The organism is Sphingopyxis sp. GW821-FHT10B01 (assembly GCF_059415685.1).
In genome coordinates this window covers 255,637-313,307 of the sequence record NZ_JBWKNS010000001.1, presented here as the reverse complement: position 1 = coordinate 313,307, position 57,671 = coordinate 255,637, and the positions used below count along the sequence as shown (strand labels likewise).

The following is a 57,671-nucleotide window of genomic DNA, read 5'->3' as shown; positions in this document are numbered from 1 at the left end:
GCAACCGCGCGCTGATGCTCGAAGAAGCCCTGATCTTCGAAATCGGGGGCAGCGAAACGACCGGCGTCGATTTCGACGAAGCCGCGCCCGCCGCCGATCTCGGCGCGCTCGCGCGCACCGCGCCGATCGGCCTCCCGGGTCTCAGCGAATCCGAAACGGTGCGCCATTACACGCGCTTGTCGCGGCAGAATTATGCGATCGACCTCGGCCTCTTCCCGCTCGGCAGCTGCACGATGAAGCACAACCCGCGCCTCAACGAAAAGGTCGCGCGGATGCCCGGCTTCGCCGATGTTCACCCGCTCCAGCCGCAGGAAACGGTGCAGGGCGCCTATGCGGTGATCCACGAGCTCGCCGAATGGCTGATCACGCTCACCGGCATGCACAGCGTCGCGATGTCGCCCAAGGCCGGCGCACACGGCGAGCTGTGCGGCATCCTCTGCATCAAGGCGGCGCTCGAGGCGCGCGGCGAGGACCGCCGCGTCATCCTCGTCCCCGAAAGTGCGCACGGCACCAACCCCGCGACCGCAGCCTTTGCGGGCTTCACCGTCGAGGACATCCCCGCGACCGAGGCCGGCCGCGTCAACCTCGAAGCGCTGAAGGCGCGCCTCGGCCCCGATGTCGCCGGCGTGATGATCACCAATCCCAACACCTGCGGCCTGTTCGAGCGCGACATGAAAGCGATCTCCGACGCGGTTCACGCTGCGGGCGGCTATGTCTATTGCGACGGCGCCAACTTCAACGCGATCGTCGGCCGCGTGCGCCCCGGCGACCTCGGCGTCGATGCGATGCACATCAACCTGCACAAGACCTTCTCGACCCCGCACGGCGGCGGCGGTCCCGGTTCGGGCCCGGTCGTGCTGTCCGAAGCTTTGGCTCCTTTCGCGCCGCTGCCCTTCGTGACGCAGCAGGGCGATGTTTTCCGCCTGATCGAGGAAGAAAGCGCGGGCGAGGATCATCCGCAGACCTTCGGGCGCATGACCGCCTTCCACGGCCAGATGGGCATGTTCACGCGCGCGCTGACCTATATCCTCAGCCATGGCGCCGACGGGCTCAAGCAGGTCGCCGAGGATGCGGTGCTCAACGCAAACTATGTGCTGCGCAGCCTCGATGATGTGCTCGATGCGCCGTTCGGCGGCTCGGGCCCGTGCATGCACGAAGCGCTCTTCAGCGACAAAGGCCTCGCCGAAGGCTTCTCGACGCTCGACGTCGCCAAGGGGCTGATCGACGAGGGCTATCATCCGATGACGGTCTATTTCCCGCTCGTCGTCCATGGCGCGATGCTCGTCGAGCCGACCGAGACCGAGAGCAAGGCCGCGCTCGACCAGTTCATCGGGGCGCTGCGCAGCATCGCGCTGCGCGCGAAGAACGGCGACCCGGCACTGAAGACCGCACCGCATTTCGCCCCGCGCGCGCGCCTCGACGAGACGCTGGCCGCCCGCAAACCCATCCTCGCCTGGGAGGGGTGATGGCGGAACCGCAGCCCGGCCCCGAACAACCGGAAAAGCGATCGGGAGCCGGCTGCGCCGCGGCCGGCGCGCTGTTCGCGATCGTCGCGATCCTCGGCTGGCTCATCGCGATCACCGCATATGGCCTCGTCGTCGAGCAGTGGGAGATGATCGAGGTCCGCCGCGAGTTCAGCTCCGACTGGGTCTTCCTCTACGCACCAATCTTCGCCGCCGGGATCGGCCTCGCTGCGGCGTTCCTTGTGTCGCGGCGCGCGTCGGCGGCGCGAATGACCTTGCTGATCGTCGTGACAGGCACCATTGCGCTGCTCGGCGGCGTCGTCCTTTTCGGGCTCGGCGGGCTGATCTGAATCGGGGAAGGGCAAGGGCATGAGCTGGGACAGCATTTTTCTGCTGGTGAATTACTGGGCGTTCGCGAGCTGGTTCGCGCTTCTCTTCCTGCCGCGCGGCCCGAAAATCCTCGCCGCAATCCTCTATGCCGGCGTGTTCCTGCTTTGCCTTGCCTATACGGTGATGATCGTCGGCTATCTGACCGGCGGCATCGACCCCGGCGGACCGAGCAGCAATGATTTCACGACGCTGGCCGGGGTGATGAAGCTGTTCGACAGCCCGGGCGGGGCGACGCTGGGGTGGACGCATTATCTGGCCTTCGACCTGTTCACCGGCCTGTGGGTCGCGCGCGATGCCGACCAAAAGGGTTTCAACCGTATCGTCCAGTTTCCGTTCCTGTTCCTGACCCTGATGGTCGGGCCGATGGGTCTCTTCGCCTGGCTGATCGTTCGCGAGCGCCGCGCGCGGGCACAGGCAAAGGCAAAGGCGCAGTGACACCGCAGCCATGGAGCCCGGGTGAGGGCGGACGCGCGGACAAGCGCCACGCCCCGGCGACGCTGCGCAACCGCGATGCGATCGCCGCGGTTCTGGCAGACTGGCTCCCGGCATCGGGCACGGTGCTGGAGGTCGCAAGCGGATCGGGCGAGCATGTTATGCACTTCGCCGCCGCCTTCCCCCGCCTCGACTGGCAACCGAGCGACCCCGATCCGGCCGGGCTCACCTCGATCGCGGCCTACCGGGCCGAAGCCGGTCTGGCCAACATCGCCCCGCCGCTCGCGCTCGATGCCGCGGCGCGCGACTGGCCGGTCGACCGGGCGGACGCGATCCTCTGCATCAATATGGTCCATATCAGCCCGTGGGAGGCCACGCTTGGCCTGCTTGCGGGCGCGGCGGCGCTGCTGCCGTCCGGCGCGCCGTTGATCCTGTATGGCCCTTACATCGAACCCGATGTACCGACGGCGGACAGCAATCTCGCTTTCGACGAGAGCCTGCGCAGCCGCAATCCGGCGTGGAGCCTGCGCGATACCGGCGCGATGAAGGCGGCCGCCGCCGATGCCGGGCTGGCCTTTGCCGAACGCCGCGCGATGCCCGCGAACAACCTGATGCTGCTGTTCCGCCGCACCTGACGTTGCTGACAGGATAGGCGATCGCCGCTTTACCTCGCGCCAGCAGCCGCTAGCCTCGCCGCAATCGCGCGAAATAGATGCGATTCGAGGAGAGATGGGCGATGGGCCGCGACGTTTCGGAACTGTTTACATTCGACGAATTCCTGACGCATTGGGCCGGCGAGCGTCCCGACCGGGTGGCGATGCGCGAAGAGGGGCGCGTCTACACCTATGCCGAGCTCGACGATCGCACCGCGCGCGCCGCGTCGGCGCTGATCGCGGCGGGGCTGAAAAAGGGCGACCGCATCGCGTGGATCGGCAAGAACAGCGACCTCTATTTCGCGCTCTTCTATGGCGCGGCGCGCGCCGGGATCGTGATGGCGCCGATCGGGTGGCGCCTGTCGCCGACCGAATGGGCCTTCATCGTCAACGACACACAGGCGAAGATGGTCTTCGCCGGGCCCGGGTTCGAAACCGTCGCAGATCAGCTCGCGGGCAAGCTGCAGAACGACCCCGCGATCGTCGGCGCTGCCGAAGCATGGGCGATGATCGACGAAGCGGCGCGCGGGGCCTTCGAACCCTCGGCGGCGAACGACGCGGTGCTCCAGCTTTACACCTCGGGCACCACGGGCAATCCCAAGGGCGCGGTATTGTCGAACCACAATCTTTTCGCGCTGCGCAAGAATTCGGCCGACAGCGAACTCGCCTATACCAAATGGCAGGATGACGAGGCGGTGCTGGTCGCGATGCCGTGCGCGCATATCGGCGGCACCGGGCTCGGCATCATGGCGCTGGTCTCGGGCCTGCCGGGGGTGATCCTTGCCGAATTCAATCCCGACGGGGTGTTCGACGCGGTCGAGCAGCATGGCGTGACGCGCTTCTTCATCGTTCCCGCCGCGCTGCAGATGCTGTTGATGCATCCCCGCTGCGCCAGCGTCGATTACAGCCGGCTCCAATATATCCTCTATGGCGCGGCGCCGATCCCGCTCGACCTGCTGCGCCAGTGCATCAAGATGTTCGGTGCGCAGTTCATCCAGGCCTATGGCATGACCGAAACCACCGGCACGATTTCGATGCTGCCGCCCGAGGACCATGACCCCGAAGGCAACAAGCGCATGCGGTCGGCCGGAAAGCCGCTGCCGGGGGTCGAAATCCGCATCGTCGACGCTGCGGGCGAGTCGCTGCCGCAAGGCGAAGTGGGCGAGGTGATCACCCGCTCGTCGAACAATATGCTGGGCTATTGGAACCTGCCCGATGCCACCGCCAACACGATGACCGACGACGGCTGGATCCGCACCGGCGACGCGGGCTACCTCGACGAGGATGGCTATCTCTATATCCACGACCGGATGAAGGACATGATCATCACCGGCGGCGAGAATGTCTATCCGGCCGAGGTCGAAAGCGCGATCTTCGGCCACCCGGCGGTGCAGGAGGTCGCGGTGTTCGGCATCCCCGACGAAAAATGGGGCGAGGCGGTGAAGGCCGCCGTCGTGGCGAAGCCCGGCACCAGCGTCGAGGAAGCCGACATCATCGCCTGGGCCCGCGACCGCATCGCCCCCTTCAAATGCCCGCGCAGCATCGACGTGATCGCGGCGCTGCCGCGCAATGCGAGCGGCAAGATTTTGCGGAAGGACCTGCGCGCGCCCTATTGGGAGGGCTATGCGCGGATGGTGAATTGAGGAGCGGTTAGCGGCCGATAGTTGCCCTTCCTTTCCTCGTCATCCCGGACTTGATCCGGGATCCACGACGACGGCGCAGCTATGGATCCCGGATCAGTCCGGGATGACGAAGCGGGGGTAATTTGCCGTCCGCTCCTCACCCCAAAGTCGCCGCCACCCAGTTCGTGATCCCGGCGAAGGGCGGGATCTTGCCGGTGCGTGAATCCGGGAGGGTGAGATCCCGGCCTTCGCCAGGATGGCGGATAGCCAGAGGTCTGGAATCCACCCCGTTGCAGCCCGAGCAGCATAACGAACCGCCCCTCCACCAACCGTGAGAATGTGAAAGCCAACGCCCCCGGTGCGGCATAAATTCGCCCCACATTCGGCCTTTCAAGCGACCCAATACCCCGAAAGGCCGATGCGTTTTCTTCGCCGAGACAACCCATAGGCAAGGAACATGGGGGGCTTCACCTTAAGGGTGGAGCCCTTTCTTGTCAGGCCGCGCGCTGCTGTCGCTCGCGCGCCCGCTTGAACCCCTCACGCGCCATGCATCGGTCCAGCCACGCCTTCGTCGCATCGCCCAGCACATCGTCCGCGCCCAGCGTCGTCGCGAGGAACGCCGCATAGCCGATCACGATATCGGCAATCGTGAAGCGTTCCGCGACCAGCCACTCGCGCCCGTCGGCCAGCGCCGCCTCGATGCTCTTGGCGCGTCCGCCGAAAAAGGCTTTATAGTCGGCGACCGCCTGCGCGAGCCGCCGCTCCTCGGGCTCGACGCGCGTGTAGCGGATCATGATCGCGAGCGGGAAGGTCAGCGTCGCGTCGCTGCGGTGCAGCCAGTTGCGCCACGCCCAATAGTCGGCCTCGTCGCGGCGCACCTCGAGCGGTGTGCCCTCGGCAATACGCTCGCAGATCGCCGCCGATTCGGTCATCAACTGCCCGTTCTCGACCCAGCCCGGGATCGTCATCAGCGGGTTCACCGCGCGATAGTCGGGCTCGAAAGCGCGCGGGGGGAATTTGAGCAGGCGCAGGTCGACATCGATCCCGGCTTCCAGGGCGGCCCACAGGCAGCGCAGCGAACGGGCGTCGGGGCAGTGGTAGAGGATCGGCCGAGGGACTGGATTCGTCATGCGGTGATGTCCTTTGTGCGCTCGATGTGCAGGCGGTGCTCGCGCCAGGCGATGAACAGCCCGCTCGCGATGATCAGCGGGGCCCCGATCCACGTCGTGTCGGCGGGCAAGGTGCCAAAGAACCACCAGCCGCACGCGATCGACCAGAGCAAAGCCGAATAGTCCATCGGAATGACGACCGCGACCGGGGCAAGGCGCAGCGCGCCGGTCAGCGACATCTGTACGACCGCGCCCGAAATGCCGAGTCCGAGCAGCAGGAGCCATTGATACGGATCGTGCGGGGTGAAGACGAAGGGCAGGGCGATCCCCAGCGGGAGCATCGACAGCAGGCTGAACCAGAAGACGATCGTCGTCGCATTCTCGGTGCGCCCGAGGTCGCGGATGGCGATGGTGATGAGCGCGGTCATCAGCGCGCCGCCCAGCGCGATCAACGTCCCGACGCCATGCTCGCCGCCGAACCCGCCGGCGAAGCTGGCCGCGGGGTTCAGCACCACGAGCACTCCGGCAAAGCCGATGATCACGGCGCTCCACCGCTGCCATCCGGTCGGCTCGCCGAGCAGGAGCGCGGCAAAGATCACCGCGAAAATCGGCACCGACAGGTTGATCGTTGTCGCTTCGGCCATCGGCAGGAAGATCATGCCGCCGAAATTGCACGCCATGCCGATGAGCCCCATCGTCGCGCGGCGCGCGTGCGCGCCGATCCGCCGGGTCTTGAGCGATGCGATTCCGCCATGCGACAAGGCCCAGGCAAAGACGAGAGGGATTACCACCACCTGCCGCCAGAACAGGCTTTCGAGGATATGGACGCCCGATTCCGCGATCAGCTTGACCAGCACGAACATCAGCGAAAGGCTGGCCATCGCCAGCAGCCGCAGCGCGATTCCGCCGAGGTAATTTTGCGGTGCGGCCGCGGAAGGGGCGGAGGAAGCAGCGGTGCTCATGTAAAATTGCGCATATCAGGCCGGTCCGCCTGCGCAACCCGTCATCCCTCTTGCCCCGCCCCCGCAATCCGGCTAGTGGCGCACTCCGGCCTAGGGGTATAGCTCAGTTGGTAGAGCATCGGTCTCCAAAACCGAGGGTCGTAGGTTCGAGTCCTACTGCCCCTGCCAGGTCGCCAGAAAGAGGCCACGTCCTCGCCCGCGCACCGCGCGGGCTTGTAAGTCCGGGACGGCCCGGCAGCCTTTGATGAAGGAGGCTGTCATGGCCTGGATTTATCTCTTGATTGCCGGTGTGCTCGAAATCTTGTGGGCCTTTTCGATGAAACAATCGGAAGGCTTTTCCAAACTTGTCCCCTCGCTGGTTACGCTCGTCGCGATGATCGCGAGCTTTGCCTTGCTGTCGCTGTCGATGAAATCGCTGCCGCTCGGCACGGCCTACACGATCTGGACCGGGATCGGTGCGGTCGGGGCGTTCCTTGTCGGCATCTTCGTTCTCGGTGAACAGGTAAATGCGATGCGGATCGGGGCCGCGATCCTGATTGTCAGCGGGCTTTTGCTCATGAAGCTGTCCGCGCCCGCCTGATCGGCGCCATCATACAAGCGAGGCCACGTCCTCCCCGGCGCATCCCGTCCGACCGGGCGGGTGCGCCGGTATCAGGTCCGGGACGGCCCGGCGACTTCCCCGGAGGCCGCCATGCTCTCGAAATCCGTCGAATCCGTGTCGCAAACGACTGTCGGAACGTCATCCACCCTGTTGCTGGACTATCTGCCGATCCTGATCTTCATGGGGGTCGCGCTGCTGCTGTCGATCCTGTTCGTCTTCCTGCCGATCGCCGTATCGCGTTTCACCGGGACGAGCGCGCCGGACGCCGAAAAACTCTCCGAATATGAATGCGGCTTTCCCGCCTTCGAACCGTCGCGTCAGCCGTTCGACGTCCGCTTTTATCTCGTCGCCATCCTGTTCATCATTTTCGATCTGGAAGCGGCCTTCCTTTTCCCCTGGGCGGTCGTCGTCACCGACCTCGGCTGGGAAGCATGGGGCGCGATGATGGTGTTTCTGGGCATTCTGACGGTCGGCTTCATCTATGAATGGAAAAAGGGCGCGCTCGACTGGGAATAGCCGGCATAGGCCTCAAGCCGTCAGCCGGCTTTCATCACATAGGCGGGGGCAAGGTCGATCGTGCGCGCGGCTTTGCCCGGCGTCAGCGCGACATAGGTCTTGCCGCCTTTCACATGCACCAGCTTCCAGCGAAGGCCGCCGCCCTAGTCACGAAGGATGTGCAAGATGCCGGGCTGCGGGCGTGCCACGCCGCGTGTCAGTCGCGTCAGCGCGCCCTCGTCGATGCGCGCCGCGTCGGCCAGTTCGACCCGGTACCGTCCGTGAAGCGCATCCACGCGACAGACATTGCCGTCACCGCCCAACGCGCCAAGGATATCGGCAGGCAGGGTGACGTCCGCCGCCGGGGCGGCTTGTTCAATCGCTGCTACGGCGGGCGCCGACGTGCCGCCGCTGGCCAGCACGCCGCGGATTTCCTCCGCCACCAGATCGGCGATGGGGCCGAGCACGACCTGCGCCGCATTTTCCGACGGGCGGATGATGCCGCGGGCGCCGAGCGCGGAAAGGGCTGCATCGTCGACCGCCGTCTGATCGGCGACGATCAGGCGCAGGCGCGTCGTGCACGCATCGACGCTGACCAGATTGGCTTTGCCGCCGAGTGCCGCAACAAAGGCCTCGCCGCGCGGGGTCCCGGCGGCCTTGGTCGCGGCTTCGGCAACCTCGCCTTTTTCGCGTCCCGGTGTTGAGAGGTCGAAACGGCGGATGAAGAAGCGGAACAGGCCGTAATAGAGCCCGGCATAAACCGCGCCGACCGGCAGCAGCATCCACGGCCGCGTCGCGAGGCTGAAGTTCAATACATAATCGAACAGCCCCGCCGAAAAGCCGAAACCCAGCTTCACGTCGAGCGCATTCATCAGCGCCATCGACGCGCCGGTCAGCAGCGCGTGGATTGCGTAGAGCAAAGGCGCAACGAACATGAAGGTGAACTCGATCGGTTCGGTCACCCCGGTGAGGAAGCTGGTGAAGGCGAGGCTGAAGAGCATCCCGCCGACCGCCTTGCGCCGGTCGGGCCGCGCCTCGTGATACATGGCGAGGCATGCGGCGGGCAGGCCGAACATCATCACCGGAAAAAAGCCGCTCATGAACGCGCCCGCATTGGGGTCGCCCGCAAAGAAACGGCGAAGGTCGCCGGTCGCACCGCCGAAATCGCCGACGACGAACCAGGCGGCATTGTTGATGATGTGGTGCAGCCCGGTGACGATCAGCAGGCGATTGAGCGCGCCATAGACGAACAGACCGACGCCGCCGCTTTCGACCACGGTGCGGCTCGCGACATCGATTGCGCCGCTGATATGCGCATAGCTGTACCCGACCAGCGCTGCGAGCAGCAGCCCCGCGACCCCGCTGGCGATCGGTACGAAGCGGCGGCCGCCAAAGAAGGCGAGATATTCGGGCAGCGCGATCGTCGCGAAGCGGTTGTAGAAATGGCCGCCGATCAGGCCCGAGATGATTCCGACGGGCACCTCCAGCCGGTCGATCAGGCCGACAGCCCATTGTTTCTGGGTCAGCGCCGCCGCCGCTTCGGGAAGCCCGACGCCGATGTCGGGCGGCGGGGTCATGAAGGTCTGCGCGCCGTTCGTCGTGACGAAATAGCACACCACGCCGGCCAGCGCGGCGGCGCCATTGCCGTCGCGGGCAAAGCCGACCGCGACGCCGATCGCGAAGAGGATGCCGAGATTGTCGAAAATCGCAGCGCCCGCCGCCGAGATGAACGCGATGTCGAGCAGGTCGGGCTGGCCGATGCGCAGCAGCAGGCCGGCGATGGGCAGCACCGCGATGGGCAGCATCAGCGCGCGGCCCAGGGGCTGAAGTGCTTCGAGCATCTTTTTCATCGCCGTGTCTCCTCGAATGCGCGCGCCAGCGCGCGAACCTCGGCTGCCGATTTGCATTGCAACGCCAGCTCGGCATGCGCGCGCGCTTCGATCAGCGTCAGGCTGCGCACGATCTGCTTTGCTTCGGCGACAAAGCCGGGGACGGCCGACAGCTCGGTGGCGCCAAGCCCGACAAGGATCGGCAAGGCCGCAGGGTCGGAGGCGAGGCCGCCGCAAACGCCGACCCAGCGCCCGCGCGCGGTGGCAAGGCGGCAGGTTTCGCCGATCATGCGTAGAACCGCGGGATGCATCGCGTCGACCCCCGCGGCGACCGCGGGATTGCCGCGATCCATCGCGAGCATATATTGGGTGAGGTCGTTGGTGCCGATCGACAGAAAATCGGCCTCGACCGCCAGCAGGTCGGCGGTCATCGCGGCGGCGGGGGTTTCGACCATCACGCCGACTTCGACCGGCGCCGATAGTCCCATCTCGCCGCGCAGCCGGTCGACTATTTCGCGGACCTGCCGCAACTCGTCGATGCCCGCGACCATCGGGATCATGATCTTGCACTGGCCGACGGGTTCGACACGCAGGATCGCGCGGATCTGCGTTTCCAGCAGGTCCGGCTGCGCCAGCCCGACGCGGATGCCGCGCTGGCCGAGCGCCGGATTTTCCTCGTGCGCGATGGGGATATAGGCGGCGGGCTTGTCACCGCCGATGTCGAGCAGACGGATGATCACGGGCCGGCCCGCCAGCGCGTCGGCAATGCCCTGATAGGCGGCGAGCTGTTCATCCTCCGACGGCGCGGTGTCGCGATCGAGGAACAGGAATTCGCTGCGGACGAGCCCGGACCCTTCGGCGCCTTGCGCCGCGGCAACCACTGCATCTTCGACGGTGCCGATGTTGGCGAAAATTTCGATGCGCGTGCCGTCGGCGCTGTGGCACGCATCTTTCGCGGCCGCCCGGGCCGCCTCGCGCCGTGCATCGCGTTTGGCAAGGCGCGCCGTGAAGGCGTCGGCGTCGGCGGGCGAAGGCGCAATCGTCACATGCCCAAGCTCGGCATCGACCAACAGCGGGGTGCCGTCGTCGACCGCATCGAGCGCGTCGCCCATCGCGACGAGCGCCGGCAGGCCCATGCCCGCGCAAAGGATCGCGACGTGCGAGGTCGGACCGCCGCGCGCGAGGCAGATGCCGGACGGCTGCGCCGCGGCCAGCGTCACGAGCTGCGACGGCAACAGATCGTCGGCGACCACGATCGCGCCGGCGGCGATCGCCGCGCCTTCCAGCGGTGTGCCGGTCAGCGTCGACAATAATTGCCGTTCGATGTCGATCAGATCGTCGGTGCGCTCGATCAGATGCGCATTGCCTGTCGCGCGGATCGCGGCGATCTGGTCGTGGATCGCGCCGCGCCAGGCGAAGCCCGCGCTGCTGCCCGCAGCAATCCGGTTTTCGGCGGCGGCGAGCAGTTCGGGATCGTCGATCAGCGCGAGATGCGCGTGCATCACCGCTGCGACGCTGCCATCGGCGGCATCGGTGCGCGCCGCGATCCGTCCGCGAACCTCGCCGCGGGCCGCGATCAGCGCCGCGCGTTCTTCGGTCGCGCCGGTGCCTTCGCGTGCGACCGCGATTTCGGCCTGCCGCAGCCGTGCTGCCGGTCCCATCGCCAGGCCGGGCGAGGCGATGACACCGCCGATCTGTCCCGCGCCCAGCGGCTCGGCGATTCTGGCCGCGACCGGGGCGGGCTTTACAGGCGAAGCTTCGCCCATATCGGTCGCCAGCAGCGCGACGATCGCCGTGAGCGCCGCTTCGGCATCGTCGCCGCGGGCCTGCACCAGAACTTCGTCGCCAAAGCCGGTGCCGAGCGCGAGCAGGGCGACGGTGCTGCGCGCATCGCCGCGTTTTTCGCCGCGTTGCAGATGGATTTCCGCCTCGAAACCGCGTGCGGCCTCGCCGATCCGCGCCGCGGGGCGCGCGTGGATTCCGTGTGGCAGCAATAATGTTACCGCTTGTTCGACGACCGTTCCGTCATCCGGCCGGCGACGCGCCTCGGCCTTCACCGGGACGAGCGTCATCAACGCCTCGCAGGCGCCGATTGCGCAATCGGTCGTGCGGCGGCTGATCGCAAAAGCCTCGGCATTGGTGACGATCACCGGCGTGATCAGGCTGGTCGCGGATCGTGCCACGGCATCGAGGTCGAAGCGGATCAGCGGGTCGCCGCGCGCCACCATCGCCCCGATGGTGACGAGCGGGACGAAGCCTTCGCCCTTCAACATCACTGTATCGAGCCCGATGTGGATCAGTATCTCGGCGCCCTCGGCGCTGCGCAGCGAGATCGCGTGTCCTGCATCGTGGAGCGTCACCACTTCGCCGTCGAAGGGCGCGAAGACCGTGTCGCCCAGCGGCTGGATCGCGACACCGTCGCCCATCATGCGCTGGGCAAAAACCGGGTCTGGAACAGTATCCAGCGTCGTCGCCCATCCTCTGAGCGGCGAGGTGATGATCAGGCTCATCGGCATATCCCCAAATTTCCGCCGCTTTTTTTTGTGCGGCTTGATTATCATTGTGCGGCTTGGTCAAGGTCCCGTGCGGTTTCCGAAACAATCTTTCCGTCGATCCAGGTGGCGCGCGGGTGCAGTGCGGCGTCGAGCCACGCCCAATCGGCCCGCTGCCCGGGCGCGATGGCGCCGATGCTGTGCTGCAGCGACAGGAAGGCGGCGGGCGTCGCGCTGGCCATTGCCGACACGTCGGTCACCGGCAGCCCGGTGACCTCGACCGTCTTGCGCAGCGCCGACGCCATATCGAGGTGGGTGCCCGCGAGCGTGCCATCCTCGAAAATGCAGACGCCGTCCTTCACCGCGATGCGCTTACCCTGCAGCGTGAATTCGCTGACGTCGGTGCCGACGCTCGGCATCGCATCGGTGACCAGCATGATGCGGTCCTTGCCTTTGGCATGAACCGCCAGCCGCACAACTGCGGGATGCAGGTGGACGTCGTCGACGATCAACCCGCACCAGCTATCCGAATCGAACGCCGCGCCGACCGCGCCGGGATTGCGGTGGTGCAGCGGCGACATTGCGTTGAACAAATGGGTGAAGCCCGTAAGGCCCGCGGCGATGGCGCGCTGTGCCTCGTCATAGGTCGCGTCGCTGTGCCCCGCGCTGACGATCACGCCGTGCCGGACGAGCGTGCGGATGTCGTCCTCGTCGCACAGTTCGGGCGCGAGCGTCAGCATCACGCGCCCGCGGTGCGGCGCTGTCAGCGTCGCCAGCGTATCGGCGTCGAGGCGGCGAATACGGTGTGCTTCGTGGATGCCGCGCTTGACCTCGTTGATGAACGGCCCCTCGATATGGATGCCGACGACCCCCGGTACCCCGTGGTCGATCGCAGCGTCGACCGCGGCGAGTGCGGCCGCGATCTGGGCGGGCGTGTCGCTGATCAGCGTCGGCAGGAACGCCGTCGTGCCGAACCGCGCATGGGCTTCGCCGATCGCCGCAATCGCGTCGACATCGACCTGATCGTTGAACAGCACGCCGCCGCCGCCGTTGACCTGCGTATCGATGAAGCCGGGAAGCAGCCAGCCGCCTTCCAGATCGAGCACCCGGTCGGCGGGCGTCTTCGCGGCGGGCGTCACGGCAGAGACGGTGCCGTCGGCAACGGTGATATCCACCGCGCCGACGGCACCCGCCGGCAGTGCGACCCGGCCGTTGTGGAAACGAAAGATCATAGCGTCTCGGTAACCTTGTTGAGATGCGGAGGCGAGTCGGGGTTACAGCCCCGTGCCACCGCAAGGGCGCTTGCCATGCGATAAAAACTCTGGATCATCAGGATCGGCTCGATCACCGGATGCGCCGCGATGGCCGGCAGATCGCCGCCGGTGGGATCGGCCAGCAACACGGTTGCGCCGCGGCTGCGAAATTCGTCGGCCGCCGCGCGAACGCTGACCGCCGCACGATCGGTTCCTCCCAGTGCAAGGACATGAAAGGCCTTGCCGACGATCGCCATCGGGCCGTGGCGCACTTCGGCTGCGCTGAAGCTTTCGGCGTGAAGCCCGGAGGTTTCCTTGAACTTGAGTGCCGCTTCCTGCGCGGCGCCAAGGCCGTAGCCACGGCCGAGGACGAACAGGTTTCGCGCGTCGCGATAGGCCGCGACCGCTGGCGACCAGTCGAGCGCGAAGGCCTGTTCGAGTTGGGCGGGAAGGGTAGTCAGCGCGGCTTCGAGCGTCGCATCTTCTGCCCACGCTGCGACGAGCGCGGCAATCGCGGCGAGCGAGGCGATATAGGATTTGGTCGCTGCCACCGATCGCTCGACCCCCGCGGACAGCGGAATCACGATATCGGCGAGGCCGGCGAGCGGCGAGCCGTCGGCGTTGACCAGCGCGACCACGAACGCGCCGGCATCGCGCTGCTGTTCGACCGCGGCGAGCAGGTCGGGGCTTTTCCCCGACTGCGAAATCGCGAGGCACAGCCGGTTTCCTGCCACCGCGGGCGCATCGTAGAGCGAGGCGATCGAGAGCGCCGCGGATGCGGTCGGCGTGCCCGTCATCGTCTCGACCAGATATTTGGCATAGGTCGCGGCATGGTCCGACGATCCGCGCGCGCAGGTGACAACCGCGGCCGGCGGCGAAGCGCGAAGGCGCCGGCCGATCTCGCCGAACGCGTCGCGATTCGCTTCGAACATGCGCGCGATCGCCGCTGCGGCCTCGCCCGCTTCCTGCTCCATCAGCGTCTGTCGTCCGTCTAATGCGGCGTTCGGCGTCATAATATCTTGTCTCCGGATCGGTGGCATGTGGCCACTCGATACATTGGTACTATATAGGTTATATATGTCTCATCAAGATGTATGTTTGGGGTGGTGCGATTTTGATGATCCACCCTTGTGGCGCAGCCATTCCATCGCGCCCCGGATCAGCGCCATATAGGGAAGGATGGGAGCAGCGCGGCGAGCGGATTGCCCGAGGTCGTTGGCGGCTCAACCGCGATGGCTCGCGCGCCGCGGTGGTGCGCAATTCTGGTGCGATGACTCGTCGCTGAGCAGTGCGCCGAGTTGCCGCCGCATATCGAATTTCTACGCCGGTTGGCTTAGCCGTTCAACTCCGCCACGACGTCATAAGCGTCTCCGCGATAGAAGCTCTGCGTGAATTCGGCGGTGCGCCCGTCGGCGAGGAAGCCGCGTCGTTCGATGAACAGCCCGGGCGTGCCTGGCTCGATTTCCAGCATTTCGGCCTGTTCTGTCGTCGCCGCGATTGCGCGAAGCCGCTGGAGCGCGCGGACGGGCAAATGTCCCGCGGCCTCCAGCGCTTCATAAAGCGAAGCCCCCACTGCCTCGACCGACGGCAGGCAATAGGCCGGGATCGTCGCCACTTCGAGCGCCATCGACGTGTCGTCAGCATAGCGAATGCGATGGAAGCGGTAAACGAGCGAGCCCGGCGACAGGCCCAGCGACAGCGCTTCCTCGGGCGTCACCGCGCCTGCGGTCCGGCTCACCCACTTGCTATGCGGCTTGCGCCCGCGCGACACCATGTCTTCCGAAAAGGAGGTGAGCTTCGAAAAGCTCTTCTCGACGCGCGGCCGCGTCACGAACGTGCCCGCACCGCGGCGGCGCGTGACGATTCCATCGGCGACGAGGCCGTCGATCGCCTTGCGAACCGTGATGCGCGACACATTGAATTCCTCGGCCAAATCCCGTTCGGTCGGGATCGCTTCCTCGGCCTTCACCAACTGCCCGTCGATCGCGTCGCGAAGGATCTTCTGCAGTTGCAGGTAAAGCGGTGTCGGGTCGTCTTTCTGGAGCGGACCTACGCGATCGATCAGGGACAAAGGACGATGCTCCAGCCAATTGGATGGGCGCTTTGATCGATAGGACCAGCGCCACAGCTCCATGTGTTGCATTGGTATCGTCGCGTCAATGATCGTCGCGAATAATTCGCGTGAAAGGCCGTATTTGATCGCTTGGATCCATGCGCGATCGGGGGTGTCCTGCAACAATCGGCGGACCATGGCGCCCGTTGCCTTCGCGGTAGCAAGGCGCGATTCCCTCCCCGTCGGCGCGGGGACGTTGTGCGTGATACGGCGGTGCCTGCGGCACGGACTCTCGACGACCTTGGCATTGGTCGCATCTTTGCCATGTGCGGCTTCGAAATCCCGATAGGACCAATTTGATTTTCCCCTCCGAACCGACAACCGTAAAGGGGGGGCGAGGGATTGGCTGGCCGGGCGCTGCGCTACAGGCCAGCCACGGGCGGAGGTCGCGCTCCATAGTAGAACTGTACGCGGTGCCCGGTTGACCTCAACTCGGCCTGGTCGGGTCGCAGGACAAGATGCGCATGAGGTCGAATCGTGGATGATACTAATATAAAACCAATTTGGATCGATGCGACGGCGTGAAAACGCAGATATTCGTCATTCCTCCACTTTTCCCTTCAATTCCGTCAGATCCGAAAGGCGTTGACCCGTCTGCGATGTCATGACAAATCAGATACAAATTTGAGCGGGAGAATATGGATGCGGGCTGCGGCTTGGACGGCGATGGCGATTGCGGCACTGGCCGCGCCGCCGGCCATGGCGGTGGAGGCCGCGTCGCAGGCATCGCTCGACCGCTTCGCCGATACGCTCGGCTACCGGCTCACCATGGTCGACAATCGCCCGGCATGCCCCACCGGGATCGACGCCTGCTTCCTGTCGACCATCACGCTGACGATCCCCGAGACGTTGCCGGCCGACGTGCCGACGAAGGGGCTTTCGCTCTATTTCAGCTTCGTCGACCGGCTGCCGCTGGTCGAAAGCGACATCTTCACGCACCGGCTGATCAACGGCGATGTTCAGCAACTCACGCTCAAGCCCGGCGCGACCCTGCGCCCCGGCGCCAAGCATGAAATCAAGCTGTGGGGCGTCGGCTCGAATTTTTCGAAGGTGTTCGGGATGCCCAATGCCTATCTCGTCGCCGACGGGCTGAAACCGCGGACGATCGCGGCAACGCGCGCGGCGATCGATCCCGACACCGGCCTTGAAATCCTCCCGTTTGTGGCGCCGATGACCGACGAGGCGAAGCTCGCGACCAAGAGCGATGCCGACCAGACGCGCTGGCTGACCGCCGAGCGCGCTTTTGCGGTGCAGGCCGGACGGCTGGGGCCCGAAGCGAAGGGCATTGCGATCCTGCCGAAGCCCGCGAAGGCGGTGCAGGGCAAGGGCGCATCGATCGACCTCGGTCGCGGCGTCGCGCTGACATTGGGCGGTGTCGCCCGCGCTGCGATCGCACCCGCGCTGTCGGCGCTGGGTGTGGCGGAGAAGGGCGCGTTGCCGCTCACCATCCGTATCGACACGGCCGCCGCGACGAAGCCCGAAAGCTATATACTCGACGTCAAGGCATCGGGCATTGCGATCACCGCGCACGACGCCGCCGGGGCAAGCCACGCATTGCGCTCGCTCGCGCAGCAGGCGGTGTTCGAGAAGGGAAAGCTCGCACCGCTCCACGTCGAGGACGCGCCCGAATATGGCTTTCGTGGCCTCCACATCGACCTCGGCCGCAATTTTCACAGCCGCGACGAGATAATGAAGATCGTCGAAGCAATGGCGGCGTACAAGCTCAACAAGCTGCATCTCCATCTGGCCGACGATGAAGGCTGGCGCATCGAGATTCCGGCGCTGCCCGAACTCGCCGAGATTGGCGGGAAACGCTGCCATGATCCGGCAGAGCAGACGTGCCTGCTGCCGCAACTCGGCGCCGGGCCCGACGGGACGGGCGGGGTCAACGGCTATCTGACCACCGCCGATTATGTCGCGATCGTCGAGGCGGCGGCGGCGCGGCAGATCGAGGTGATCCCGTCGATCGACATGCCCGGCCACAGTCGCGCCGCGATCAAGGCGATGGAAGTCCGGCACGCCCGCCTGACCGCCGCGGGCAAGAAGGCCGAGGCCGAACAATATCGCCTGATCGACCCCGCCGATACGACCGAATATCGCAGCATCCAGAATTATAGCGACAACACGCTGAACGTCTGCCTGCCCGCGACCTACCGTTTCGTCGACACCGTCGTCGACGGACTTGCCGCCATGCACAAACAGGCAGGCGCGCCGCTCAGGACCTTTCACCTTGGTGCCGACGAGACTGCCGGGGCGTGGGTCAAATCGCCCGCGTGCAAGGCGATGGTCGCGGAAAATGGCGGCGACGCTGGGAAGCTCACGCCGCGCTTTATCGAGCGCGTGACCGCCAGCCTCGCGGCGAAGGGCCTGCGCGCTGGCGGCTGGAGCGACGGCATGGGGCATACCGAAACCGCGAACATGCCGAAACAGGTGCAGACGAACATCTGGGGCGTGCTCCACACCGGCGCGATCCGCGAAGCGCATGACCAGATGAACCGCGGCTGGGATGCCGTGCTGTCGATCCCCGACCTTGGCTATTTCGACATGCCCTATGCTCCGCACCCCGAAGAGGGCGGCTATGACTGGGCGTCGCGCGGGGTCGATCCGTATCAGGTTTTCGGCTTCATGCCCGACAATCTGCCCGCCAACGCTGCAACGATCCGCAACATCCATGCCGAGGGCAAGCCGATCGAGGACAAGCCGGTTCTTCAGCCCGGGCACCGCGTCGCGGGATTGCAGGGGCAGCTGTGGAGCGAGTCGATCCGCACCGACGGGCAGGTCGACTATATGCTCTTTCCGCGCCTGCTCGCGCTCGCCGAGCGCGCGTGGAGCCCGGCGCCTTGGACTCCGGCGTATCAGGCGGGCGTCAGCTATGAATGGGGCGACAAGCGCGTCGACGCCGCAAAGCTGAAGGCGGGCTGGCAGGATTTCGCCGGGCGTGTTTCCGCGCAATTCCCGCAGCTCGAACGCATGGGCGTCGCCTATCGCGTCGCGCCTCCGGGGGCGCAGATTGCGAACGGCAAGCTCGAGGCGAACAGCATGTTCCCCGGGACCGTAATCGAATATCGGATCGGGGGCGGCGCATGGACGCGCTATGCCGGGCCGGTGGCGGTCAGCGGCGCGGCAGAACTGCGCAGCCGCTCCGCCGATGGCAAACGCGCCAGCCGGACGGTTCGGGTTGAACCCGCCCGGTAGCCGCTAGGCCGCCTTCATCCACACGACGAGTGCGAAGCGTGTTGCGCGCGCCGGCAAGGTTCTGTGTGGGGTGAAGCGGTCGAGGAACAGCACCGTCCCGGCCGGACATTCGGGCTGGACGCGCGGGAGGCCGGCGAGCCGCCATTCGGGGATTTCGAACCCGTCGTCGCCCTCGCTCGCAAGCGGCGCGGGCTGACGCACGGCTGCAACCTCCAGACCTCCACTTTCTGGCCCGGCATCGCTCAGCGGGATCCACGCGGTCACGAGCACTTGCCGCAGCCGGTGCCGTCGTCGCGCGCGACGTCGCTGTGCCACGCGTGGCGATGCTCGGGGAAACAGGCAATGCTCGCGCGCACGCGTGCGATCTTGCCCGACAATTTTCGCTCGCCGAGCCGTTCGGCCGTCTCGATCAGCCGCGGATCGTTGGCGAGCGCCTGCAGCCGCGGCCCGCGATGCGCGTCGGTGCAGATCGCGACGCGCAGCAGGTTGGCGACGCTGCGTTCGTGCGCGAACACTCGGTCGATCCGCTCGCTCAGCGGCGCGTCGGGGCAGCTCTGATCGAAGGGCAGGTAGAGCGCGCGCGATACCCGGTCGATATGTTCGGCAATATCGGCCTGCGCCGCACGGACGAGTTCGGGGTCGAACAGCGGCACCGCGGCATGACCCTGTTCGGCAAAGAGCGCCGCGTTTGTCACCGCGCGCGGCCAAAGGTGGTGATCGTCGGCCACTCGCCGCCCGCCTCGACCCGCGCGTCGATCCCATAGACCGCACGCAGCCGCTCGGCGGTGAGCACGTCGGTCGGCGTCCCGTCCGCGACGATCCGCCCTTCGTCGATCAGCAGCAGCCGGTCGCAATAGCGCGCCGCGAGTGTCAGATCGTGCAGCACCGCGATCACCAGCGCGCCGCCCGCGGCCTCGGCGCGGAGCATGTCCATCACGTCGATCTGGTGCCCCGGATCGAGGCTCGCGAGCGGTTCGTCGGCGATCAGCGCGGGGGCTTCGACCGCCAGCGCGCGTGCAAACAGCACGCGGGCGCGTTCGCCGCCCGACAATTCGGTGGCGATCCGGTCGCGCAATTCCAGCACATCGGCGCGCGCCATTGCGCGTTCGATCGCCGCCGTATCGGCATCGGATATCCGCGACATCGGCGCAAGGTGCGGCAGGCGCCCCAGCCCGACGAGCCGCTCGACGGTCAGCGGCCAGTGCAAGGTCTGCCCCTGCGGTACATAGGCGATCCGCCGCGCGAGATCGGCGCGCGGCATGGCTGCTGCGTCGACACCATCGACGTGGACGCGCCCGGTGGCGGGGACCAATGCAAGCATCGCGCGCGCCAGCGTCGACTTGCCCGCGCCATTGGGGCCGACGATGCCGGTCAGCGTGCCGGCGCCGAATTCGGCGCTGACATCGCGTATGACCGCGCGGCGGCCGAGCGTGACGCCGACGGACGTGAGGACGAGCTTCACCATATCCGTCGCTCCCGCATCAGGTGGAGCAGGAAGATCGGCACCCCCAGAAAGGCGGTAACGACCCCCAGCTTCAGTTCGTTGGTCGTCGGAATGATCCGCACGCCAAGGTCGGCGAGGGTCAGCAGCGCCGCGCCGCCGATCGCCGAGGGCAGCAGGATGGCCGACGGGCTGCGGTCGGTCAGCGGGCGGATCAGATGCGGGACGATCAGCCCGACAAAGCCGATCGCTCCCGACACCGCGACCGCGCCGCCGACCCCGATCGCGGTGCCGATGAGCAGGCGCAGCCGTGTTTTCCGGAGGTCGGTGCCAAGCGCCTGCGCCGCATCCTCGCCGAGTGTCAGCGCGTCGAGTGCGCGCCCGTTCCACAGCAGCATCGCGGTGCCGATCGCGATACAGGGCAGCGCGATCCACACATGGTCGAACGACCGGTTTTCGAGGCTGCCGAGCAACCAGGTCATGATCTCCATCGCCGCGAACGGGTTCGGCGACAGGTTGAGCGCGAGGCTGGTCCCCGCGATCGCCAGCGTCCCGACCGCGATGCCGGCGAGGATCAAGGTCAGCGGGCTTTCGGCCTTGCCTGCGAGCGCGAACAGCAAAGCGAGCGACAGGAGCGCGCCGCCAGTGGCAAGCACCGGCAACACGACCGGATGGATATCGGCCAGACCGAAATAGATCGCGGCGACGCCGCCGAGCGCTGCGGCGTTCGATGTCCCGAGCACCGAGGGCTCGGCGAGCGGATTGCGCAAATAGCCCTGCAGCGCCGCGCCCGCGAGCCCGAGCATCGCGCCGACGGCGAGCGCGAGGATGGTGCGCGGCAGGCGCAGGTCGAACAGGATGATCGACGCGACCTTGTCGCCGTCGCCGGTCGCGGCGGCGAACAGCCGCGCGACCGACAGGTCGACCGCGCCGAACAGCAGCGAGGCGACGGCCGCGACCAAGGCGAGCAGCGACAGCGCGGCGATCAGCGACCAGCGCGGCATGGCGAGGCGGCTCATGAGCGTTTGCTCCCCAATTGCATGATTTGTTGCTCGATACTGCGCGCGGCCTGCGTGTAGGCGGGGCTGCCGCACACCGTCCATGCCTGCGGCACGCTGATCCGCGGAATGTCCTTCAACGCCGGATGGTGCAGCATCTCGCTCCCCTGATCGGTCACTTTATCGGTTGCGCTTTCGACGATCAGATAGTCGGGCTGCGCCGCGACCATTTCCTCGAGGCTGAGCTGCGACAGCGGCGGCTTGCCGAGCTTGCCCGCGAGGTTGACGAGCCCGGCGCGCGCCATCAGTTCGTCGATCAGCGTGCCGGTGCCCGTCATATAGCCGCGCCGCTGGTAATAGGCCGCGACCCGGCCGCGCCCGGGCTTTTGCAGCCCGGCAAGCTCGCCCTCCATCCGCGCGATCAACGCGGTGCCGCGCTCGGGATGGCCCACAGCGGCGGCGGTCTCGCGGATCGATGCGTAAATCTCGTCCAGCGTGTTTGCGGTGTCGAGATCGAGCAGCGGATAGGCCTGTTTCGGCAGGGCTCTCAGCGCCGCGCTGCGGCTCGCCGGCATGCCGACGATCAGGTCGGGCTCGATCGCCAATATCTGTTCGGCCGAATTGCTGAGCAACTGCAGCCCGCGTGCTTTCGCTGCTTCGCCCGACATGTCGGGGTCGGTCGCATTGTGCGTGAGCCCCGCGATCTGGTCGCGGTCGGCGAGCGCGAGCACCAGCTGGTCGGCGCACAGGTTGATCGAAACGATGCGCTGCGGAACCGCTGGCGCTTTTGCGACCGGTTGGCCCGTCGTCGCCCACAGTGCGCCCGCGCCGCCGAGCAGGAGCGCCGAGGCAAGCAAGGCGCGCGGCGACATCAAAACTCGATCCCCCGCTGCGCACGCACATTCTGCTCGCGGAACGGATGCTTCACCTGCGCCATTTCGGTCACCAGATCGGCCGCATCGATCAGCTCCTGCGGCGCATTGCGGCCGGTGACGATGACATGCGTCATATGCGGCTTGGCGGCGAGCGCCTCGAGGACTTCACCCACCGGCAGATAGTCGTAGCGCAGCACGATGTTGAGTTCGTCGGCGATCACCATCGAATAGCTCGGGTCGGCGATCATCCGTTTGACCTCGTCCCACGCTTCGCGCGCCACCGCGATATCGCGGCTGCGGTCCTGCGTGTCCCACGTAAAGCCTTCGCCCATCGGCTTGAATTCGATCAGGTCGGGAAAGCGGTCGAACACCGCCTTTTCCCCCGTCGCCATCGCGCCCTTGACGAACTGGACGACCCCGACCTTCATGTCGTGGCCGATCGCGCGGATCGCCATGCCGAGCGCGGCCGAGGTCTTGCCCTTGCCGGGGCCGGTGTGGACGATCACCAGCCCCTTTTCGACCGTCTTGGTCGCGACCTTCTTGTTCTGCGCCGCCTGGATCTTCTTCATCTTCGCCGTATGTTCGGCGTCGGTGCGGGGTTTCATCAGAAGGTCACCCGCACGCCGCCATAGGCCGCGCGGCCCGGGGTGGCGAAGCTGAAGACCTCCTCATAATTTTCGCCGAACAGATTTTCGACGCGGCCATAGATCGCGAAACGCTCCGACAATTTATAATCGGCACCAAGGTTCACCAGCACATATTCCTTCATCGACACCGTCACCGGAATATAGCTGGGGTCGGTGAAAGCGAAGTCGTCGGTCCGGCCATTGTAGCGGACGGTCAGCGTGCCCGAAAAACGCTGATCGGTGCTGAACACCGTGGTGTTGAGGCTCGCCACATGCTTTGGCCGACGCGCCTCGCGTACGCCATTTTCCTCGGCCTTGAGCCATGTGTACGCCAGATCGAACCGGATCTGCGGGATTGGCCGCGCGCTGACAAAGGCTTCGATGCCGTGCTGCTTGCTATCGGTGGTGCGGTTCCCCGGCGTCGCGTCGAAATTCGGCGGCGGATAGTCGATGAAGATCTCGTTCTTCAGCTTGGAATCGAACCAGGTCGCGCCGATCGTGGCCCAGTCGTTTGCGCCAAAGCTCTGCTCCAGCCCGGCTTCCCAACCCTTGGACTTTTCGGGCTTCAGGTTCGGGTTGCCGATGTAGGTGCCATCGACAAAACCATAAAGGTCGAAGAAGCCGGGGTTCTTGACGCCGGTGCCATAGGCGGCGCGGACGCGCGTCCCGGTCGGCAGGCGATAGCTGCCCTGCACGCGCCACGTCGTCGCATCGTCGAAGCGGTTGTTGTCGTCGTACCGCACCGACGCGCCGAGCGAGAGGTCGCCCGCGAGCAGTTCATATTGCCCGACGACGCCCAGGTTGTTCGCGTGCTTTTCGCCCGGAAAACCGCCGGGGGTCAGCGTCTGGAAATTCTCGCGCTCGACGTCGACCGCGCCGGTCAGCCGGTGCCTGACCGCTTCGGTGCCGAAGCTGAACGCCGAGGTGAAACTGCCCTTATAGCGCTGCCCCTTGTTGCCATAGTCGAGGCCGAAGGGGCTGAAACCTTTGCGCTTCGTGTCGGCGAACTGACCTGACAGCGTGTTGACCCAGCGCCCGTCGAGCGCGGTGAGCTGCGCCGAGAGCAGGCCGAAAAACGCCTCATTCTTGAAATACACGCCGGGGCTGTCGACGGTATAACCGAACAGCGGGCTGCTGGTATCGAACTCGCTGTTGTTCGTGTCGGCGTTGGTGTGGCTGTAACGCAGCACGCCGGTCAGTTTGAACGCCTCGCTCGGCGTCCAGTTGACCTTGGCGGTCGCGCCGATGCTGTCCGACCCGACATCGCGCGTACCGCCGCGCGCGGTCGGATAGCCGTCGGTGCCGTAATAGCTGCCCGAAATGGCATAATCGAACGCACCCGATGCGCCGGCGGCGCGCGCGCCGCCGCTGATCGTCCCGAACGATCCGCCCTCGATCCGCGCGCTATATCCCGGCGCTTCGCGGCCCGACAGGGTGATATAGTTGATCACGCCGCCGATCGCGTCGGAGCCGTAGAGCGAGGATTGCTGGCCGCGCAGCACCTCGATACGCGCGGCGGAATCGGCGATCAGTGTACCGAAATCATATTCGCCCTGATAGGGATCGGCCGCCTCGATGCCGTCGATCAGCACGAGGACATGGTTGCTCTCGGAGCCGCGGATGCGGATCTGCGTCTGCCCGCCGATCGCGCCGATGCGCGTCACCGCAACGCCCGGCACGTCGCGCAGGACATCGGAGACGACGCGCGTCTGGCGCAATTGCAGCGCTTCATTGTCGATGACCGTGACCGAGGAGCCAAGCTGGTTCGCGGGCACGCCTTCACCCGAGCGTGAGGCGGTGACGATGATCTCGTCGCCGGGGCGCTCGCTGTCGGCTGTTTCGGCAAGCGCCGGCGTCGCCGTCGCCAATACAGCCAAGGAAATGGTCGTGAATTTCAACATGGGAAGCTCCCCGCACGCCGGCAACGAAGGTGGAGCCTGCCGATGCGTGGGACGCGATCGACCGATGCCGGCATCGCAAGTGGCGTAATGCCTGCGGCCCCGGCACCGAAGCGGCTCCAGCCGCTTGGTCGTCGCTCGACGGAAACCTCCGTGCCGCGGCCTTTCCCTGGGCCTTGGCATTGAGCGACCCACGCCGGCAGGTCTCCTGGCTCGCGGGTCAGGGCTTGATGCACGCCTTCCCAGGTGACCCCAGTGGCTGATCCGAAAGCTTCGGACCGGTGCATCGCGCTCGCCGCTTACAGTTGCAGGGACAGCCTCGGCTTAGGGGGGTCAGGACGAACCCCTTCACCGTGTTCCCGTTTTAAGCCCTTTCGGGCACCGGTGCGATCATGCGCGGGAAAGACCCCGCACGCGCGGCACATAGCGGAATCGCGGTTTTGCGCAATCGGCTTATTGACGCTCGACGATCATCGCGGCGCCCACACCCATCGCGCCGGTCAGCACGACAAGCCCGTATCGACCACCGCACGCATCGAGCGCGTCGAGCAGGGTAGAGGTCAGGATCGCGCCGCTGGCGCCCATCGGATGGCCCTTCGCCAGATGGCCGCCGCTCACATTGACGCGCGCCGGGTCGGCGTCGCGGTCGCGCAGGAATTTGGCGATGGTGACGGCAAAGGCTTCCATAAACTCGATGCGGTCGAAGTCGGCGAGCGTCAGCCCGGCGCGCGTCAGCACCTTGTCCATCGCCGCAAAGCCTGCGGTCAGCGACGCGGCCGGGTCGCCGCCGCTTTCGGCAAAGGCGACGACGCGTGCGCGCGGAGAGGGGCCAAGGCCTTCGCCGCCGACCAGCGCGAGCCCCGCGCCGTCGCAGATCGGCGGCGCGTGGGCGATGCTGTGCAGCGCCTCGAAGGTCGCGCCTTCGAGCGCGCCCGCATATTGCTGCTGCAGTTCGCCGAACGCGGGCGGGGCGGCGGCAAGCGATGCGGCCGTCGTTTGCGGGCGGATGCACTCTTCGCCGGCCAGCGGCCCGGTGGCGATCCGCGATTTCTGGAGCGCGGCATCGCCTTCGGCCGCGCCCGCCTTCTGCTGCGAGGCGAGGGTGACGGCGTCGAGGTCGGGGCGACCTATGCCTTCGGCGTTTGCCAAACGGTCGGCTGCGAGCACGGGCGGGACAAAGCGGGCGCGCGGGGGCAATTCGTCGTTGCCGTAAAAGGCCGCGCGGTCGCCGAGGAAGGGGCTCTGGCTCATCGACTCGACGCCGCCCGCGAGGATATGCGACGCTTCGCCGCTCGCGACCTTTGCAATCGCCTGGCCGATCGCCGACAGGCCCGACGCGCAATAATTGTTGATGCTGTGCGCCGCGGTCGCGTCGGGCAGCCCAGCTTGGAGTTTTGCCAGCATCGCGACATGCCCGCCCTGCGCGCCGCTCTGCGTCACGCAGCCGAGCAGCAACGCGTCGGGAGCGCGTGCAACATCGCCGCAGCGTGTCGCAAGCGCCGCCGCTTGGCTACGCACCAGCTCCTGCGGGCTCAGCGCCGCGAGCCCGCCATCGGGCCGCGCCTTGCCGCGCGGCGTGCGCACCGCATCATAAAGATAAACGTTCAAAGATCAGACGCCGACGACGAAGCTGACCGCGGTCGTCGCGCTGCCGCCGACATTGAACGTCGCGAAATTCTTCGCGCCCTCGACCTGATAGTCCCCGGCGTTGCCGGTGACCTGTCGCCAGCTGTCGAGCAGCATCCGCACCCCTGTCGCGCCGACCGGATGGCCCAGCCCAATCAGCCCGCCCGACGGATTGACCGGCAGCCTGCCGCCGAGCGCGATCGTCCCGTCCTCGATCGCGCGCCAGCTTTCGCCCGGCGGGGTGATTCCGAAATGGTCGATCGCCATATATTCGGTGATCGAGAAGCAATCATGCACTTCCACCCCGTCGCATGCATAGACATCGGGCATTTCGGCGCGGCGCAGCGCGTCCATCATCGCCTTGCGCACGCTCGGGAAGACATAGTGATTATCTTTACTTTTCAGTATCTTGGTCGAATAGAGCAGCGGTGCGGTCGAATGCCCCCACCCCTTGATCCGCGGGAAAGTGTCGATCGAAACCCCCCTACGCTGCGCGACACTTTCGGCAACTTCCGCCGACGCGAGAAAAATCGCCGCCGCACCGTCGGTGACCTGCCCGCAATCCGATTTGCGCAAGCTGCCCTCGATCAGCGGATTGACCGCATCATTCTCGCCCAGATGGTCGTCGGTCATCGCCCAGCCGCGCGTCTGTGCGTTCGGATTGCGCTTGGCATTGGCGAAATTATTGGCGGAAATCCCGCGCAGATGGGCGCGATCGAGTCCGAAGCGCTCGTCATATTCCTCGGCGACCTGCGCGAACATATACGGCCACAGGTACCGCGCCTCCTGCGCCTCGCGCCCCGCCCACGCGGCGGCGCCCAGATATTCGGCGGCGCGCTGGCCGGGGACGTTGCGCATCAGCTCGATGCCGAGCACCAGCGCGAGGCCATAGCGCTCGGCTTCGATCTCGGCAGCGGCCGCAAGGACCGCGATGCTGCCCGACGCGCAGGCGGCTTCGTGGCGCGACGCCGGGATGCCCGCAAGGTCGGGATGGACATGGCCGAAGAAGCCGCCGAGCTGGCCTTGTCCCGCGAACAATTCGCCGACAAAATTGCCGACATGCGCGGTCTCGACCTCTTTGGGCTCGATGCCGGTTGCGGTGAATGCCGCTTCGGCAACGTCGCGGAACAGCTCGAACAACCCGCCGCCCTCGCGTTCCATGTTGCGCGCGAAATCGCTCTGCGCGCCGCCGAGGATGAAGACGTCTTTCGCCATGTCAGGCTTCCTTTTCGAGAGTGGCGAGCGCCATTTCGCGCACGTCGCTGCGCATCACCTTGTTGGTGACGTTGCGCGGCAGCGCGTCGAAGCGGAACAATCGCTCGGGCAGTTTGAACACCGCGAGATCGTGCCCGCGCAGATAGTCGGCGACCTCGCCGATCCCGACGTCGTCAGTACCGCGCGGCACATAGGCAAGGCCGATCCGCTCGCCCATCGTCGGGTCGGGCAGCGAAAAGACGCAGGCCTCGGTGAGCAACGGATGGCCGCCGAGCAACTGGTCGATTTCCTCGGGCGAGATGTTCACCCCGCCGCGGATGATCAGATCCTTGCAACGCCCGACAAAGCGATAGAAGTCGCCGCCCTCGGCGATCTCGAACAGGTCGCCGGTGCGGAACCAGCCGTCGTCGGTAAAGGCTTCGGCAGTGCGCTCCGGGGCGCTGTGATAGCCTTCGAACAAGGTCGGTCCGCGAATCTGGAGTTCGCCCGATACACCGTCTTCCTCGATCGCATCGCCGCCGCCGGGCGGGACGAGGCGGCTCTCGATATTGGGGGCGCGGCCTTCGCCATAGGGGCGCTGATAGGTGCCACGCCGCGGGAACAGGCTTGCGCGCTTGTCGGGGTCGGGCATCTCGCCCTCGCCGGTGATGAAGCTCATCCCCTCGTTCGATCCGAAGACATTGACGATGATGATGCCGAGTTTTTCTTGGAACCCGCGCACCATCGCGGGCGCGAGCGGCGCCGAGCCCGAGGCGATGACGCGCAGGCTCGACAGGTCGACCGATGCCAGCAGCGCTTCATTCTGCAGCAGCATGTTGAGCACCGCGGGCGGGGCGATTGTCAGGCTCGGCCGTTCGGTCGCGATCTGCTGAAGGTAGATGCCGGGATCGAAAGGATGGTGCAGCACCATCGTCCCTGCGCTCGTCAGCCAGCACATCGTGATGCCCCCGATGCTCGCCATGTTGATGAGCGGGAAGGGGTTGAGCAGGACATCGCCCGGTCCGACCTTCATCGCCTCATAGCCAGCACCCGCGACCGCGATCCAGTGATTGTGACTGCGCGGGACGCCCTTGGGCACGCCGGTGGTGCCCGAGGTCCAGCAGATGGTGAAGATATCGTCGGCATCGACGGGGTTCGCCGCGACGTGCGCCGCGAGTGCGGCTTCGTCGCCCGCTGCGGTGGACAGGTCGAGCGCGCCCGCAGGCGGATTGGGACCAAAGGTCATCAGGCGGATGCCACCCAGCAACGGCGCCGCGACACCGACATGGTCGCATCCCTTGACCGTCGTCGCGCAGACGAACGCCTTGGGCTCGACGACGCCGATCATGCCCTTCAGCTCGTGGCTGCGATATTGCACCGCCGCGGGGCTGACGATCGCACCGATCTGCGCCGCCGCGAAATAGAGTGCGACGAATTCGCTGATGTTGGGCAACTGGACGAGCAGCACATCGTCCTTGCCAACCCCCGCAACGACCAGCGCCCCCGCGATCCGGTCGATCTCGGCTTCCAGCTCGGCATAGGTCAGCCGCTGCGGTTCGCCAAAAGCGAAGTCGCCGCGATTGGGGGCATCGACCAGCGCCAGCCGATCGGGATGCGCCACCGCATTGGCAAAAAACAGGTCGGCGAAACTCTTGTCGCCCCACCAGCCGCTTGTCCGGTGCTGCCGCCTCTTATCCTCTCCCGCCGCGATCATCTCAGGCGGCCAGCACGCTGTTGTCGGCCATCCCGATATCGTCGCCGCTCGCCCACACGGTGTGCGTTCCCGAACAGATGCGCTCGGGCAGGATGATCCGGCACACCGGCCCCGCTGCGACATTCTTCGCGTCGATCAGCACGCATTCGGACGTGTCGGTGTCAAGGTCGGCGATGAACGAGACGAGATAGCCGTCATCCTCGTCCTTCGCATCGATCCGCGGCGCGAAGGGCGCCTCGCTGCCGAAGCGGCCGGGGCCGAACTCGTAGGACTGGCTCGTTCGCGCATTCAGATCGTGCTTGACGAGTCCGCGGAACAGGAACCAGCCCGGCTCGGGGATCGCGCTATAGGCATAGCGATAGGGCTTGCCGGCATAGCGATGGTTGAACATCCCGAATTCCAGATCGCGGTCGTCGAGGCGTTCTTCGACCGTTTCGCCGGTCTTCAAATTGAAGCGCCAGCGGTGGAGCCGCGGCTTGAGCAATCCCTGATCGAGATACGCCATCATCCGTTCGAGCCCCTCGGGCGCGTTCGGATAGGATTTCGGCATCGGCTCTTCCTGATAATAGCCGTCGAGGATGATCTCGTCGCCTTCCTCCCACGCATTCAGCCAGTGCAGCGTGTAGGTCGGCTCGGCGGTGAACCAGCGAATATCCTCGGGCTGGCCATGCCGCGGAATGATCGCAAAGCGCGTCTTCTCGTCGGGATGGAATTGCACGACGTGCAGGTTTCGCTCGAGCAATTCCTCGTTCCAATAGAGCGGCATGTCGTTGAGGATCGTGTAATTCTTCGTGAACGCCATGTCGTGCGGCAGGCGCGGCCCGGCGAGCGGCACGGGGATATAATGCTTGAGCTTATTGTCCGCCCCGACGACGCCATAATGCATATAGGGTGCGTGCTTCGAGTAATTGAAAAACATCAATTCTCCGGTCGAAAGGTCGACCTTGCAATGCGCCGAAATGCCGTCGAGCGGCACCCAGCTCTCGGTGCCATGCTGTTCGAGCGTGAAGGGATCGAGCCGATACGCCTCGCCGCACTGATAGAAGGTCGAGATAATCTTGCCCGCGTGGATCGCGACATCGGTCGACGACGAATCCTTGAGCCACTCCTGCGCGCCCCAGCCGTGGCGCGTCGATTTGTGCGGCGGTTCCATCAGCCCGGCCCACAGCGATCGGCCGGCTTCCTTCTCGGCCTCGAAGCCCTTGGTGCGCACGAAGCGGCTGCGATAGCTCGCGCGGCCATCCTTGAAGCTGATCGCGTGGATGAACCCGTCGCCGTCGAACGGGTGGTAACGGCCGATCGGCTCGTGAATCTGGTTCTCGCCGGTGCGCACATAGACGCCGTCGATGTCGGTCGGGATCGTCCCGATCACCTCGGCATCGCCATTGGCGAAGATCGCGTTCCATTCGTTGAACGTCGGCCGCCAGGCGCCCTTCATATAGGGATGGTCGTTCGGCTGGATCGTCGTCTCGATCGTCTCGACAAGCTGGGCGGTCATGCGATGACTCCTTCGGCAGGGGCAAAGCGCGGGCGCGTTGCGGCCGCATCATATTCTTTCACAAGGCGGTCGACGATGGCGGCGACCGGCTCGACGCCGCGCACCGCGCCGACGCCTTGCCCGGCGGACCAGACATTCTTCCACGCCTTCGCATCGTCCTGCGCGTCCGAGAAATTCGGGCGCTTGTCCTCGGGCATGTTCGCAGGATCGTAACCCGCGGCGATCAGGCTCGATTTCAACCAGTTGGCGGTCACACCGGTGATGCCCTTCGACGGCACGATATCCTCCGCCCCGGCCGCGACGATCATCTCCTTGTACCCCGGCACCGCCATGCTCTCGCTGCAGGCGATCAGCGACGTGCCGAGATAGGCGAAGTCGGCGCCCAAAATCTCGGCTGCCCGCACCGCATGACCCGTCGAAATCGCCCCGCCAAGCACCAGCGGCCCGTCCCAGAACTGGCGCACCTCTTCGACAAAGGCAAAGCCCGCGGTCGCGCCGGTGTGCCCGCCCGCCCCCGCGGCGACGAGCACCAGCCCGTCGACCCCGGCCGCCGCCGCCTTGCGCGCGAAGCCGACCGAATTGACGTCGGCGAACACCAGCCCGCCATAGCTGTGAATATCCTCGACCACCCGCGCCGGGCTGCCGAGCGCGGTGATGACGAGCGGCACCTTGTGGCGCACGACGCAGGCAAGGTCTTCAGGAAGGCGGCTGTTCGACGGATGGACGACCAGATTGACCGCCCAGGCCGCGGCCCCGGGATCGTTCGACAACGCCGCGTCGATCCGGCTCACCCAGTCCTCGAGGTCGGCCGACGTGCGCGCATTGGGGGCAGGGAAGCTGCCGATCACGCCCGACCGCGATGCGGCGATCACCATCTCGGGACCCGATACGAGAAACATCGGCGCCGCGATCGCGGGCAGGCGCAAATTGCGCGTCAGCGCAGGGGGAAGGCCGTGTCCCGGCAAGGTGTTTCCTCTCTCAAATTATCTGACTTGCATAACGATACTTAAAGCCCTTATGAGTCGCAAGGCAAGAAAAACATCGCGGGCGGTGGTCGCCAAGACGATGATGCGTGGGAGGACCCTATGAACAGAAATTTTGTTGCGCTGCTCGCTGCATCGGCGCTCGCCAGTCCCGCTGTCGCGTTCGCGCAGGACGCGGCGCCGACGCCCGAATCTGCCGAACAGCAGGGTGGACTCGAGGAAATCATCGTCACCGCGCAGAAGCGCGCCGAAGGCCTGTCGGACGTGCCGATCTCGATCTCGGCGATCAGCGGCAAGCAGATCGAAAATTACGGTCAGACCAACCTCGAACAGATTTCGTCGTCGGTCCCGAACCTCAAGATCACCCAGACCGCGATCGCCAACCGCATCGCGATCCGCGGCATTGCGTCGGGCGACAACAAGGGCTTCGAACAGTCGGTCGCGATGTTCGTCGACGGCGTCTACTACGGCCGCGACCAGCTCTCGCGCCTGCCGCTGATCGACATGGAGCGCGTCGAGGTGCTGCGCGGGCCGCAGCCGACGCTGTTCGGCAAAAATGCGATTGCGGGTGCAGTCAACATCACCACGCGCAGCCCGACCGATGAATTCGAAGGTTCGGTGAGCGGGCTTTACGAATTCAACCACAAGGAATTGCAGCTGACCGGCGTGCTCTCGGGGCCGCTGACCGACGGCGTCGAGGCGCGCGTCGTCGGTTATTACCGCAAGATGGACGGCTATTTCTATAACCAGAAGCTCGACCGCGACGAGCCGAACGTCGACGAGAAATATGTCCGCGGCAAGATCGAGTTCGATCGCGGCGGGCCGTTCGCCGCCGAACTGAAGGTCGAATATGCCGACTTCGAAGCGAAGGGGCAGCCGCGCGACGTGTTCGGCGCGGTGGGCAATTACAACACCGTCTTCCAGGGGCCGTTCTTCGTCAGCACCAACCCCGATTATGTCCGCGAAGACAATGGTTATGAAAGCCGGAACAAGGTGTTCGGGGCCACGCTGAACATGGATCTTGATGTCGGCGAACATACGCTGACCTCGACCAGCGCCCTGCTCGATTACAAGACGCGCGAGATTGTCGACGTCGATTTCTCGGGCGTCAGCTTCCTCGACGGCACGAACCTGCGCGAAGATTATCGCCAGTTCAGCCAGGAACTGCGGCTGACCTCGCCGGGCGGCGAGACCTTCAACTATATCGGCGGCATCTATTATCAGCATGCCAAGCTCGACGTGCAGGACTTCACCCGGTTCAATCCGACCTTCCTTGCGCTGGGGGCCCCGTTCAACGCGCTCGGCGATACGCGCAACGACCGTGACTATGCGCAGAAGTCGGATCTGATTTCGGGCTTTGCGCAGGGCGAACTGGCGCTCAGCGATCGCTTCCGCATCACCGCGGGCGCGCGCTTCAACCATGAAAAGAAGAGCGGCAGCCGCACGCTGGCGATCGTCAAGGGGCCGCTGAACACCGCGCCGCTGCCGGTGGTCACGGCGGTGTTCCGCGCGCTCAATATCGAGGCGCACAGCATCTCGGGCAAGATCAGCGAAGACAGTTTCAACCCGATGGTCAACGTCCAGTTCGACGCGACCGACGACCTGATGGTCTATGCCTCCTATGCGCGCGGAACCAAGGCCGGGGGCTTCGACATTCGTTCGAACTCGCTGCCGACCTCGACCACCGTTGCCAAGCCGGGGGCGTTCGAGTTCGAGGATGAAAGCGCCGACAATTTCGAGGCGGGGCTCAAATACAAGGGCCGCAGCGTCGCCTTCAACCTGTCGCTCTATCGCACCAAGTACAAGGATCTGCAGGTCAATATTTTCGACGGCACGCTGAACTTCAACGTCCGCAACGCCGCCGCGGCGACGACGCAGGGGGTCGAGGCCGATTTCCGCGCCGCGATCGCCGACGGGCTGACGATCAGCGGTGCGGTCGCCTATCTCGATTTCAAATTCACCAATTTCACCGACGGCCAATGCTATTATCTGCAGACGCCGGGCGCGAACGGCTTCTGCGACTATTCGGGCAAGCGCAACGCGCTCAGCCCCAAATGGTCGGGTAACCTCAACCTCGACTATACGACGCCGGTCACGACCAGCATGAAGGTCGCGTTCAACGTCAACGCCGACTTCTCCTCCTCCTATATCGCGTCGGCGAATCTCGATCCGCGCACGCATCAGGACGGTTATGTAAAGCTCGGCGCGCGGCTGGCATTGGCGCAGGTCGACGATCGCTGGGAGGTGGCGCTGATCGGCCGCAACTTGACCAATCAGCGCATCCTGCAGACCGCGAGTTCGATGCCGCTGGCAACGACGATCACGCGTAACGCCGGTAACGCCTATAACGGCATCGTCGACCGGCCGCGCACGATTGCGGTACAGTTGACCGGGCGCTTTTGATGCGGGGAGGGCGGTTCGCCGCCGCCCTCCTGTCGCAGGTGCCAGCCTTGTCGGCACCCCGGGCTTCGTTTAGGGGCGGGGAGAGGTAGGGACGGCTGATTTGAAACACGATCGCACGATCAGGGCCTGTTCGATCTGGCGTGCGCTCGATGTCGTCGGCGACGTGCCCGTCCTGCTGCTGATCGAACAGGCGTTTCTCGGTACCCACAGCTTCGACGAATTTGTCGTGCGCACCGGCCTTGCCCGCTCGGTGGTCAATGGGCGCCTCAAAAAGCTGGTCGAAGAGGATTGTCTGGCGAAGGTCCCGAAAAAGGGCGGCCGCGGCTTCCATTATGTCCTGACCCAAAAGGGCCGGGACCAGTTCCCCAACGCACTGATGATGCTGCGCTGGCAGCATAAATGGGAAGCGGCGGAGCGCGATTTTCAGGTGCGGCTCCACCACATAAGCTGCAGCCACGCGACCGAGCCTGTTCCGGCGTGCCGGCATTGCCGCGCCGAAATCGATCCGCGCGACGTCGACTGGCGCGAAGGGCCGGGGCTGGCGCAGGTCGTCCCGCATTATGAGCGCCGCCGCTTCAACGGCGACGTCGGGGCGCGGCGCCCGGGCGGGCGGCCGCTGGTCGATACGATGATCGAATTGTTCGGTGACCGCTGGGCGACGCTGGTTGTCCGCGCGATGTTCACCAGCATCAACCGCTTCGACGATATCCAGCGCGATACGCTGATGGCGACGAATATCCTGACCGGCCGCCTCGAACGGCTGGTGCGGCAGGGGGTTTTGAAAACAATGCCCTATTCGGCGCATGCCGACCGCGTCGAATATCGCCTGACGGCCAAGGGTCGCGATCTCTATCCGGTGCTGCTCGCGTTGCTGCAATGGGGCGATCGCTGGTTTTCCGATGAGCGCGGGCCGCCATTGCTGTTGACCCACAAAAGCTGCGGCCACGATCTGAACATGGTCGTCGCGTGCAGCCACTGCGGCGACGAATTGCAGCTGTCGAACAGCCGCTTCACGATTGAAACCACCGGGGCGGCCGAGAGCGGAGCGTGACAATGCGCCCATGCGCGACTATATGCGCGGCATGCCGACGCTGATGCGCTTCCTGATTGGCTTGCTGGTTTCCCTGTCCATCGGATTCGGGAGCATTGCGCATGCAGCCGAAGCGCCGGCCTGGGCAACGGCCGAATATTGCGCTGAAGACGCCGGACACACGCAGGGCGAACCTGCCAACGACCCCGACAAAATGGGCTTCCACAATCATGGCGGCTGCCACGGCCATCATCAGGTCGGCAATATCGGCGTCAATGATGCGCCGACCTGCCTGCCGCTCAACGGCGTGAATTTTGCGGCTGGCGCCGATTTCGTGCCGCAACTGATCCCCGGCGCGAATCTGAGGCCGCCGATCGCCTGAACCAGCCCGTGCCGCCGGCCATCCGGCGGCTGACTTTGGCTTGTTCAGGATAAATCCCGATGAAATCATTATTGGCGGCCATATTGGCCGCGCCGCTCTGCGCCTTGCCGGTGCAGGCGCAAACCTCGTCTCCGTCCGCGGGCGGCGATGTGCTGACCCTTGACGAAGCGCTGGCTGACGCTGGCGTGACCACGCCGCTGACACAGGCGGCCGAAGCCGGCGTCTGGGCCGCGCAGGCCGGGCGCACTGTCGCTGGGCTTCGCCCCAATCCCTCGGTCAGCGTCGATACCGAAAATGCGCTCGGCACCGGGCCGTATCGCGGGTTCGACGAATCGGACACGACCATCGCGTTCGCGATGCCGGTCGAACTGGGCGGGAAAAGATCGGCGCGTATTGCGGTCGCCGATGCAAAGATCCAGCGCGCCCACGTCGACCTCGCGGTCGCCGAGGCCGATCGCCGCTTCGCGGTGACCGGGGCCTATGTTGCTGCGATCGCGTCGGAACGCCGTGCGACGGTTGCGGAAACGCAGGTTACGGTCACGACCGAGAATCTGCGGATCGCGCGCGACCGCGTGATGGTGGGCGCCAATTCGCCGATCGATGAACAGCGTGCGGCGCTGGAACAGATCAGGGCGACCACCGAAGCCGAAACCGCGCGGCGCACGGCAACGGCCGCGCGTGTCGCGCTCGCCCAATATGTCGGTGACGGGGCGGGTTCGGCGCTCGATCAGCGCTGGTTCGATCTTGCCGCGGCGCGGGCGCAGGGGCCGGGGGTGCCGGTCGATGCCCGCGGCACGCTGGCACTCGCCGCTGCCGCTGCGGACACCGCAGCGGCCGAAGCCGAACTGCGGCTGGCGCGCAGCCAACGCGCGCCGGATGTCACGCTGACCGCCGGGACGCGGCGGCTCGAGGCCAGCAACGATCAGGCGATGGTGTTCGGGGTCTCGGTGCCGCTGCCGTTGTTCAACGGCGGCAAGGCGGCGGTGACGCAGGCCGCACGCGAACGGGATCGGGCGGAAGCGCAGCGGCGCATCGCGCTGTTCGAAGCCGAGCGGGCGATTGCAGCCGCCGAGGCGGACCGCGACCGGGCCGCGACGGCGGTGCGCGCTTCCGAACCGGCACTGACCGCCGCGACCGAAGCCGCGCGCATCGCGCGCATCGGCTATGCCGAGGGCAAGTTCGACCAGCTCATCTTGCTCGATGCCGAACGGACCTTGCTCGACACACGCCGCGCCGGAATCGACGCGCGCGCCACCTATCATGATGCTGCCGCGCGCCTCGAACGGCTGACGGCGAAATTGCCCACCGAAGGGGGTATCCAATGACGACGATATCGAAATATCGGGCGGCGCTGCCGCTCGCGCTGATGCTTGTCCTCGCCGGTTGCGGAGAACAGGTGGCCAAACCCGCCGAGAAAGCCAAGGCGGAGGCAGAGGAGGTCGAAGGCGAAATCCACCTGACCGCGCAGCAGATCACGGCGGCGGGCATTGCCCTCGTCCGCCCGGCAGCGGGCGGCGCCGGTACGCTCAGCCTGCCCGCGACCATCGAAAGCGATCCGCAGGCGACGCAGGTCGTCTCGGCGGCGATCGGCGGCCGTATCGTCGCGCTGAACCGCAACCTCGGCGAAGCGGTCGGGCGCGGCGAGGTCGTCGCGGTAATCGAGAGCCGCGACGCCGCGGGGCTCCGCGCCGAGGTCGAGGCGGCACAGGCACGCTCGAACCTCGCCCGCTCGAACCTGTCGCGCGAGGAGCGGCTGTTCGCGCTCAAAGTCTCGCCCGAACGCGACCTGATTGCCGCGCGCACCGCGATGACCGAAGCGAATATCGCGCTCCGGCTTGCATCGCAGCAGCTGTCGGCAGCGGGCGTCGGCGGCGGGTCGCTCAACCGCATCGGCGTCGTCGCGCCGATCGGCGGGCAGGTCATAGCGCGCAGCGTCGTGCTGGGGCAGACCGTCGCCCCCGATGCCGAACTGTTCCGCGTCGCCAACCTCGGCCGCGTCGCGATCAACCTGTCGCTGACTCCCGCCGACGCCGGGCGCATCCGCGCCGGGACGCCGGTCGAGGTGCGGTCGGGTGCCCGCACGGCGACCGCGCGCGTCCATTTCGTGTCGCCGGTGCTCGATGCCGCGACGCGCCTCGTCCCGGCGGTCGCCCTGCTCGAGAACGGCGGCGGCGTCTGGCGACCCGGCGAGCCGGTCACCGCGATCCTGCAGGCGGGCGCTCCCGGGAACGCGGTGAGCGTGCCCGACAGCGCGATCCAGACCGTCGAGGGCAAGACGAGCGTCTTTGTCCGCACCAAAGAAGGCTTCCGCACCGTACCGGTCACCGTGACCTCGCGCGTCGGCGGCACGGCCACCGTCACCGGCCTGTCGGGCCGCGAACAACTCGCGGGCGAGGGCAGCTTTACCTTGAAGGCCGAGCTCGCCAAGGGCGAAGCCGAGCATGGGGGGCACTGACATGATCGCCTCCATCGTCAATTTCGCGGTCGCGCGGCGCTGGTTCGTGCTGCTCGTTACCGCCATCGCCACCTTGATCGGCGCGTGGGCGCTCAGCCGCCTGCCGATCGACGCCGTCCCCGACATCACCAACAATCAGGTCCAGATCAGCGCCCGCGCCCCGGCGCTGTCGCCCGAACAGGTCGAAAGGCAGGTCGCCTTTCCGATCGAAACCGCGCTCGCCGGCATCCCCGGCCTCGAAAGCACGCGCTCGCTCAGCCGCAACGGCTTTGCGCAGGTCACCGCGGTCTTCACCGACGCGACCGACATCTATTTCGCGCGCGCGCAGGTCGCCGAGCGGCTGCGCGGCGCCGAGCAGGCCTTGCCCGACGATGTCGTCCCCGAAATGGGGCCGATCGCGACGGGACTTGGCGAGGTCTTCATGTGGACGGTCCATATGGAGCATCGAAAGGACGACAAGCACAAGCCCGGCGAACCCGGGATGCAGCCCGACGGCAGCTACATCACGCCCGAGGGCGACCGGCTGGTTACCGACGCCGAAAAGGCGACCTATCTGCGCACTGCGCAGGACTGGATCGTTACGCCGCTGCTGAAGCCGATCTCGGGTCTGGCGGGCGTCGACACCATCGGCGGCTATGTGAAGCAATATCAGGTCGTTCCCGACGTCCAGCGGCTCGCGGCGCTGGGCCTCAGCCTCGGCGATCTGGCAACCGCGCTCGAGGCGAACAACCGCGCGATCGGCGCGGGCGTCGTCGACCGCAACGGCGAGGGCCTCGCGGTCCGCTCGGACGCGCGGATCGGCGGCGCCGAACAATTGGCGCAGACGATCATCGCGACGCGCGGCGGGGTTCCGATCCGCCTCGACCAGGTGGCAAGCGTGCGCACGGGACAGGCGATCCGCATGGGCTCGGCGTCCGAAAACGGCCGCGAGGTCGTCGTGGGCACCGCAATCATGCGAATTGGCGAAAATAGCCGCAATGTCGCGAGCCGCGTTTCGGAGCGGCTGGACGAGATCAACGCCTCGCTGCCGACCGACATCGTCATCCAGCCGGTGCTCGACCGCACCGGCCTCGTCAACGCGACGATCAAGACGGTGGCGAAAAACCTGACCGAGGGCGCGCTGCTCGTCATCGTCATCCTCTTCCTTTTGCTCGGAAATTTCCGTGCCGCGCTGATCGCCGCGCTCGTCATCCCGATCACGATGCTGCTCACCAGCTTCGGGATGCTCAAGGGCGGCGTGTCGGCCAATCTGATGAGTCTCGGCGCGCTCGACTTCGGTCTGATCGTCGACGGCGCGGTGATCATTGTGGAAAACACCCTCCGCCGCATCGGCGAACGGCAACATAAATTGGGTCGCACGCTCGATCGTGACGAGCGGCTCGGCGTTGTTGCCGCGGCCGCGCGCGAAATGATCCGGCCGTCGGTCTATGGGCAGGCGATCATCATCCTCGTTTATGTCCCGCTGCTTACGCTGACCGGGGTTGAAGGAAAGACCTTCACCCCAATGGCGTTGACGGTGATCGTCGCGCTTGCCGCCGCCTTCGTGTTGTCGCTGACTTTCGTCCCCGCGATGCTCGCGATCTGGCTGTCGAAACCCGTCGAGGAAAAGGAGGGGCGGATCATGCGCTGGCTCGGTTCGCGCTATGAACCCGGCCTCGACCGCGCGATGGGCACACCGCGCAAAACGATGCTCGCCGCGGTCGCGGCGCTGTTTGTCGGTGCGGGCGCCTATGTCACGCTGGGGCAGGAATTCCTGCCGCAACTCGACGAAGGCGACCTCACCGCGCAATTGCTGCGCGTTCCCGGAACCTCGGTCGACCAGAGCCAGGCGATGCAGCTGCGCGCCGAACGCGCGCTTGCCGCCTTGCCCGAGGTGAAGTTCGTCTTTTCGAAGACGGGTACCGCCGAACTCGCGTCCGATCCGATGCCGCCGAATATTTCGGACAGCTTCATCATTATGAAGGACCGGAAGGAGTGGCCCGACCCGCGTCTTACCAAGGCGGAGTTGACCGAGAAGGTCGAAAAGGCGCTCGCCGGCCTGCCCGGCAACGCCTTTGAGATCAGCCAGCCGATCCAGATGCGCTTCAACGAACTGATCGCCGGGGTGCGCGGCGATGTGGCGGTCAAGGTCTTCGGTGACGACAGCGATGCGATGGCTGCGACGGCCAACCGCATCGCGGCGGTCCTTCGCAAGACCGAAGGCGCGACCGATGTCCGCGTCGAACAGACCGAAGGCCTGCCGATGCTCGATATCCGGCCGGACCGTGATGCCATGGCACGCCTCGGCATCACCGCCGCGGTACTGCAGGAGACCATTGCAGCAGCGGTCGGTGGACGCGATGCGGGTGTCATCTTCGAAGGTGACCGGCGCTTTGCGGTTACGATCCGCCTGTCCGATGCCGCGCGCGCCGATTTTGCGGCGCTGGGGCAGGTGCCGGTACCGACGCCCGGCGGCAGCTTCGTGCCGCTCGAAAGCGTGGCGGAACTCGCGGTGGTCGACGGCCCGAACCAGATCAGCCGCGAAAATGGCAAAAGGCGGATCGTCGTGCAGGCGAATGTCCGTGGCCGCGATGTTGCGAGCGTGGTCGAGGATGCGCAGGGCGCGATCCGCGAACAGGTGCGCCTGCCCGCGGGCCAATATGTCGAATGGGGCGGGCAGTTCGAAAACCTCGCTTCGGCACGCGACCGGCTCGCGCTCGTCGTTCCCGCCTGCTTCGCGTTGATCCTGCTGCTCCTCTATGGTGCGCTGGGCAGCGTGCGCGATGCTGCGATCGTCTTCACCGGTGTGCCGCTCGCGCTTGTCGGCGGGATGCTTGCGTTGGCGCTGCGTGGCATGCCCTTTTCGATCTCCGCGGCGGTGGGTTTCATCGCCTTGTCGGGGATCGCGGTGCTCAACGGGCTGGTGATGGTGACATCGATCCAGCAATTGATCGCCGACGGTATGAAGCGCGCCGAAGCGGCAAAAGCGGGCGCCTTGGCAAGGCTGCGGCCGGTGGTGATGACCGCGCTCGTCGCCTCGCTCGGTTTCGTGCCGATGGCGCTCGCGACCGGGGCGGGGGCCGAGGTGCAAAAGCCGCTTGCGACGGTCGTTATCGGCGGCTTGATCTCCGCCACGCTGCTGACCCTGTTCGTGCTGCCGACACTCTATGCACGCTATGGAAGGCCGCGCGCGCATACGTCGGATATCGAAACCGCGCCGACCGGCGCCTTGCCGCAAGGAGCATGACGATGGGACAGGACCACAGCCACGATCATGTCGCGGGTGCCAACACCCGCATGCTCGGATGGGCCTTGGCGCTGACGGCGACCTTTCTGGTCGTGGAGGTGGCGGGCGGGCTGTATTTCAACAGCCTCGCCCTCCTGTCCGACGCCGGTCATATGCTGACCGACGTCGCGGCGCTCGCGATCGCGCTGCTCGCCATCCGGCTTGGGGCAAAACCGCCCGACGAGAGGCGGACCTTCGGCTACCGCCGCTCCGAGATATTGGCGGCGACCTTCAACGCGCTGATGCTTTTCGCCATCGCCATCTATGTTTTCGTCGAGGCGATCGACCGGTTCCGCGACCCGCAGCCGGTCCAGTCGTGGGGCATGATGGTGGTCGCTGCTGTCGGCCTCGTCGTCAATCTGGTCGCGATGCGGATGCTGGTCGCGGGCAAGGAGGCGAGCTTCAACGTCAAGGGCGCTTATCTGGAGGTGTGGGCCGACATGATCGGGTCGGTCGGCGTCATCATCGGTGCGATTTTGATCCGCTTCACCGGCTGGACATGGGTCGACCCGGTGGTTGCGGTGCTGATCGGCCTGTGGGTGCTGCCACGGACGTGGATATTGCTGCGCGGAACGGTGAATATCTTGCTGGAGGGTGTACCCGACGGCGTCGAAATTCGCGAGGTGCGCGATGCCGTGGAAAGCGTTCCCGGTGTAGCCGGGCTACGGCAATTGCATGTCTGGTCGATCAGCAACCGCGAAAACCGCGCCGCGGTTCATATCCTCGCATCGCCGGGAAGCGATATCGGCGGGCTGCAACGCGGCATCGCCGAACTGCTGCACGACCGCTTCGATATTGCGGGGTCGACGATTCAGGTCGAACCGGCGGCCGTCACGGCATAAGCCGGCCTTCGTCGCGCCGTGGCATCGGCGCGACGAAGCGCAGGACCAGCGCCGACAGGATCAGCCAACCCGCTGACCCGAGGATCGCGCCCGGCAGCGACGCCAGATCGGCGATCAGTCCCAGCGCATAGGCGCCGAGCGCCATCGCGCCAAAGGTGACGGCCTGATAGATCGACAGGCAGCGGCCGAGGATTTCCTCGGGTGAGCGCAATTGCATTGCGACGTTGAGCGTGGTCAGCGTCGACACCCATGCGCCGCCAGCGATAAAGGCAGCGATCATCAGCGACGGCAGGCTGGCGGTCAGCGCGACCGGCAGCATTGCGGCGGCAAAGATCAGCGAGGCAGCGGTCACCACCCGGTCGCTGCCCCAGCGCCGCCGCGCCGAACTCACCAACAACGCGCCGAAGATCGATCCCGCGCCAAAGGCGGCAAGACACAGCCCATAGGTGATTTCGGTGCCGTGCAGCCGGTCGCGGACAAGCGAAGGCAGCAAAGCCTGGAATCCCGCCGCGCCGAAACCGAACGCGAAGCCGCGGATCAACACCCGGCGCACCGGGTTGGAGTGGGCGCAGAAACGGATCCCCTCGGCGATGGCCGCGAGCATCGAGGTGCGGCGCCGCGGCGTCGTCTCGGGGTGCCAGCGCAGCAGCACGACGATCAGCACCAGATAGCTGATCGCATTGAGCCCAAAGGCCGCGGCCGTGCCGACGATCGAGATCAATAGCCCGCCAAGCGCCGGGCCGACGCTGCGCGCAAGATTATAGGCGATGGTGTTCAGCGCGATCGCCTGCGGCAGATCCCTTGGCCCGACCTGCAGCCGCACCGAAGCCTGCCACGCCGGGCCGTTGAGCGCCGTGCCGCACCCGACGGCGAGGGTGAAGAACAGCAGGGTCAGCGGTGTGATCGCACCCAGATAGGTGGTTAGCGTCAGCAGGGCCGAGACGATGAGCATCCCGGTCTGCGCCGCGAGCATCACGCGGCGGCGGTCGAAATTGTCCGCAATCGCGCCCGCGAAAATGCCGAGCAGCAGAATGGGGATTGTCGCTCCCGCCTGCACCAGCGCGATCAGCAGGTGCGACTGGGTAAGCTCGGTCATCAGCCACGCCGCGGCGACCGACTGGATCATCGACCCCATGTTCGACGCTAAGTTGGCGATCCAGATTGCGCGAAACGCCGGGTAGCGGAAGGGCGCGAGCGCCGAGGGCGGGGCGGGCGTGTCTGGACTCACGCCCATTCGCCTAACCCGGCCCGCCACCCTCGGCAAGGCCGACTATGCGGGAGAGATTCTCATGCGACTTGTAGGGCCCCGTTTGGAATGGGGCCTTCTCTCCACGCTCGTCATGCTGAACTCGTTTCAGCATCCACGGCCTGCGCTATCCTTTGGCGCGGCGCGGATGGAGAAGGCGGACCATGGATGCTGAAACGAGTTCAGCATGACGAAGAAGAGAGGAAAGCCATATATGTTCGAAGGGGAGAACGCTCCTATTCGGTCAGTTCGAATGCGGCTTCAGACCCTGTGGCGGACGAGGGGCCGACCCAGAGCTTGAACTGGCCAGGCTCGCTGCCCCAGCTCATGTCCTGCCGCGTGAAGGCAAGGTCGGCGTCGGTCAGCGTAAAGCGGATCGTGCGCTTCTCGCCCTTCTTGAGCATCACTTTCTCAAAGCCTTTCAGCTCCTTTACCGGCCGCGTCACCGATCCGACGAGGTCGCGAACGTAAAGCTGCACGACTTCCTCGCCGTCGCGTGCGCCGCTGTTGGTGACCGTTATACTCGCGGTCAGTTTCTCGCCCGGCCGCACCTTCGCCTTGTCGAGTGTCACCGGCGAGTAAGTGAAGCTGGTGTAGCTCAGCCCGTAACCGAAGGGATAAAGCGGGGTGTTCGGCGTATCGAGGTAGCGCGACACATATTTCGCGCCCGGTGCGCCAAGCTCGATCGGACGGCCCGTGTTCTTCATATCGTAGTGAATCGGAACCTGTCCGACATTGCGCGGAAAGGTCACGGGCAATTTGGCCGACGGATTATAGTCGCCGTACAGCACGTCGGCGATCGCATGACCGCCCATCGTACCGGGGTACCAGGCTTCGAGGATCGCATCGGCGTTGGCATCGGCCCAGCCGATGCTGTTCGGGCGTCCGCTCATCAGCACGACGATGATCGGCTTGCCGGTTTTCTTGAGCTCTTCGAGCAACGCCTGCTGATTTCCCGGCAGGTCGAGCGAGGTGCGGCTCGCCGCTTCGCCGGTCATGTTCCAATGCTCCCCCACCGCGGCGATGATCACATCCGATTTCTGCGCGAGTGCGATCGCCTCGGCAAAGCCGTCGGTCTTGCCTTCGGCGGCGAAGTCATAGCTCGCGCCCTTGGCGAAAGCGACGCTCGTGCCCTTCGGCGCCCGCGCCTGCAGTCCTTCGAGCAGCGTTACCGGCCGCGTCTTGCGGTCGCCTGCCGCCGACCAGCTGCCGATCATGTCCTCCTTGCTGTTGCCGAGCGGGCCGATCACCGCGATCGACTTCGCCGCGGCGGCGAGGGGCAGGGCATTGTCCTTGTTCTTCAGCAGCACGATCGACTTGCGCGCCACATCACGCGCCGCTTCGAGGAATTCGGGCTTGTAGATCGTCGCCTTCTCGCGTTCCTCATTGGCATAGCGATAGGGATCTTCGAACAGGCCGAGGCGATATTTCATTTCGAGGATCGATTTCACCGCGGCGTCGATCCGCGTCATGTCGACCTTGCCTTCGGCGACCGATCCGGCGAGGTTTTCCATATAGACCGCGCCTTGCATGTCCATGTCGACCCCGGCGTTGATCGCCTGCTCGCCCGCCTGTTTCAGGTCCTTGGCATAGCCGTGCGGGACCATTTCGTTGATCGACGTGTAATCGGTTACGACGAATCCCTTGAACCCCCATTTGTCGCGCAGCACATCGGTCAACAGATAGTGGCTGCCCGACGCGGGCACGCCGTCATATTCGTTGAACGACGTCATGAACGTCGCGGCGCCGGCATCGGCGGCGGCCTTGAACGGCGGCAGGTAAATGTCGCGCAGCGTGCGCTCGGAAATATCGACCGTGTGATAGTCGCGTCCCGCCTGCGCTGCGCCATAGGCGGCGAAATGTTTGGCGGTCGCGAGGATCGTGTCGGGGCGCGAAAGGTCGTCGCCCTGATATCCGCGCACGCGCGCCTTCGCGATCAGGCTGCCAAGGTAGACATCTTCGCCCGCACCTTCGGAAATACGGCCCCAACGCGCATCGCGCGCGATGTCGACCATCGGCGAAAAGGTCCAGTGGATGCCCTCGGCCGATGCCTCGACCGCCGAAACTCTCGCTGACTTTTCAATGGCCTGCAAGTCCCAGCTCGCCGCTTCACCCAGCGAGATCGGGAAAATCGTCCGGTGCCCGTGAATGACATCGTACCCGAATATCAGCGGAATCTTAAGCCGCGTCCCCTCGACGGCGAGCTGCTGCAATTCGCGCGTATATTTGGCGGTATAGGCATTGAAGATTGCGCCGATGCGCCCGGCGCGGACATCTTCCTTATAGCTGTCGCGCATCGTCGGGCCGGTCGATTCCCAATTGCTCGTCAGAAGATTCAGCTGACCGACTTTTTCGTCGAGCGTCATCTTCGCCATCAGATCGGCGATGAAGCCATCCATCTTGGGATCAGGGCGCATCCAGCCCGCGGCATCTGCGGGTGTCTTCTGGTTGGCACTCGCTGCGGGCTTTGCCAGCAGCGGGCCGGGGGCCATCTGTCCCGCCACCATCAGGGTGGCCAGCGTCAGGCATATGAGGTTGCGCGGCATCGGCGGCATGATTCGTCCTTCCCGGTCGGGTCTGTTTATACATTGTCACGCGGATTGGCCGAAATCGGCCGAAAACCGGCTGGTCCCCGATCGCATCCATCTGTGTCGCTTCCCCCTATACAGCTATCGTGAAACCGGTTACAAATCAAAAAAACAACGACGTGATTTCCCGCGATTCGTCGCTGCATCGGAGGCAATGCCGGTCGGCGAACGAGGACAAGGCGGGGAATGTCGGGGGCGCTAAAAAGGGAGGATGCCGTGAAGTTTTCGCATGATTTTCAGAATGATTCTGCACGCCAGTCGCGGGCTCGTTCGCTAGCCGCTGCGCTGGCGTGGAGCAGTGCCGCCGCTGTGCTTGCGGTCGCCGTTGCGACTCCGGCGCATGCTCAGGTATCGGGCGCATCGCTGCGCGGCACGGTAAAGGCCGAAGGCGGCGTCTCCGAAGTTACCGCGATCAACGTCAAAACCGGCCTGACGCGCACTTCGACCGTCAGCGCCAATGGCAGCTATGGTTTTTCCTCGCTGCCGGTCGGTACCTATCGCCTCGAATTCACGACCTCGACGGGCAAGCGCCAGACCGACGAATTCACGCTCAATGTCGCGCAGAGCGCGGTGCTCGACTTTGACTTCTCGCAGCCCGATATCGCCGAAGGCGGCGACGATGCGATCATCGTCACGGGCAGTCGTCTCCGCTCGATGGAAGGCGGCGAAGTCGGGGCGAACATCTCGCAGCGGCTGATCGAGCAGCTTCCGCAGAACAATCGCAACTTCCTTGCCTTTGCCGATCTCGCGCCGGGTGTGCAGTTCGTCACCAATAGTGCGAACCAGACGAGCTTGCGGGGCGGTGCCCAAGGCGCCAATTCGATCAATGTCTTCATCGACGGCGTCAGCCAGAAGGATTATGTGCTGAAGGGCGGGGTCACCGGTCAGGATACGACGCAGGGCAACCCTTTCCCCCAGCTCGCGATCGGCGAATATCGCGTCATTTCGTCGAATTATAAGGCCGAATATGATCAGGTCAGCTCGGTCGCCATCACCGCGGTGACCAAATCGGGTACCAACGAATTCCATGGCGAAGGCTTTTTCGATTTCTCCAATCAAAGCCTGCGCGACCGGTTGCCGCGCGAAAATTTTCCGACCTATATTCCCAAGGTGCGTACCAAGGACATGCAGTTCGGTGGCGCGCTGGGCGGCCCGATCATCAAGGATGTTCTGCATTTCTTCGTGACTTATGAAGGCAAGCGCCGCGTCGAACCGCGCGAGATCAAGCCGGGTCTTGACCTGCCGGTCAGCTTTTTCCCCGAAAAATATCGGGGGGCGTTCGGTGCGAGGACGTCGTCGTTCAACGAAGACCTCTATTTCGGGAAGATCAACTTCACGCCGACAGCGAACGATCTGTTCGAATTTTCGGTCAAATATCGCGACGAGAGCGGGGAAGAGCTCAACAACGGCTTTGCTGCCGAAGAGACGCGAACCGATACGAAGGTCAAGGAATGGCGCGGCCTCGCCCGCTGGGAACATACCGCCGATACCTGGGTCAATGATTTCAAGGTTGCCTATGAGGATGTCACCTGGGGGCCGCGTCCGCTCAATTTTGGCAATATCTCGTTGTTCAATGCGACCGTGCCGAACGCGCCGCCGGTGACCGGAACCCGGCGCGGCGACATCTTGCGCATCGGCGCGGGCTCCAATTTCCAGGACAAGGGTCAAAAGGGCTGGCAGGTCTCGAACGATTTCACCTGGACCGGCCTTGAGAGCCACACATTCAAGGTGGGCGTGAAAGCGAAATGGATTGAGCTCAACACCAACACGCAAAATGGCGTGAATCCGCTCTTCATTTATAACGCGACCTATGTCCCTGCGGGTGTTCCGGCGGGCACGTTCAACGATACCATTCCCTATCGGATGACATTCAGCGCTCCGGTGAATGGCGGCGATCCCAATATCACGTCGAAGAATTTCCAGTTCGGTATTTATGCGCAGGACGACTGGGAGGTCGACGACCGCCTGACGCTCAATATTGGCCTGCGCTGGGATTATGAGCGGACGCCGGCGTTCCTCAATTACAAGCATGATCCTGCTATCGCCGAGTTTGTGGCGGGCCGGGCGTCGTATCGGGCCGCCAACGGCACCGTCACGCCGCCGTACCTTAATCTTCGCAACGCCAATTACGACATCGACGACTATATCTCGACGGGCAGCGAGCGAAAGGCGTTCAAGGGGGCGTGGCAGCCGCGCCTCGGCTTCACCTATGCGCTCGATGAAGAAAAGCGTTTCGCGATCTTCGGTGGCTATGGCCGTTCCTATGACCGGACGCAGTTCGACTTCATCCAGCAGGAACTCGCGCAGGGTCTGTTTGCTGGCCGCACGTTCAACTTCAACAATCCGGGAGATACGGCCAACACCTGCGCCCCGAGTTCGACCTGCATCGCCTGGAACCCGGCCTATCTGACGCAGGCCGGGCGCGATGCCTTGATCGCGGGGCTACCGGTAGGGGCAGGGCGCGAGCTGCGCTTTATCAAGAATGACCTGAAGACGCCCTATTCGGACCAGTTCAGCGTGGGCGTTCGCGGCAAGTTCAACCTGCTCGATCTCGAAGCCGGTTACTCCTATGTCGAAAGCCACGACGGTTTCGCCTATGTGCTCGGCAATCGCCGGCCTGACGGCAGCTTTTTCCCGGCCACCGGGCGTCCGGACTCGCCGTTCGGAAATCCCCCCGCACCTTTCGGCAGCATTATTCTTGGCACCAACGGGATCGAAACGCGCGCCAACACGGCTTATTTCAAGCTGACCAAGCGTTACACCGAATTCTCGCCGTGGAGCCTCGATGCGACCTACAGCTTCACCGATGCGGAAGAGAATCGCGAGCTTGGGCAGGTGTTCGCGCTCGATTTCCCGGGTATCGAATATTATCCCTTCATCTCGGCGACGGGCACGCGCAAGCATCGCTTCGTGATGGCGGGAACGGTCGATATTCCGCTTGGCATTACGCTGTCGGGCAAGTTCCAGATCGCTTCGCCCAAATATCTCGCCGCCTTCATCGATCAGGCGGGCACGCCGCCGATCCGCGACGTCCAGTCGATCGAGACCAAGGGCAATGGCGATCGCTGGGGCTTCCGCCAGATGGACCTCTCGATCACCAAATATGTTCCGCTTGGCTTCCTCAGCGACGAATCGCGACTGCGGTTCCGTGTCGACATCATCAACCTGTTCAACGACCGCAACTATAGCGGCTTCAGTGCAATCACCGGTCTGCGTAACGAGAACGACCTCGGTCTCGATGGCCCGCCGCGTACAATTAAGCTATCGGCCGGCTTCCAATTCTGACCGGCTGAAAGGCGCCCGGCCCGCACCCCCCCCCTCCCGCGGGCCGGGCGCCTCACTTTTTTGGAGTATCGAATGTCGTTCCGGAACGGGGCGTTTATCCTGCCTCTCGTCGCGCTGACCGCCGCTTGTACCGCCACTCCCGCCCCGTCCGCCGCTCCTCCGGCCATGACGGCCTTGGCGCCGATGACCGAAGCCGCTTTTTCGGAAGAGCTGACCCAGCGGACCTTTCGCTATTTCTGGGACACGACCGATACGACGCGCTGTCTCGCGCCCGATCGCTGGCCGAGCAATCCGTTTTCGTCGATCGCCGCGACCGGCTTTGCGCTGACGGCCTACGGCATCGGTGCCGAGCGCGGCTATGTGACGCGCGGCGAAGCGGCGCTGCGCACGCGCGACTGCCTGCGCTTCTACTGGGACGCGCCGCAGGGGCCCGAGGCAGCCGGAACCACCGGCTACAAGGGCTTCTTCTATCATTTCCTGAAAAATGACGACGGCACACGGTACAAGACGAACGAGCTGTCGACCGTCGACACCAGCCTGTTCCTCGGCGGCGCGCTATTCGCGCAAAGCTATTACGACCGAAGCGACCCGGTCGAGGCCGAGATCCGGGATCTCGCCGAGAAGATCTACACGCGCGTCGACTGGACCTTTGTCCAGCGCACGAACACCGGCACGCAGGCACGCAATCTCGCCAATTCGCACGGCATCACGATGGGATGGAAGCCCGAGCGCGGTTTCGAAACGCACGACTGGGTTGGCTATAATGAGGGCATGCTCGTCTATGTGCTGGCGCTGGGTTCACCGACCCACCCCGTAGGCAAGGATGCGTGGGACAAGGGCTGGGCGGCCGACCTCGAAAAGGACTGGGGCCGCTATTACGGGCAGGAGCACCTGCAGTTCGAACCGATGTTCGGGCACCAATATAGCCATGTCTGGGTCGATTTTCGCGGCATTCGTGACGCGTTCATGCGCGGCAAGGGCATCGACTATTTCGAGAACAGCCGCCGCGCGACGCTGTCGCAGCGCGCCTATGGCGCCGACAATCCGAACAAATGGGCGGATTACAGCGCCGATATCTGGGGCTGGACCGCGTCGGACGGGCCCGGATATTCCAAGGACAAATATAGCGTGAACGGCGCGCCTCGAGCGTTCAACGGTTATATGGCGCGCGGCGTCAGCGCAGAGCGCGTTGTCGACGATGGCACGATCGTCCCGACCGCAGCGGGCGGCTCGGTTGCCTTCGCGCCCGAAGTGACGATTCCGGCGCTGATGGCGATGCGGACGAAATATGGCGAGCGGCTTTATACCCGCTATGGCTTTAAGGACGCGTTCAACCCCAGCTTCACTTTTGCCGATACGGGCACACGAAGCGGAACGGTCGATCCGGTTCAGGGCTGGGTTGCAAACGACTATCTGGGTATCGACCAGGGTCCGATCCTCGCGATGATGGAAAACCATCGCAGCGGCTTTGTCTGGAATGTGATGCGGAAGAACCCGCATATCGCCCGCGGGCTCAAGCGGATCGGTTTTACCGGTGGGTGGCTCGACAAGGCGAAGACCGAATAATCGTTCCCCGGCTCTTGCCGGGGAACCGACTAGCAGCTTGCTCCGATACAAATATCCGCCAGAACCGGATAATGATCCGACGGCAGCTTGCCGCCCGTCTGCTGGGTCAGCGTGGCATGCCGCAGCACGGCGACCCCGTCGTTGACGAAAATATGGTCGATCGGGCTTGCTTCGACTTGCTCGATCTTGAACGCGGTGAAGGTGCCAAGCGGGCCGAAATGCGGGGTGCGGCTGATCGCCAGGGTATCGCGCAGCGCAATCTGGCCGGGTGCCGCGTTGGTGATCGCGTTATGCGCGGGGCTGTCCGCTGGACTGTTGAAATCGCCCATCAGCACTACCGTCTCCCCGGCCTTGCGGTTGTCGCCGATCCAGCGGCGAATCTGCCGCGCGCTTTCCAGCCGGGCTGTCGTGCCCACATGATCGAAATGGGTGTTCACGACCAGCAGCGCGCGGCGCGAGGCCTTGTCCTTCAGCCGTGCCCAGCTCGCAACGCGCGGATAGGCGGCGTCCCAGCCCTTGCCGGGAACCGCGGGAGTCGGCGACAGCCAGAAGGTGCCCGACCCCGTCAACATGAACCGGTCGCGCCGAAACCCGAGCGGTGAAAACTCGCCCTTTTCCTTGCCGTCGTCGCGCGCGACGCCGACGAATTGATAGGCGGGCAGGTCGGTTTCGACCCCTTGCTTCTGGTGGAGCAGCACCTCTTGCATCCCGACAAGGTCGGGCGCGTAGTAGGCGACGAGGCTGGTCAACGCGCTCCGCCGGTGCGGCCAGGCATTGTCGCCGTCCGACGCGAGATCGAGCCGGATATTGTAGGTCATCGTGCTATAGCGGTCGGCGCGCTCCTTCGCCGCCGCCGGCAGCGCGAGCAAGGCCGCGATCATCAGCGTCAGCCAGCGCATCGTCACAGATTCCCGCCGTTGGTGGCGATGACATTGCTATAGAAATGCGCGCTGCGCTTCGGCGTGCGGACCTGTGTTTCATAGTCGACATGGACGATGCCGAAGCGCTTCGAAAAGCCCAATGACCATTCAAGATTGTCGAGCAGCGACCAGGCCATATAGCCGCGCACGTCGACCCCCTGCTTGATCGCATCGCCGATCGCCGAGATATGCGTGCGGAGGTAATCGCAGCGCAACGGGTCGTCGATCCCGTCGGGCCCTGCGGTCGGCGGGTCATAGAAGGCGGCGCCATTTTCGGTGATATAGACCGGGATGTCGCCATAGGTGTCGCGGAACCAGACCAGCATGTCGGTCAGCGCGGGCGGATAGACTTCCCAGTCGGTCGTGGTGTGCGTCGCATTCTGCTTCACCGGCGAGGCGCCGACGGGCCACTGGTTCGGGTCGGCCTGCACGACGTTACGCGTGTAGTAATTGATCCCGATGAAATCGACCGGCTGGCAGATGTCTTTCAGATCTTCGGCGGACCATTGCTGCCACGCTTCGCCAAACACCTCGGCGAGCTCGGCGGGGTAGCTGCCCTTCAGCGCCGGGTCGAGATATTGGCGGTTCATATAGGCGTGCGCGCGTGCGGTCGCCGCGATGTCCTCAGGGCTGTCGCTCGCCGGATATTTGGGCTCGATGTTGACGACCAAGCCGATTTCATGTGCGCCTTCGCTGCGATACGCCTCGACTGCGGCACCGTGCGCGCGCATCAGATTGTGGCTCGCGATCGGGGTTTCGAAGAGGTTGCGATGCCCGGGTGCGAGCGCGCCGTGGAGATAGCCGCCGTCGGTGATCACCCACGGCTCGTTGAGCGTGACCCATTTCTTCACGCGCCCGTCGAGCCGGCGGTACATCACCGAGCCATAGTCTGCGAACCACGCGGCGATATCGCGGTTGAGCCAGCCGCCCTTGTCGTCGAGTGCGACGGGCAGGTCCCAATGGTGCAGCGTCAGCAACGGTTCGATGTCATTCTTCAGCAACTCGTCGACGAGCCGCTCGTAAAAACCGAGGCCGGGCTCGTTCACGCGCCCGGTACCCTCGGGCAACACGCGGCCCCAGTTCACGCTGAAGCGATAGGCCTTCAGTCCCAGTTCCTTCATCAGCGCGACGTCGCTTTCCATGCGGTTATAATGGTCGCACGCGATATCGCCGGTATCGCCCTTAACGGCCATCAGCCGCGGGTCGTGGCTGAACCGCTGCCAGATGCTCGCGCCCGCGCCGTCGGCGAGCGGCGATCCTTCGATCTGATAGGCAGCGGTCGCCGCACCCCACAGGAAATCGTCGGGGAAAACAGTCTGCGTCATTTCTTGTCCTTGGTTGTGTTTTGCGGGGAGGAAAGTCGATGTTCGAGGAGCCAGGCGTAGAGCGCCGGGTCGTCATAGGCGGGGTCCCAGGCGTTATGGCCGAGGTCGGGATAGATGGTCAGGCGCACCTTGCGGCCTCCGCAGGCGCGGATTGCGCGCGCCATGGCGAAGCTGCCTTCGGGCGTGACGACATCGTCACGGTCGCCGTGGAAGGCCCAGACGGGCAGATCCATCAACCGGCATGCTTCGCCGGGATTGCCGCGCCCCGCGACCGCCGCCATCGCCGCGAAACGCTTCGGCTCGGCAATCGCCCAGCGCCAGCTGGCATGGCCGCCGCGGCTGAGGCCGGTGAGGTATAGGCGCGCCGGATCGACGCGCCAGGTCTTGGCAATATGGTCGGCCAGCCGGTCGAGCTTCTCGATATCCCAGTCCTGACCGGCGCCGAGCAAAGGCGACACGGTGAGGAAAGGAAAGGCCGGATCGCGCTCGGCGATCTTGGGCGGACCGTGGATTTTCACCTTCGCGATGTCGTCGCCGCGCTCGCCCGATCCATGCAAGAAGATCAGAAGAGGATAGGTCTTGTCCTTGTCGGTCAAATAGCCTTTGGGCAGGAAGAGCTGATATTGGTAGCTTCCGGCCTCGATCGGCGGCTGAGGCGTCTGTCCCTCGATTATCGGCGGCGCCTTCGCCCTTGCGGCGGCGGGAGCGGCGGCAAGGGACAGGCTCAGCAGCGCTGCGGTCCAGTATTTCATCTTTCTGTCCTTGGAACGGCTCATCCCTTGACGCTCCCGGTCAGCAGCCCGCTCAGATAGAAGCGCTGGAGCGCGAGGAAGAGGATCAGAACGGGGAGCGTGGTGACGACGGCGCCCGCCATCATCAGCTCATTGTCCTGCACATGCTCGCGGCTCATCGCCGCGAGCGCGACGGGCAACGTGTAAAGACCCTGATCGGCCAGAATGATCAGCGGCCACATGAAATCGTTCCAGCTGCCGAGGAAGACGAACAGCGCGAGCGTGACGATGATCGGCGTCAGGATCGGCAGCACGATGCGGCGCAAGATCTGCGCCTCGCCCGCACCGTCGATCCGCGCTGCCTCGAGCATCTCGTCGGGGATGGACAGGCAATATTGGCGCACGAGAAAGATGCCGAAAATCCCCGCGAGCCAAGGCACCAGCGCGCCGGCATAGCTGTTGACGAGCCCCATCGCCTTCAGTTCGAGGAAGAGCGGCAGCATCCCGATCTGCCCCGGCACAACGAGCGCCGCGACGAGCATTCGGAAGGTGGCGTCGCGGCCCTTGAACCGCAGCTTGGCAAAGGCGTAGCCGGCGGGAATCGTGAAGAGCAGCGCGAGCGCAGTTGCGAGCGTCGAGACGAACAGGCTGTTGGCAAGGAAACGCCCGATACCGAACGTACCGAAGAGTATCCGGTAGTTGTCGAGGCTGGGATCGCTTGGCAGCAGCGGCGGAGGGAATTGCGACGCCTCGCCGCGCGCCATGAAGCTGACCGAGAGCATCCATAGCAAGGGCGCGACGGTTAGGAACGCGACCAGCGCGGCAAGCAGGGTGACGGACCAGCGGCGCAGACTCATATCGCGCCGCCTCGCTTGGCCAACCGCAACTGCACCAATGTCACCGCCAAAATGCAGAGGAAGAGCAGGAAGGCGACCGCTGCGCCCGACCCCAGGTTCCACCATTTGAACCCCTCCTCATACATGAAATACAGGATGGTAACGGTCGACTGGGCGGGACCGCCCTGCGTCATCACATAGGGTTCGGCGAAGAGCTGGAACATCGCCGCGACAGTCAGCACCGAGACGAGCAACACAGTGGGCGCAATAGCCGGCAGGGTGACGTGGCGCAGCCGCGTCCACCAGCCCGCGCCGTCGATCCGCGCTGCCTCATCGAGTTCGCGCGGCACCGTCTGCAATGCGGCGAGGAAGATGATCATATTGTAGCCGAAGGTCTTCCACCCAACGAAGATCAGGATTGCGGGCAGCGAAGCGTGCGGGCTCCCGAGCCAGTCGATCGGCGCGATGCCGAATAGCGACAGCAGATAATTGACGAGGCCGTAGCGCGTATCGAGCAGGTAGCGCCACACGACGGCGGTGGCGACGAGCGTCGTCACATAAGGCGCGAACAGCGCGACGCGCCACACTGGCCGCCACTTCAGCCAGCGCGAATTGACGAGCATCGCGGCGAATAGCGAGAGCAGGACCACGAACGGCGTGCCGAGGGCGACAAAGAGCAACGTATTGCTCATCGCTTTCCAGAACAGCGGGTTCTCGATCAGCCTTTCGTAATTCTGGAAACCGACGAAGCGCAGATGATCGAGGTTCGCGAGCGCGTAGATGTCGAAATCGGTGAAGCTCAGGAACAGCGACGCAACCGCCGGCACGACAAAGAAAATGGCGATCGCGGTGAGCGCGGGCGCGCTCATCGCCCAGCCGGCGCGCGCTTCGCTGGTGCGGCGGGCCGCGCTCACCGCGCCAGCCCCTTATCCAGCATCCAGCGTCGTTTTTCGAGCAAGCGGTCGGCGCGCCGGTCTATCTCCTTTGCGGCTTCGTCGACGCTATACTGCCCCCGCACCATGCGCTCGGCGACGATCTGCATTTCGGTGACGATCCGCTCCCATTCGGGCACTTTGGGCAACGCCGTCGCATGGTCGAGCTGGGTGGCGAAGGGCGCGACGACGGGATCGCTCGCAAGGCCCGCTTCGCGCCACACCGATCGCCGTGCGGGGAGGCTTCCGGTCAGCTTATGGAATTTCAGCTGCGCGGCGGGCGCGAGGAGGCGCGTCAGCACGTCCCACGCCGCATCGCTATTTTCGGTGCCAGCGAACACAACAAGGCTCGATCCGCCCGGCGCCGCCGACCCGATGCCGCCGGGCCCCGGATTGGGGGCGGTGCCCCATTTCGCCCGCATGTCGGCGGGCAGGCGGCTCTTCAGGTCGCCGATCGTCCACGGTCCTGACAGGAAGAGGCTGAAATAGCCGCGCGCGAATTCGTTCCAGACGTTCGAAATCTGCGCCGACGATGCGACGGGGGCGAGCCTTTCATCGAACAGCGATTTGTAGAAGGCGAGCGCCGCCTTGAATTCGGGATCCGAAAAGGCACCGCGTGCGCTTCTGTCGCGCAACATGCGCGCGCCCGCCGACAGGGCCAGCGTCGTCAACTGCTCATATTCGTTGACCGGATAGAGAAGGGCATAATTGCCGTCGCCTGCCGCGGCCTTCACCTTGTGCAGCGCGGCCTTCCATTCGATCCAGCCGGGCGGCGGCGCGGCATAGCCTACGTGCGCAAACACATCCTTGCGATAATATTGCAATCGCGTGTCGACATACCAAGGGACTGCCCATGTCTTGCCCGCGATACGGTTGGTATCGACGACCGCCGCGAACTGATCGTCGAGCAAACTCTGTGCCGACGCGGGCACTGGCGCGATCGCGCCGATCGCGGCCATCTCGGCGATCCAGCTGTTGCCGACCTGCCCGATCGCGGGCAGCGAATTACCGGCAAAACCGGTGAGCAATTTCTCGTGCGCTGCGGTCCACGGCAGCGGTTGTACCTCGATCGGGGGCAGGCTCGCAGGTAACGCAAGACCTCTTAACAGTGCGGGCAGATTCGCGCCCTCATTGCCCATCGCCCAGATCGTCAGCGTGCCGTCCTGCCGTGCGCCGCATGCGCCAAGCATCGGGAGCAGGGGCAGCGCCGCGAGCGTGCCCGTCATCTGGCGCCGTGTTACCTGCATCGGTCGCCATCGTCGCTCATAGCTGTGCCATCATCGCCTGCGGTGTCGTAACCTGCGCGTCGCCGGTTGTTCCGCGTGCGATCAGCGCGGGGGTCAGGATCGTCGCGCTAGTCGCGCCCAGCGTCTCGCCGCGCAGGATGCGCAGCAGCATCATCATCGCGGTCGACCCCAGCCGGTCGATCTTGACCTGCATCGTCGACAGGGACGGATTGAGGTGCCGCGCGAGCGGGATATCGTCGAACCCGGCCACCATGATGTCACCCGGCACCGACTTGCCCGCTTCGGCAAGCTGCGCGATCAGGCCGACCGCCATCTGGTCGTTGGCGGCGAACACGGCGTCGGCGGGGAGCTGTCCCTGCACCAGCAGGCGGCCAGCCTCCGCGCCGCTTTCCTCCGAAAAGTCGCCGGGCAGGATCGCGGGGTTCCGGATATCGCCGACCTTCGCCATCGCATCGACGAAACCGCGCTGGCGGTCGCGCGCGTCGCGATTATGCTTTGGTCCCGCGATATGGACAATTTGTCGCGCGCCGCGCGCGAGCAGTGCTTCGGTCATCGCATAGGCGCCGTGATAATTGTCGACCGCAACGAACGGCAGGTTGAGCGAACCCGCGTCGTAATTGAGCAGCACGGTCGGCAGTGCGGGGTCGAGATAGTCCGAGAGCAGTTCGGGCTTCACGTCCGGCGGCATCACCAGCAGCCCGTCGACGCGTCCGCGCATCGCGGCGATCGCCGCCGCCGTTTCGTGCGTGCTGCCGTGCATATTGCCGAGCAGCAGATGCATTCCCGATTCATGCGCGACAAGGTCGATGCCGCGAATGATCTCGGAAAAAAATTCGCCGAACAGGTCGGGCAGGATGACGCCGACGGTGTCGGTCTTGCGCCGTGTCAGGCTGCGCGCGCCGCTGTGCGGCACGAAGTGGAGCTTCTTGACCGCTGCCATCACCGCAGCGCGGGTCGGTGCGGTAACATTGCTGTGCCCGTTGATCGCGCGTGAGGCCGTGGCGACCGAAACCCCCGCTTCACGGGCTACATCCCTCAAGGTGGTCATGCGGCTGGTTCCCCTCTTCTCCGATGGCGCCGGGCCGTTGAAGCGGCTCCGTTTTTTCTGCCGTTGCCGGGCGCGGAAACGCTCGCACCGTAACCGGTTACACAATGC

General features: G+C 65.2%; 45 protein-coding genes, 1 tRNA gene and 1 riboswitch (1 of these 47 running past the window's edge). Of the genes, 18 read left to right on the top strand and 28 right to left on the bottom strand.

The window, feature by feature from the left end; genetic code table 11:
* The 5 genes from gcvPB to AC07NV_RS01325 form a co-directional block, all read left to right on the top strand.
* Positions 1 to 1,466 carry the 3' portion of an aminomethyl-transferring glycine dehydrogenase subunit GcvPB gene (gcvPB, locus tag AC07NV_RS01345; RefSeq protein WP_495165141.1) on the top strand. It extends 43 nt beyond the left edge of the window, so the window shows 1,466 of its 1,509 coding nt (coding positions 44-1,509); its start codon lies off the left edge, out of view; its stop codon occupies positions 1,464 to 1,466.
* Positions 1,466 to 1,813 (top strand): hypothetical protein, encoded by a 348-nt coding sequence (locus AC07NV_RS01340; RefSeq protein WP_495164536.1) that lies wholly within the window; start codon positions 1,466 to 1,468, stop codon positions 1,811 to 1,813. The genes gcvPB and AC07NV_RS01340 overlap by 1 nt, the downstream gene beginning before the upstream one ends.
* A 19-nt stretch (positions 1,814 to 1,832) precedes the next feature.
* Positions 1,833 to 2,288, top strand: a complete 456-nt coding sequence (locus AC07NV_RS01335; RefSeq protein WP_495164535.1) for an ABA4-like family protein — start codon at positions 1,833 to 1,835, stop codon at positions 2,286 to 2,288.
* Positions 2,285 to 2,920 carry a DUF938 domain-containing protein gene (locus tag AC07NV_RS01330; protein WP_495164534.1) on the top strand — a complete coding sequence of 212 codons (636 nt, stop codon included), beginning with the start codon at positions 2,285 to 2,287 and terminating at the stop codon, positions 2,918 to 2,920. Before AC07NV_RS01335 ends, AC07NV_RS01330 begins: the two co-directional genes overlap by 4 nt.
* Before the next feature lie 101 nt (positions 2,921 to 3,021).
* Complete coding sequence (locus tag AC07NV_RS01325; RefSeq protein WP_495164533.1) at positions 3,022 to 4,581, top strand: fatty acid--CoA ligase; 1,560 nt, start codon at positions 3,022 to 3,024, stop codon at positions 4,579 to 4,581.
* Positions 4,582 to 5,054: 473 nt separating this feature from the next.
* Here the strand turns inward: AC07NV_RS01325 and AC07NV_RS01320 are convergent, their stop codons facing one another.
* Positions 5,055 to 5,690, bottom strand: coding sequence for a glutathione S-transferase family protein (locus AC07NV_RS01320; RefSeq protein ID WP_495164532.1), 636 nt, complete (start codon positions 5,688 to 5,690; stop codon positions 5,055 to 5,057).
* On the bottom strand, positions 5,687 to 6,631 hold the full coding sequence (locus AC07NV_RS01315; RefSeq protein WP_495164531.1) for a DMT family transporter: 945 nt from the start codon (positions 6,629 to 6,631) through the stop codon (positions 5,687 to 5,689). The genes AC07NV_RS01320 and AC07NV_RS01315 overlap by 4 nt, the downstream gene beginning before the upstream one ends.
* A 92-nt stretch (positions 6,632 to 6,723) precedes the next feature.
* Between AC07NV_RS01315 and AC07NV_RS01310 the strand changes: the two genes are divergently transcribed.
* From AC07NV_RS01310 to ndhC, 3 genes are all read left to right on the top strand, one after another.
* Positions 6,724 to 6,799: transfer RNA gene (locus AC07NV_RS01310), tRNA-Trp, on the top strand.
* A 91-nt stretch (positions 6,800 to 6,890) separates the two neighbouring features.
* Positions 6,891 to 7,211 carry a DMT family transporter gene (locus tag AC07NV_RS01305; RefSeq protein ID WP_495164530.1) on the top strand — a complete coding sequence of 107 codons (321 nt, stop codon included), beginning with the start codon at positions 6,891 to 6,893 and terminating at the stop codon, positions 7,209 to 7,211.
* A gap of 111 nt (positions 7,212 to 7,322) precedes the next feature.
* Positions 7,323 to 7,748, top strand: a complete 426-nt coding sequence (gene ndhC / locus AC07NV_RS01300; RefSeq protein WP_495164529.1) for an NADH-quinone oxidoreductase subunit A — start codon at positions 7,323 to 7,325, stop codon at positions 7,746 to 7,748.
* A 143-nt stretch (positions 7,749 to 7,891) separates the two neighbouring features.
* On the opposite strand, the gene nagE is transcribed toward ndhC, so the two are convergent.
* The 5 genes from nagE to AC07NV_RS01275 all read right to left on the bottom strand — a co-directional run bounded on the left by nagE (position 7,892) and on the right by AC07NV_RS01275 (position 15,372).
* A complete protein-coding gene (gene nagE / locus AC07NV_RS01295; protein ID WP_495164528.1) occupies positions 7,892 to 9,577 on the bottom strand; it encodes an N-acetylglucosamine-specific PTS transporter subunit IIBC in 1,686 nt (561 codons plus the stop codon).
* Entirely contained in the window at positions 9,574 to 12,066 is a 2,493-nt protein-coding gene (gene ptsP, locus AC07NV_RS01290) for a phosphoenolpyruvate--protein phosphotransferase (protein ID WP_495164527.1), read from the bottom strand. Before ptsP ends, nagE begins: the two co-directional genes overlap by 4 nt.
* A gap of 47 nt (positions 12,067 to 12,113) precedes the next feature.
* Entirely contained in the window at positions 12,114 to 13,280 is a 1,167-nt protein-coding gene (nagA, locus tag AC07NV_RS01285; protein ID WP_495164526.1) for an N-acetylglucosamine-6-phosphate deacetylase, read from the bottom strand.
* Positions 13,277 to 14,314, bottom strand: a complete 1,038-nt coding sequence (locus AC07NV_RS01280; RefSeq protein ID WP_495164525.1) for an SIS domain-containing protein — start codon at positions 14,312 to 14,314, stop codon at positions 13,277 to 13,279. The genes nagA and AC07NV_RS01280 overlap by 4 nt, the downstream gene beginning before the upstream one ends.
* A 320-nt stretch (positions 14,315 to 14,634) precedes the next feature.
* Complete coding sequence (locus AC07NV_RS01275; RefSeq protein ID WP_495164524.1) at positions 14,635 to 15,372, bottom strand: GntR family transcriptional regulator; 738 nt, start codon at positions 15,370 to 15,372, stop codon at positions 14,635 to 14,637.
* A gap of 684 nt (positions 15,373 to 16,056) precedes the next feature.
* On the opposite strand from AC07NV_RS01275, the gene AC07NV_RS01270 reads away from it, so the two are divergent.
* Positions 16,057 to 18,609: a beta-N-acetylhexosaminidase gene (locus AC07NV_RS01270; protein WP_495164523.1), complete on the top strand. Its 2,553-nt coding sequence runs from the start codon at positions 16,057 to 16,059 to the stop codon at positions 18,607 to 18,609.
* A gap of 3 nt (positions 18,610 to 18,612) precedes the next feature.
* Here the strand turns inward: AC07NV_RS01270 and AC07NV_RS01265 are convergent, their stop codons facing one another.
* The 12 genes from AC07NV_RS01265 to AC07NV_RS01210 all read right to left on the bottom strand — a co-directional run bounded on the left by AC07NV_RS01265 (position 18,613) and on the right by AC07NV_RS01210 (position 31,444).
* Positions 18,613 to 18,873 (bottom strand): phytanoyl-CoA dioxygenase family protein, encoded by a 261-nt coding sequence (locus tag AC07NV_RS01265; RefSeq protein WP_495164522.1) that lies wholly within the window; start codon positions 18,871 to 18,873, stop codon positions 18,613 to 18,615.
* The gene (locus AC07NV_RS01260; RefSeq protein WP_495164521.1) at positions 18,870 to 19,337 is read right to left on the bottom strand and encodes a hypothetical protein; all 468 of its coding nucleotides are present in this window, start codon (positions 19,335 to 19,337) and stop codon (positions 18,870 to 18,872) included. The genes AC07NV_RS01265 and AC07NV_RS01260 overlap by 4 nt, the downstream gene beginning before the upstream one ends.
* The gene (locus AC07NV_RS01255) at positions 19,301 to 20,074 is read right to left on the bottom strand and encodes an ABC transporter ATP-binding protein (protein ID WP_495164520.1); all 774 of its coding nucleotides are present in this window, start codon (positions 20,072 to 20,074) and stop codon (positions 19,301 to 19,303) included. Before AC07NV_RS01255 ends, AC07NV_RS01260 begins: the two co-directional genes overlap by 37 nt.
* Entirely contained in the window at positions 20,068 to 21,069 is a 1,002-nt protein-coding gene (locus AC07NV_RS01250; protein WP_495164519.1) for a FecCD family ABC transporter permease, read from the bottom strand. Before AC07NV_RS01250 ends, AC07NV_RS01255 begins: the two co-directional genes overlap by 7 nt.
* Complete coding sequence (locus AC07NV_RS01245) at positions 21,066 to 21,920, bottom strand: ABC transporter substrate-binding protein (RefSeq protein ID WP_495164518.1); 855 nt, start codon at positions 21,918 to 21,920, stop codon at positions 21,066 to 21,068. The genes AC07NV_RS01250 and AC07NV_RS01245 overlap by 4 nt, the downstream gene beginning before the upstream one ends.
* Positions 21,920 to 22,528, bottom strand: coding sequence for a cob(I)yrinic acid a,c-diamide adenosyltransferase (gene cobO / locus AC07NV_RS01240; RefSeq protein ID WP_495164517.1), 609 nt, complete (start codon positions 22,526 to 22,528; stop codon positions 21,920 to 21,922). The genes AC07NV_RS01245 and cobO overlap by 1 nt, the downstream gene beginning before the upstream one ends.
* Positions 22,528 to 24,450: a TonB-dependent receptor plug domain-containing protein gene (locus tag AC07NV_RS01235; RefSeq protein ID WP_495164516.1), complete on the bottom strand. Its 1,923-nt coding sequence runs from the start codon at positions 24,448 to 24,450 to the stop codon at positions 22,528 to 22,530. Before AC07NV_RS01235 ends, cobO begins: the two co-directional genes overlap by 1 nt.
* A gap of 178 nt (positions 24,451 to 24,628) precedes the next feature.
* Positions 24,629 to 24,847, bottom strand: a riboswitch (cobalamin riboswitch).
* A gap of 53 nt (positions 24,848 to 24,900) precedes the next feature.
* Positions 24,901 to 26,055 (bottom strand): acetyl-CoA C-acyltransferase, encoded by a 1,155-nt coding sequence (locus tag AC07NV_RS01230; protein ID WP_495164515.1) that lies wholly within the window; start codon positions 26,053 to 26,055, stop codon positions 24,901 to 24,903.
* A 3-nt stretch (positions 26,056 to 26,058) separates the two neighbouring features.
* Positions 26,059 to 27,288: an acetyl-CoA acetyltransferase gene (locus AC07NV_RS01225; RefSeq protein WP_495164514.1), complete on the bottom strand. Its 1,230-nt coding sequence runs from the start codon at positions 27,286 to 27,288 to the stop codon at positions 26,059 to 26,061.
* A gap of 1 nt (position 27,289) precedes the next feature.
* The gene (locus AC07NV_RS01220) at positions 27,290 to 28,981 is read right to left on the bottom strand and encodes a class I adenylate-forming enzyme family protein (RefSeq protein WP_495164513.1); all 1,692 of its coding nucleotides are present in this window, start codon (positions 28,979 to 28,981) and stop codon (positions 27,290 to 27,292) included.
* Between the two features lies 1 nt (position 28,982).
* Positions 28,983 to 30,479, bottom strand: a complete 1,497-nt coding sequence (locus tag AC07NV_RS01215) for a carotenoid oxygenase family protein (protein WP_495164512.1) — start codon at positions 30,477 to 30,479, stop codon at positions 28,983 to 28,985.
* Complete coding sequence (locus AC07NV_RS01210) at positions 30,476 to 31,444, bottom strand: NAD(P)H-dependent flavin oxidoreductase (RefSeq protein ID WP_495164511.1); 969 nt, start codon at positions 31,442 to 31,444, stop codon at positions 30,476 to 30,478. Before AC07NV_RS01210 ends, AC07NV_RS01215 begins: the two co-directional genes overlap by 4 nt.
* Before the next feature lie 120 nt (positions 31,445 to 31,564).
* Between AC07NV_RS01210 and AC07NV_RS01205 the strand changes: the two genes are divergently transcribed.
* From AC07NV_RS01205 to AC07NV_RS01175, 7 genes are all read left to right on the top strand, one after another.
* Positions 31,565 to 33,865, top strand: a complete 2,301-nt coding sequence (locus tag AC07NV_RS01205; RefSeq protein ID WP_495164510.1) for a TonB-dependent receptor — start codon at positions 31,565 to 31,567, stop codon at positions 33,863 to 33,865.
* A 100-nt stretch (positions 33,866 to 33,965) separates the two neighbouring features.
* On the top strand, positions 33,966 to 34,916 hold the full coding sequence (locus AC07NV_RS01200; protein ID WP_495164509.1) for a winged helix-turn-helix transcriptional regulator: 951 nt from the start codon (positions 33,966 to 33,968) through the stop codon (positions 34,914 to 34,916).
* Positions 34,917 to 34,926: 10 nt separating this feature from the next.
* Complete coding sequence (locus AC07NV_RS01195) at positions 34,927 to 35,277, top strand: hypothetical protein (RefSeq protein WP_495164508.1); 351 nt, start codon at positions 34,927 to 34,929, stop codon at positions 35,275 to 35,277.
* A gap of 59 nt (positions 35,278 to 35,336) precedes the next feature.
* Positions 35,337 to 36,602 carry a TolC family protein gene (locus tag AC07NV_RS01190; RefSeq protein WP_495164507.1) on the top strand — a complete coding sequence of 422 codons (1,266 nt, stop codon included), beginning with the start codon at positions 35,337 to 35,339 and terminating at the stop codon, positions 36,600 to 36,602.
* Positions 36,599 to 37,732 carry an efflux RND transporter periplasmic adaptor subunit gene (locus tag AC07NV_RS01185; protein ID WP_495164506.1) on the top strand — a complete coding sequence of 378 codons (1,134 nt, stop codon included), beginning with the start codon at positions 36,599 to 36,601 and terminating at the stop codon, positions 37,730 to 37,732. The genes AC07NV_RS01190 and AC07NV_RS01185 overlap by 4 nt, the downstream gene beginning before the upstream one ends.
* Position 37,733: 1 nt before the next feature.
* The gene (locus tag AC07NV_RS01180; RefSeq protein ID WP_495164505.1) at positions 37,734 to 40,958 is read left to right on the top strand and encodes an efflux RND transporter permease subunit; all 3,225 of its coding nucleotides are present in this window, start codon (positions 37,734 to 37,736) and stop codon (positions 40,956 to 40,958) included.
* Positions 40,955 to 41,839 carry a cation diffusion facilitator family transporter gene (locus tag AC07NV_RS01175; protein ID WP_495164504.1) on the top strand — a complete coding sequence of 295 codons (885 nt, stop codon included), beginning with the start codon at positions 40,955 to 40,957 and terminating at the stop codon, positions 41,837 to 41,839. The genes AC07NV_RS01180 and AC07NV_RS01175 overlap by 4 nt, the downstream gene beginning before the upstream one ends.
* Here the strand turns inward: AC07NV_RS01175 and AC07NV_RS01170 are convergent.
* Together AC07NV_RS01170 and bglX are read right to left on the bottom strand one after the other, a co-directional pair.
* Positions 41,829 to 43,067 carry an MFS transporter gene (locus AC07NV_RS01170; RefSeq protein WP_495164503.1) on the bottom strand — a complete coding sequence of 413 codons (1,239 nt, stop codon included), beginning with the start codon at positions 43,065 to 43,067 and terminating at the stop codon, positions 41,829 to 41,831. The two genes, AC07NV_RS01175 and AC07NV_RS01170, sit on opposite strands and share 11 nt — an antisense overlap.
* 254 nt (positions 43,068 to 43,321) lie before the next feature.
* Positions 43,322 to 45,640, bottom strand: a complete 2,319-nt coding sequence (gene bglX, locus AC07NV_RS01165) for a beta-glucosidase BglX (protein WP_495164502.1) — start codon at positions 45,638 to 45,640, stop codon at positions 43,322 to 43,324.
* Between the two features lie 249 nt (positions 45,641 to 45,889).
* On the opposite strand from bglX, the gene AC07NV_RS01160 reads away from it, so the two are divergent.
* Positions 45,890 to 48,958, top strand: a complete 3,069-nt coding sequence (locus tag AC07NV_RS01160; protein WP_495164501.1) for a TonB-dependent receptor — start codon at positions 45,890 to 45,892, stop codon at positions 48,956 to 48,958.
* Positions 48,959 to 49,030: 72 nt separating this feature from the next.
* The gene (locus tag AC07NV_RS01155) at positions 49,031 to 50,524 is read left to right on the top strand and encodes a glucoamylase family protein (RefSeq protein ID WP_495164500.1); all 1,494 of its coding nucleotides are present in this window, start codon (positions 49,031 to 49,033) and stop codon (positions 50,522 to 50,524) included.
* Between the two features lie 29 nt (positions 50,525 to 50,553).
* On the opposite strand, the gene AC07NV_RS01150 is transcribed toward AC07NV_RS01155, so the two are convergent.
* From AC07NV_RS01150 to AC07NV_RS01120, 7 genes are read right to left on the bottom strand one after another with little or no spacing between them, the layout of a single operon-like run.
* Positions 50,554 to 51,423 carry an endonuclease/exonuclease/phosphatase family protein gene (locus AC07NV_RS01150; protein ID WP_495165140.1) on the bottom strand — a complete coding sequence of 290 codons (870 nt, stop codon included), beginning with the start codon at positions 51,421 to 51,423 and terminating at the stop codon, positions 50,554 to 50,556.
* Positions 51,424 to 51,425: 2 nt separating this feature from the next.
* On the bottom strand, positions 51,426 to 52,769 hold the full coding sequence (locus AC07NV_RS01145) for a GH1 family beta-glucosidase (protein WP_495164499.1): 1,344 nt from the start codon (positions 52,767 to 52,769) through the stop codon (positions 51,426 to 51,428).
* Positions 52,766 to 53,521 carry a carboxylesterase family protein gene (locus AC07NV_RS01140; protein WP_495164498.1) on the bottom strand — a complete coding sequence of 252 codons (756 nt, stop codon included), beginning with the start codon at positions 53,519 to 53,521 and terminating at the stop codon, positions 52,766 to 52,768. Before AC07NV_RS01140 ends, AC07NV_RS01145 begins: the two co-directional genes overlap by 4 nt.
* 20 nt (positions 53,522 to 53,541) lie before the next feature.
* Complete coding sequence (locus AC07NV_RS01135) at positions 53,542 to 54,357, bottom strand: carbohydrate ABC transporter permease (protein ID WP_495164497.1); 816 nt, start codon at positions 54,355 to 54,357, stop codon at positions 53,542 to 53,544.
* Positions 54,354 to 55,250, bottom strand: coding sequence for a carbohydrate ABC transporter permease (locus AC07NV_RS01130; RefSeq protein WP_495164496.1), 897 nt, complete (start codon positions 55,248 to 55,250; stop codon positions 54,354 to 54,356). Before AC07NV_RS01130 ends, AC07NV_RS01135 begins: the two co-directional genes overlap by 4 nt.
* On the bottom strand, positions 55,247 to 56,515 hold the full coding sequence (locus AC07NV_RS01125; RefSeq protein ID WP_495164495.1) for an extracellular solute-binding protein: 1,269 nt from the start codon (positions 56,513 to 56,515) through the stop codon (positions 55,247 to 55,249). The genes AC07NV_RS01130 and AC07NV_RS01125 overlap by 4 nt, the downstream gene beginning before the upstream one ends.
* A 16-nt stretch (positions 56,516 to 56,531) precedes the next feature.
* Positions 56,532 to 57,563 (bottom strand): LacI family DNA-binding transcriptional regulator, encoded by a 1,032-nt coding sequence (locus tag AC07NV_RS01120; protein ID WP_495164494.1) that lies wholly within the window; start codon positions 57,561 to 57,563, stop codon positions 56,532 to 56,534.
* Positions 57,564 to 57,671 lie beyond the last annotated feature (108 nt).

Excerpts from the sequence above, each read along its gene's own strand:
- AC07NV_RS01340 (WP_495164536.1), top strand. The coding sequence starts at position 1,466 with ATGGCGGAACCGCAGCCCGGCCCCGAACAACCGGAAAAGCGATCGGGA.
- AC07NV_RS01335 (WP_495164535.1), top strand. The coding sequence starts at position 1,833 with ATGAGCTGGGACAGCATTTTTCTGCTGGTGAATTACTGGGCGTTCGCG.
- AC07NV_RS01325 (WP_495164533.1), top strand. The coding sequence starts at position 3,022 with ATGGGCCGCGACGTTTCGGAACTGTTTACATTCGACGAATTCCTGACG.
- AC07NV_RS01320 (WP_495164532.1), bottom strand. The coding sequence starts at position 5,690 with ATGACGAATCCAGTCCCTCGGCCGATCCTCTACCACTGCCCCGACGCC.
- AC07NV_RS01315 (WP_495164531.1), bottom strand. The coding sequence starts at position 6,631 with ATGAGCACCGCTGCTTCCTCCGCCCCTTCCGCGGCCGCACCGCAAAAT.
- AC07NV_RS01305 (WP_495164530.1), top strand. The coding sequence starts at position 6,891 with ATGGCCTGGATTTATCTCTTGATTGCCGGTGTGCTCGAAATCTTGTGG.
- ndhC (WP_495164529.1), top strand. The coding sequence starts at position 7,323 with ATGCTCTCGAAATCCGTCGAATCCGTGTCGCAAACGACTGTCGGAACG.
- nagE (WP_495164528.1), bottom strand. The coding sequence starts at position 9,577 with ATGAAAAAGATGCTCGAAGCACTTCAGCCCCTGGGCCGCGCGCTGATG.
- ptsP (WP_495164527.1), bottom strand. The coding sequence starts at position 12,066 with ATGAGCCTGATCATCACCTCGCCGCTCAGAGGATGGGCGACGACGCTG.
- nagA (WP_495164526.1), bottom strand. The coding sequence starts at position 13,280 with ATGATCTTTCGTTTCCACAACGGCCGGGTCGCACTGCCGGCGGGTGCC.
- AC07NV_RS01280 (WP_495164525.1), bottom strand. The coding sequence starts at position 14,314 with ATGACGCCGAACGCCGCATTAGACGGACGACAGACGCTGATGGAGCAG.
- AC07NV_RS01270 (WP_495164523.1), top strand. The coding sequence starts at position 16,057 with ATGCGGGCTGCGGCTTGGACGGCGATGGCGATTGCGGCACTGGCCGCG.
- AC07NV_RS01255 (WP_495164520.1), bottom strand. The coding sequence starts at position 20,074 with ATGGTGAAGCTCGTCCTCACGTCCGTCGGCGTCACGCTCGGCCGCCGC.
- AC07NV_RS01250 (WP_495164519.1), bottom strand. The coding sequence starts at position 21,069 with ATGAGCCGCCTCGCCATGCCGCGCTGGTCGCTGATCGCCGCGCTGTCG.
- AC07NV_RS01245 (WP_495164518.1), bottom strand. The coding sequence starts at position 21,920 with ATGTCGCCGCGCGCCTTGCTTGCCTCGGCGCTCCTGCTCGGCGGCGCG.
- cobO (WP_495164517.1), bottom strand. The coding sequence starts at position 22,528 with ATGAAACCCCGCACCGACGCCGAACATACGGCGAAGATGAAGAAGATC.
- AC07NV_RS01235 (WP_495164516.1), bottom strand. The coding sequence starts at position 24,450 with ATGTTGAAATTCACGACCATTTCCTTGGCTGTATTGGCGACGGCGACG.
- AC07NV_RS01225 (WP_495164514.1), bottom strand. The coding sequence starts at position 27,288 with ATGGCGAAAGACGTCTTCATCCTCGGCGGCGCGCAGAGCGATTTCGCG.
- AC07NV_RS01220 (WP_495164513.1), bottom strand. The coding sequence starts at position 28,981 with ATGATCGCGGCGGGAGAGGATAAGAGGCGGCAGCACCGGACAAGCGGC.
- AC07NV_RS01215 (WP_495164512.1), bottom strand. The coding sequence starts at position 30,479 with ATGACCGCCCAGCTTGTCGAGACGATCGAGACGACGATCCAGCCGAAC.
- AC07NV_RS01205 (WP_495164510.1), top strand. The coding sequence starts at position 31,565 with ATGAACAGAAATTTTGTTGCGCTGCTCGCTGCATCGGCGCTCGCCAGT.
- AC07NV_RS01195 (WP_495164508.1), top strand. The coding sequence starts at position 34,927 with ATGCGCGACTATATGCGCGGCATGCCGACGCTGATGCGCTTCCTGATT.
- AC07NV_RS01190 (WP_495164507.1), top strand. The coding sequence starts at position 35,337 with ATGAAATCATTATTGGCGGCCATATTGGCCGCGCCGCTCTGCGCCTTG.
- AC07NV_RS01185 (WP_495164506.1), top strand. The coding sequence starts at position 36,599 with ATGACGACGATATCGAAATATCGGGCGGCGCTGCCGCTCGCGCTGATG.
- AC07NV_RS01180 (WP_495164505.1), top strand. The coding sequence starts at position 37,734 with ATGATCGCCTCCATCGTCAATTTCGCGGTCGCGCGGCGCTGGTTCGTG.
- AC07NV_RS01175 (WP_495164504.1), top strand. The coding sequence starts at position 40,955 with ATGACGATGGGACAGGACCACAGCCACGATCATGTCGCGGGTGCCAAC.
- bglX (WP_495164502.1), bottom strand. The coding sequence starts at position 45,640 with ATGCCGCCGATGCCGCGCAACCTCATATGCCTGACGCTGGCCACCCTG.
- AC07NV_RS01155 (WP_495164500.1), top strand. The coding sequence starts at position 49,031 with ATGTCGTTCCGGAACGGGGCGTTTATCCTGCCTCTCGTCGCGCTGACC.
- AC07NV_RS01150 (WP_495165140.1), bottom strand. The coding sequence starts at position 51,423 with ATGCGCTGGCTGACGCTGATGATCGCGGCCTTGCTCGCGCTGCCGGCG.
- AC07NV_RS01145 (WP_495164499.1), bottom strand. The coding sequence starts at position 52,769 with ATGACGCAGACTGTTTTCCCCGACGATTTCCTGTGGGGTGCGGCGACC.
- AC07NV_RS01140 (WP_495164498.1), bottom strand. The coding sequence starts at position 53,521 with ATGAAATACTGGACCGCAGCGCTGCTGAGCCTGTCCCTTGCCGCCGCT.
- AC07NV_RS01135 (WP_495164497.1), bottom strand. The coding sequence starts at position 54,357 with ATGAGTCTGCGCCGCTGGTCCGTCACCCTGCTTGCCGCGCTGGTCGCG.
- AC07NV_RS01125 (WP_495164495.1), bottom strand. The coding sequence starts at position 56,515 with ATGCAGGTAACACGGCGCCAGATGACGGGCACGCTCGCGGCGCTGCCC.
- AC07NV_RS01120 (WP_495164494.1), bottom strand. The coding sequence starts at position 57,563 with ATGACCACCTTGAGGGATGTAGCCCGTGAAGCGGGGGTTTCGGTCGCC.